General features: G+C 46.3%; 46 protein-coding genes, 1 other RNA gene and 1 pseudogene (2 of these 48 cut by a window edge). 37 read left to right on the top strand and 11 right to left on the bottom strand.

The window, feature by feature from the left end; translation table 11 throughout:
- The 4 genes from ssrA to IFU39_RS28750 all read left to right on the top strand — a co-directional run.
- Positions 1-78, top strand: a transfer-messenger RNA (tmRNA) gene (ssrA, locus tag IFU39_RS28760); it begins 287 nt to the left of the window's first position.
- Between the two features lie 87 nt (positions 79-165).
- Positions 166-363, top strand: coding sequence for a hypothetical protein (locus IFU39_RS28755; protein ID WP_192136219.1), 198 nt, complete (start codon positions 166-168; stop codon positions 361-363).
- Positions 356-478, top strand: coding sequence for a hypothetical protein (locus IFU39_RS33325; protein WP_274599305.1), 123 nt, complete (start codon positions 356-358; stop codon positions 476-478). Before IFU39_RS28755 ends, IFU39_RS33325 begins: the two co-directional genes overlap by 8 nt.
- A gap of 423 nt (positions 479-901) precedes the next feature.
- The gene (locus IFU39_RS28750; protein ID WP_192136218.1) at positions 902-1,369 is read left to right on the top strand and encodes a hypothetical protein; all 468 of its coding nucleotides are present in this window, start codon (positions 902-904) and stop codon (positions 1,367-1,369) included.
- A 31-nt stretch (positions 1,370-1,400) separates the two neighbouring features.
- Here IFU39_RS28750 and IFU39_RS33635 read toward each other — a convergent pair.
- The 3 genes and pseudogenes from IFU39_RS33635 to IFU39_RS28735 form a co-directional block, all read right to left on the bottom strand.
- Positions 1,401-1,493: pseudogene (locus tag IFU39_RS33635) on the bottom strand (IS3 family transposase); the annotation flags it as partial.
- A 796-nt stretch (positions 1,494-2,289) separates the two neighbouring features.
- Positions 2,290-2,757 (bottom strand): hypothetical protein, encoded by a 468-nt coding sequence (locus IFU39_RS28740; protein ID WP_192136217.1) that lies wholly within the window; start codon positions 2,755-2,757, stop codon positions 2,290-2,292.
- 287 nt (positions 2,758-3,044) lie between these two features.
- Positions 3,045-4,229 carry an acyltransferase family protein gene (locus tag IFU39_RS28735; RefSeq protein WP_192136216.1) on the bottom strand — a complete coding sequence of 395 codons (1,185 nt, stop codon included), beginning with the start codon at positions 4,227-4,229 and terminating at the stop codon, positions 3,045-3,047.
- Positions 4,230-5,210: 981 nt separating this feature from the next.
- On the opposite strand from IFU39_RS28735, the gene IFU39_RS28730 reads away from it, so the two are divergent.
- From IFU39_RS28730 to IFU39_RS28685, 10 genes are all read left to right on the top strand, one after another.
- On the top strand, positions 5,211-7,259 hold the full coding sequence (locus tag IFU39_RS28730; protein WP_197997953.1) for a cache domain-containing sensor histidine kinase: 2,049 nt from the start codon (positions 5,211-5,213) through the stop codon (positions 7,257-7,259).
- A complete protein-coding gene (locus tag IFU39_RS28725) occupies positions 7,250-9,037 on the top strand; it encodes a response regulator (protein ID WP_192136215.1) in 1,788 nt (595 codons plus the stop codon). Before IFU39_RS28730 ends, IFU39_RS28725 begins: the two co-directional genes overlap by 10 nt.
- A gap of 188 nt (positions 9,038-9,225) precedes the next feature.
- Positions 9,226-10,539: an extracellular solute-binding protein gene (locus tag IFU39_RS28720; protein ID WP_192136214.1), complete on the top strand. Its 1,314-nt coding sequence runs from the start codon at positions 9,226-9,228 to the stop codon at positions 10,537-10,539.
- A 71-nt stretch (positions 10,540-10,610) separates the two neighbouring features.
- Positions 10,611-11,480: a carbohydrate ABC transporter permease gene (locus IFU39_RS28715; protein ID WP_091012051.1), complete on the top strand. Its 870-nt coding sequence runs from the start codon at positions 10,611-10,613 to the stop codon at positions 11,478-11,480.
- Positions 11,481-11,495: 15 nt separating this feature from the next.
- The gene (locus IFU39_RS28710) at positions 11,496-12,371 is read left to right on the top strand and encodes a carbohydrate ABC transporter permease (protein ID WP_192136213.1); all 876 of its coding nucleotides are present in this window, start codon (positions 11,496-11,498) and stop codon (positions 12,369-12,371) included.
- Positions 12,372-12,557: 186 nt separating this feature from the next.
- Entirely contained in the window at positions 12,558-13,199 is a 642-nt protein-coding gene (locus tag IFU39_RS28705) for a polysaccharide deacetylase family protein (RefSeq protein ID WP_192136212.1), read from the top strand.
- A 146-nt stretch (positions 13,200-13,345) separates the two neighbouring features.
- Positions 13,346-14,599 carry a mechanosensitive ion channel family protein gene (locus tag IFU39_RS28700; RefSeq protein ID WP_192136211.1) on the top strand — a complete coding sequence of 418 codons (1,254 nt, stop codon included), beginning with the start codon at positions 13,346-13,348 and terminating at the stop codon, positions 14,597-14,599.
- 315 nt (positions 14,600-14,914) lie between these two features.
- Positions 14,915-15,364 carry a hypothetical protein gene (locus tag IFU39_RS28695; RefSeq protein ID WP_091012056.1) on the top strand — a complete coding sequence of 150 codons (450 nt, stop codon included), beginning with the start codon at positions 14,915-14,917 and terminating at the stop codon, positions 15,362-15,364.
- 181 nt (positions 15,365-15,545) lie between these two features.
- On the top strand, positions 15,546-16,790 hold the full coding sequence (locus IFU39_RS28690) for a macrolide family glycosyltransferase (protein WP_192136210.1): 1,245 nt from the start codon (positions 15,546-15,548) through the stop codon (positions 16,788-16,790).
- Between the two features lie 165 nt (positions 16,791-16,955).
- The gene (locus IFU39_RS28685) at positions 16,956-17,810 is read left to right on the top strand and encodes an aldo/keto reductase (RefSeq protein ID WP_192136209.1); all 855 of its coding nucleotides are present in this window, start codon (positions 16,956-16,958) and stop codon (positions 17,808-17,810) included.
- Positions 17,811-17,917: 107 nt separating this feature from the next.
- Here IFU39_RS28685 and IFU39_RS28680 read toward each other — a convergent pair whose 3' ends face one another.
- A complete protein-coding gene (locus tag IFU39_RS28680; protein WP_192136208.1) occupies positions 17,918-21,091 on the bottom strand; it encodes an alpha-mannosidase in 3,174 nt (1,057 codons plus the stop codon).
- Positions 21,092-21,290: 199 nt separating this feature from the next.
- Between IFU39_RS28680 and IFU39_RS28675 the strand changes: the two genes are divergently transcribed.
- Entirely contained in the window at positions 21,291-22,214 is a 924-nt protein-coding gene (locus tag IFU39_RS28675) for a helix-turn-helix transcriptional regulator (RefSeq protein WP_105602271.1), read from the top strand.
- 135 nt (positions 22,215-22,349) lie between these two features.
- Here the strand turns inward: IFU39_RS28675 and IFU39_RS28670 are convergent, their stop codons facing one another.
- From IFU39_RS28670 to IFU39_RS28660, 3 genes are all read right to left on the bottom strand, one after another.
- Positions 22,350-23,033: an ABC transporter ATP-binding protein gene (locus IFU39_RS28670; RefSeq protein ID WP_105602269.1), complete on the bottom strand. Its 684-nt coding sequence runs from the start codon at positions 23,031-23,033 to the stop codon at positions 22,350-22,352.
- Positions 23,033-24,154 carry an ABC transporter permease gene (locus IFU39_RS28665; RefSeq protein ID WP_192136207.1) on the bottom strand — a complete coding sequence of 374 codons (1,122 nt, stop codon included), beginning with the start codon at positions 24,152-24,154 and terminating at the stop codon, positions 23,033-23,035. The genes IFU39_RS28670 and IFU39_RS28665 overlap by 1 nt, the downstream gene beginning before the upstream one ends.
- A gap of 121 nt (positions 24,155-24,275) precedes the next feature.
- Positions 24,276-24,842 carry a TetR/AcrR family transcriptional regulator gene (locus tag IFU39_RS28660; RefSeq protein ID WP_192136206.1) on the bottom strand — a complete coding sequence of 189 codons (567 nt, stop codon included), beginning with the start codon at positions 24,840-24,842 and terminating at the stop codon, positions 24,276-24,278.
- 64 nt (positions 24,843-24,906) lie between these two features.
- Between IFU39_RS28660 and IFU39_RS28655 the strand changes: the two genes are divergently transcribed.
- The gene (locus IFU39_RS28655) at positions 24,907-25,101 is read left to right on the top strand and encodes a hypothetical protein (RefSeq protein WP_192136205.1); all 195 of its coding nucleotides are present in this window, start codon (positions 24,907-24,909) and stop codon (positions 25,099-25,101) included.
- Here IFU39_RS28655 and pdxA read toward each other — a convergent pair.
- The 4 genes from pdxA to IFU39_RS28635 form a co-directional block, all read right to left on the bottom strand.
- Positions 25,092-26,093: a 4-hydroxythreonine-4-phosphate dehydrogenase PdxA gene (pdxA, locus tag IFU39_RS28650; RefSeq protein WP_192136204.1), complete on the bottom strand. Its 1,002-nt coding sequence runs from the start codon at positions 26,091-26,093 to the stop codon at positions 25,092-25,094. The genes IFU39_RS28655 and pdxA overlap by 10 nt on opposite strands.
- Entirely contained in the window at positions 26,090-27,385 is a 1,296-nt protein-coding gene (locus IFU39_RS28645; protein WP_192136203.1) for a four-carbon acid sugar kinase family protein, read from the bottom strand. The genes pdxA and IFU39_RS28645 overlap by 4 nt, the downstream gene beginning before the upstream one ends.
- A gap of 92 nt (positions 27,386-27,477) precedes the next feature.
- Complete coding sequence (locus tag IFU39_RS28640) at positions 27,478-28,464, bottom strand: 2-keto-3-deoxygluconate permease (protein ID WP_105602261.1); 987 nt, start codon at positions 28,462-28,464, stop codon at positions 27,478-27,480.
- Positions 28,465-28,630: 166 nt separating this feature from the next.
- Entirely contained in the window at positions 28,631-30,313 is a 1,683-nt protein-coding gene (locus IFU39_RS28635) for a sigma-54-dependent transcriptional regulator (protein WP_192136202.1), read from the bottom strand.
- A gap of 224 nt (positions 30,314-30,537) precedes the next feature.
- On the opposite strand from IFU39_RS28635, the gene IFU39_RS28630 reads away from it, so the two are divergent.
- The 21 genes from IFU39_RS28630 to IFU39_RS28530 all read left to right on the top strand — a co-directional run.
- A complete protein-coding gene (locus IFU39_RS28630; protein ID WP_192136201.1) occupies positions 30,538-30,756 on the top strand; it encodes a hypothetical protein in 219 nt (72 codons plus the stop codon).
- 225 nt (positions 30,757-30,981) lie between these two features.
- Positions 30,982-31,683: a PspA/IM30 family protein gene (locus tag IFU39_RS28625; protein ID WP_192136200.1), complete on the top strand. Its 702-nt coding sequence runs from the start codon at positions 30,982-30,984 to the stop codon at positions 31,681-31,683.
- 68 nt (positions 31,684-31,751) lie between these two features.
- Positions 31,752-32,783, top strand: coding sequence for a hypothetical protein (locus IFU39_RS28620; protein ID WP_036616300.1), 1,032 nt, complete (start codon positions 31,752-31,754; stop codon positions 32,781-32,783).
- Positions 32,780-33,583, top strand: coding sequence for a TPM domain-containing protein (locus IFU39_RS28615; RefSeq protein ID WP_091012081.1), 804 nt, complete (start codon positions 32,780-32,782; stop codon positions 33,581-33,583). The genes IFU39_RS28620 and IFU39_RS28615 overlap by 4 nt, the downstream gene beginning before the upstream one ends.
- 46 nt (positions 33,584-33,629) lie before the next feature.
- On the top strand, positions 33,630-34,676 hold the full coding sequence (locus IFU39_RS28610; RefSeq protein WP_192136199.1) for an SPFH domain-containing protein: 1,047 nt from the start codon (positions 33,630-33,632) through the stop codon (positions 34,674-34,676).
- A gap of 249 nt (positions 34,677-34,925) precedes the next feature.
- The gene (locus IFU39_RS28605; protein WP_091012171.1) at positions 34,926-35,153 is read left to right on the top strand and encodes a DUF896 domain-containing protein; all 228 of its coding nucleotides are present in this window, start codon (positions 34,926-34,928) and stop codon (positions 35,151-35,153) included.
- 126 nt (positions 35,154-35,279) lie between these two features.
- A complete protein-coding gene (locus tag IFU39_RS28600; protein ID WP_192136198.1) occupies positions 35,280-36,236 on the top strand; it encodes a ring-cleaving dioxygenase in 957 nt (318 codons plus the stop codon).
- A 40-nt stretch (positions 36,237-36,276) separates the two neighbouring features.
- Positions 36,277-37,365: a low temperature requirement protein A gene (locus IFU39_RS28595; RefSeq protein WP_192136197.1), complete on the top strand. Its 1,089-nt coding sequence runs from the start codon at positions 36,277-36,279 to the stop codon at positions 37,363-37,365.
- Between the two features lie 456 nt (positions 37,366-37,821).
- Positions 37,822-40,605, top strand: coding sequence for a glycoside hydrolase family 3 C-terminal domain-containing protein (locus tag IFU39_RS28590; RefSeq protein WP_192136196.1), 2,784 nt, complete (start codon positions 37,822-37,824; stop codon positions 40,603-40,605).
- A gap of 207 nt (positions 40,606-40,812) precedes the next feature.
- Complete coding sequence (locus IFU39_RS28585; protein ID WP_244661153.1) at positions 40,813-40,986, top strand: hypothetical protein; 174 nt, start codon at positions 40,813-40,815, stop codon at positions 40,984-40,986.
- A 536-nt stretch (positions 40,987-41,522) separates the two neighbouring features.
- Positions 41,523-42,290, top strand: a complete 768-nt coding sequence (locus IFU39_RS28580) for a copper homeostasis protein CutC (protein WP_192136195.1) — start codon at positions 41,523-41,525, stop codon at positions 42,288-42,290.
- A gap of 30 nt (positions 42,291-42,320) precedes the next feature.
- Positions 42,321-43,781 carry an alpha-L-fucosidase gene (locus tag IFU39_RS28575; RefSeq protein ID WP_244661152.1) on the top strand — a complete coding sequence of 487 codons (1,461 nt, stop codon included), beginning with the start codon at positions 42,321-42,323 and terminating at the stop codon, positions 43,779-43,781.
- 1 nt (position 43,782) lies between these two features.
- A complete protein-coding gene (locus tag IFU39_RS28570) occupies positions 43,783-45,564 on the top strand; it encodes a glycoside hydrolase family 35 protein (protein WP_192136194.1) in 1,782 nt (593 codons plus the stop codon).
- Between the two features lie 105 nt (positions 45,565-45,669).
- Positions 45,670-46,536, top strand: coding sequence for a sugar phosphate isomerase/epimerase family protein (locus IFU39_RS28565; protein ID WP_192136193.1), 867 nt, complete (start codon positions 45,670-45,672; stop codon positions 46,534-46,536).
- A 253-nt stretch (positions 46,537-46,789) separates the two neighbouring features.
- Positions 46,790-47,848, top strand: a complete 1,059-nt coding sequence (locus IFU39_RS28560) for a Gfo/Idh/MocA family protein (protein WP_192136192.1) — start codon at positions 46,790-46,792, stop codon at positions 47,846-47,848.
- A gap of 695 nt (positions 47,849-48,543) precedes the next feature.
- Complete coding sequence (locus IFU39_RS28555) at positions 48,544-49,956, top strand: alpha-L-fucosidase (RefSeq protein WP_192136191.1); 1,413 nt, start codon at positions 48,544-48,546, stop codon at positions 49,954-49,956.
- 314 nt (positions 49,957-50,270) lie between these two features.
- Positions 50,271-51,248 (top strand): ABC transporter permease subunit, encoded by a 978-nt coding sequence (locus IFU39_RS28550; protein ID WP_192136190.1) that lies wholly within the window; start codon positions 50,271-50,273, stop codon positions 51,246-51,248.
- Between the two features lie 15 nt (positions 51,249-51,263).
- Positions 51,264-52,172: a carbohydrate ABC transporter permease gene (locus IFU39_RS28545; protein WP_091012102.1), complete on the top strand. Its 909-nt coding sequence runs from the start codon at positions 51,264-51,266 to the stop codon at positions 52,170-52,172.
- Positions 52,173-52,301: 129 nt separating this feature from the next.
- A complete protein-coding gene (locus IFU39_RS28540) occupies positions 52,302-53,939 on the top strand; it encodes an extracellular solute-binding protein (RefSeq protein WP_192136189.1) in 1,638 nt (545 codons plus the stop codon).
- 178 nt (positions 53,940-54,117) lie between these two features.
- Entirely contained in the window at positions 54,118-56,337 is a 2,220-nt protein-coding gene (locus tag IFU39_RS28535) for a helix-turn-helix domain-containing protein (protein ID WP_192136188.1), read from the top strand.
- 50 nt (positions 56,338-56,387) lie between these two features.
- A protein-coding gene (locus tag IFU39_RS28530; protein WP_192136187.1) for a glycoside hydrolase family 3 N-terminal domain-containing protein crosses the window boundary here: on the top strand, positions 56,388-57,671 show its 5' portion. The gene runs 1,029 nt beyond the window's last position; the window shows 1,284 of its 2,313 coding nt (coding positions 1-1,284); its start codon is at positions 56,388-56,390; the stop codon falls past the right edge of the window.

Below are 57,671 nucleotides of genomic sequence, written 5' to 3'. Positions count from 1 at the left end.
TCAAAACTGTGACTACACCCGTAGAAGCTTATGTGCCGTTATCTTCGGACAGGGGTTCGACTCCCCTCGCCTCCATTAGAGTCAAGAAACCATCAACCAGTAATCTGGTTGGTGGTTTTTTAGTTTATGATATAATAAGTATAAATTTAGATTGGGGGACTCCAGATGTTTGAAAATCGAGAACAGCTCCAAGAAATTTTGAAAAAAGCAAATCAACATGCACGGAAACAAGCTAAAGAATCAGGTGCCTCTATTTATTATATAAAGAACAACAAACGCGTTCGTGAGGATGCTGATGGTAATAAATTCGAAATTATATTTGATGCTACTGGGAAACGCCAGGAGTTGGAGTATCATGAGTGAAATCAGACCAGTCATGACTGTGTTTGCTGGAACCAATGGAACAGGGAAAAGTACACTCAGCATGCAAATGAGAGAGTGGCTTGGTGAACTGATTGATCCGGATCATTTGTTTTAAAATATGGAAATGCTAAAGAAAACAGTGACTACACCCGAAGAAGCTTATGTGCCGTCATCTTAAGACATAGGGATTTACTCCCTCCTCCCCATTTTAAAAGAATACTCATAAAGTCTTTTTTCTTGAAATTAAATGTAGACATTGCGTAGACACGCACTGAGGGGCTTCACTGATTAATGGCCTTAAGTTCATTTGAATTTGGTATAGACATGTATGTATACATTTATGTCTATAATGAACAGTTCAGTTGAGCGACTGCGTTTTTTCATATAACGGGCAGGTTAGTATAACTAAATTTTCTTTCTTTTTTATAAAGTTATAGAACATGCCTACGCAAAGAGATAGATGATAAAGTTATATCAATCGGGTTAATTCTGATGGGATCTATAAGGACTTAATTTTATTGAAAGGAATGTTAAATAAATGAAAAAAAAAGTTTTAATCATTACTGGCACCATTATATTGTTTATATCACTTATTATTGGAGTATCTATTGCTTGGAAAAGTAATATGGATTTAAAATTTGAAGAAGAAAATGAAATTACTAAAATCAGTCCTAATACATCTAAGGAAACACAAACGCTAACTTGGGATTTGATGGGTGATAAAGAAGATCCTGTGAAAGATTATTTTGTTTCAATAGGGTATCCACACATTAAACTTAATGTAAAAAATACAGGAGTGCACTCTTTTAGAGTAGAGGTAAAGCACAACATTAAGAATACAGTTATTTTTGATGAAAATGTTACATCAGGTGCAACAGTAGAATTAATAAATAATGATCATATGCCGCTCGTTCCTTCAGGTGCCTATACTGTAACTATTTATGGTGGATCAGGATTACCCAAAGGACAAGTTCTTCTTACACAATCAAAGGAACCATTTGAATGACCTCATAAACTTAGACAAATATTATTGAAACTTATTTGACATGAACTCGGTATCGTCCCGGACTCATGCCTTTTAATTTTGTCTTAATGCATTTGTGGTTATAGTAATCCATGTATCGTGCTAGTTTTTGCCTGAGTAATCGATATTTTTAAACTTATGAAGGTAAAGAAACTCTGAATTCATCATGCCTAAGTAGTTTTTCATGACTGGGTTATCATAAAAATTCCCTTTGCGTGAGATGCTCTGGATAATCGCTTCTTCCTTTAAAGGCTGTCGATACTGCAAGGTTCCTTTATAGGAGTGAATCAATAGTTCATCAGGCATAGGGCGATAGCCATAAAGATCCTGATGTTCCTCGTAAATGGAACGAACAAGGAATTTCAGATCTGTATCTAGTTCGTTTTATTCAAAACTGCTTCACGCAGTAATAACATCTGTGCTGTTTCATCAAACGCTAGCAATGCAACAACCTCAAGCCTTAATTCATATATTTATGATTTTGTTTCGTATAGTGAGTTTACCTTTTTTTTGAATTAGGGCATACGACTAGTTTTATGTAGGTTTGCCCAAGGGTGGACTAACTTTATTTCACTAATGGTCTAGATAGTTTCGTTTTGTATAATAATGTAGTTAATTTATCGGTAATTTACTGTAAATAAATATTTAGTATGCTTGCTGTTTCTACCAGTCTTTACTAAGGAAATTCTATCTCGCACGTGCAGTCTGAAAATAAATATTTCCAATTTTATGTATTTACGTATCAATAAATAATTGCGCAGAATCGCTCACGTATCTTTCTCAAGAGTAAACTAAGGTACTTGATTTAAAAATCTATCCCTATCCTTTACAGTTTGAAAAGAGGGCGGCCCTCCGTCATTGTTTATGACTATTGGGTCAGCCCTCTTGTTAGATTAAAACTCTTACCAAGGAGTGTCAGAAGCTTTCATTATTATTGTTCCTTTTGGGATAGCAGTGCCACCATAAACAGTTACTTTGTAATCTCCAGAAGGAACAAGTGGATTAGCATCATTATTATAGAAATTCACTCCTACTCCATTTGCTTCAACGGTTTTATTAAAGATAATTGTACCCTTAGTCTTATGCTTTACTTCAACTCTAAAAGATTGTGATCCTGTATTTTTAACATACAGATTAATATGTGGATATCCTATCTGTATTGTCCAATTACCATAGGGGTCAGCTTTGGTGTTTTTTAATAAATCCAATTCAAAGTTTTTATTTTGGATTGCAGAAGGAGTAAATACATTATCCTCAGTTCCTACCTCAGATAATGCATTTTCATTTGCTGAAGCTACACTAGCAACCCCAGTTATAAGAGAAATAGATAATGCACTAGCACCAATAATCTGCATAAATTTGTTTGTCATTCACTTAACTTCCTCTCGATAATATATATGTTTTTTATTTCATTGATATTATAGCACAAAAATGTATATATTATATATTATACCAATTAACCAATAATACGACAATTATCGACACGTATCTTAGGTATCAAGATCTAATTTCTTGTCTATTTTTATAAAATTTATCCAAAAAATTATATCGTATTCTTCGGGTAGTATCCTATCAATAAGTTCACTTTTATTGAGTCGCTTGGATTTTATAGATTGCAAAAAACACAGAATCGTTAGTCTGACTCTGTGTTTTTTTGTTATATGGTTATCTTTCTTTCAACTTTTCGTGCTAATTTTAATGCGCCTTGATCAATATATTTCATATAATAATGCGAAAAAATAAATAAGGGAACCATGGAAACTAGGAATGTAAACGCATAGGCTAAATTGTAACTGAAATATTGAATTACTTTACTAAACAGGAACGCAGAGAATGTATTTAGGAATGTAAAGTGAATGAGATATAGGGAAAATGAAATCTGTCCTAAATAAACAAAAGGTTTCCATCCAAACACATGCTGCAATACTTTTGAACGAAGTAGAGCAAACAATATTAAAGCAGAACCCAGGGTTCGGGCAAGAAGTCGTGGATCAATGTCAGTTTGACCCCATTTATTAATGCTTTTAATTAACACTTCTATAGGAGCATACATAGTCCCCAATAATGAAGTATAAGGCGCCGATCCAAGATAAATCCCCACTAAAAGAACAAGTGCTTTCAATATTTTACTTTGTACCCACTTGTGCTTGAGTAAATCGGCCAGCAGCATTCCCCATAAAAATGCAACAAAATAGGTTTGAATAAGAGCAATTGATAAGACCAAATATACAATCCATCTTTTTTTAACTCGTCCAAATAACGAAAGAAAACCGAAAATCAAAAAAGATCCTAATAGCTCATAGCTCATTGTCCAAAGGACTGGATTGTAAGGATGTGCTTCAAAACGGAAAAACGGATCATATATAGCAGCCTTAATAACGGTATATATATTAGTGTTTAATGCGTAGTAGTCTTTTTTCATGTCAGTCCATGTTGTATCCCATATATCTTGGAGATGAACGGCATTCGTAATAATTGCTAAATACACAAGCAATACGGATATCGCTGCTGGCACTGCAAGCCGAATGTACCTTCTCAGTGCGCTGGAACGTAACAATTTCAGAAAAGTTTCACTATCGAGCTCTTCTTCATACATTTTGACACTCAGCACGTAACCACTTAGAACAAAAAACAAACAAACGGCAAATTGTCCATTATAAAATAAATTAATTGGAGAAATTCCGTACCAAGTATCCCATGCAGAATGTGATTGTTCCACTCTCCCGCTTAGTGCAGCTGGGTAAAATACTTGTATGTAGTGCGAAATTACCACGGCAAATGCCGCGAGACCCCTAATGCCATCCAGATAGAATAGCTTTTTCCCAAAAGTCTCTTTGTTCATTTTTACCCCTCTTTGTCCATTAATGAGGCCTATTATAACATATGATGTTGCAGGAATATGCTGATTTATTCTAGAGAGGTTGTCAAGCTTGCGACTAACCATATAGTACTACCACTAATTTTTGTAGGTCGATTATGATTTTTTACTTGAATCTAATGAATTCGACTCTAATTTTGAAGAACAGGAATAAGATGCAACTATTATAATAAAACCTTTCGTTTTGTAATACTTGAACATTAGACGGGATCTTATATAAAGCTGTGATTCATTTGGGATGCGATAATTTACATGCACCGTACTATAGCCTGAGCTTATCTGTAGAGAGGGCAGAGAGTACCACTTGCATAAGGAAAGATACAACAGTGGTCAGACCTGTTTAGAAGAAACTTGTGCTTAGCTATTCGCAAAAAGATGGTGAACATTCTTTTTAGGCTAACTATATATTTCCAATAAATAGTAAATATATTTTGGGCAAAAAGAAAGGATTACGATTTGAGTGAATCAGCGCATTACGGTCTTTGTCCGTTTAGATATAGACTTGAGATGTTTTATCAAGAAGTGCTTATGTATTGTAATGAGTAGCATCTAGAAAACTAGAAATTTTTGCACATGGTATTTTTCAAATCAAAATTTTGGTTTGACAGAGGAATTAAAGAAAAGTTCCTAAAATTAAGACCATTAGATATACTAATGAGTTTTTCGTAAATTTACATGCAGAATACTAGAGAGGAATGATAGGATTATTCCCTGAATTTGGTCCAATAAATTAGCACTCCATAGAAAATCAATTCAAACAAAAAGTTTATAACGGCATTATATAACAAGTTCATCTTTGAGTTAACATGCCTGACAAGCATTTTAGGTACTGATTGAATATTAAAGGAAAACTTAACAAAGCTTGAGCCTCTTTCACAGACTGGCCTATAATATACAATTGTATAAAAACCGAGGTTAGAGCATCGGCACGAATGGAGGATCAGATTGGACACAAATAAAGATGAAAATACAAAAGCGAACACCAAATTAATGAAAGATTGGCCCCCTCGTTTCAAAGAGTTCATTCAACGCAAGCCCAGGACACTGGCTTTTAAAATCCCGTTTGCCTACTTTGTCATTATTCTGCTAACGGTGGCGTTCAGTGCGTTGGTGCTGAATCGAATCTCGGAAAATGACGCGCAGCGAAAGATCAATGAAGCATCACTGCAGACAATCACATCCATTGAGACCAATGTTAATCTGATGATCGGGAACGTGAACAATTATTCGAAGATGATTTTCTCCGATCCCAACTTGCAGAACCTGCTGCGGCAGGGCAATGTGTACTCCAATTTACAGACACAGTCCAAGGTCAGCGCGTATTTGACCAATCTTATGCAAGCGGTTCCAATTATTAATTCAGTCTATATTTACGATAATTCGGGTCACCGATTCTCGGTTGGTACACAGGAATGGCCTACGTTTATGGAAGCGAGTGTAAAGGAAGCACCGTGGTATGAACAGGCTTTGAAGCACAACGGACGATATCTGCTCAGGCTGAATGGTGGCAACAAAGATAGCGGAGTCTCGGCCATGGGGGAGAATGATGGGCAAGAGGTGGTCTCGTTTATTCGCCTCATTCGGGATCTGGATGATACGTCTCCGCTTGGATTTCTGGTCATGAACATCAAGGGGGCATCCATCGCTCAGGCCTACGCTAACCTGTCTGCACCGGATTCATTTCAGGTGGCCATTCTGGATGAGCATCAGCGGGTGATCGCAACCAACGCAACTGATGGAAAGAAGGACGTGTCTGTGGTATCCGACGCATCCATATCCTTGTCTGCGGCTTCTGGACAGGAAGGCATGCACGAGATGTTAGAGGCCAATCAGGCCAAGTTAAAACAAGCATTTCAAGAGCAGCCCTCCGGCTTCATCACCTTGCAATCAGGTGGTCAGGAATATGCGGTGACCTATCGTTCGGCTGGTGATGATCAGTGGAAATTCATCAGTATGAGTCCATACCGGGCTACCGATACCCGTAATAAATCCATGGTTCTGCTCGCATTGATCCTACTGGCAGTTAATGGGACTGTCTTTTTTGTCAGTTCATTCATCATCTCGCGCAGTGTCATCAATCCGATTCACAAGCTGCTTCGTGCCATGCAGAAAGCGCCAAGTGGCAACTTCCGCAAAGTGACGGTTGAGTTGAACAGCTACGAGTTCGCACAGTTATATGGAGGATACAACCAGATGATTGAGCAGATTGACCAGATGCTGAAACGAATCATTCAGGAGCAGCAGACGATCCGCCGTGCAGAGCTGAATACACTTCAGGCGCAGATCAAGCCGCATTTTTTATACAACACACTGGACTCTATCACCTCCTTGGCGATGTCGGGCATGAACGATAAGGTATGTGAGCTGTTAGAAGCGCTCGGAAGTTACTATCGACTGAGTGTCAGCAAAGGCCGTGAACTGATTTCACTGCACGAGGAGGTTGAGATTGTACGCAATTATCTGACGATCCAGCAGGTTCGCTACCCCGGTGTGTTTGAGGTGCAGTACGATATCGATTCAGACTGTGAGCGGGTGATGATTCCCAAGCTCGTGCTCCAGCCGCTGGCGGAAAATTCACTGTATCATGGCATTCGTCCCAAAGGCAGCCCAGGTAAGATACGCATTCAAGCACGTCGATTCAAGGAAGGGGTACTTCTAACGATTACTGACGACGGAGTTGGCATGTTCGAGGAAGAGATACAGCAGGTTCAACGCAAAGAAATAAACCGTTCTAACCGTTTTGACTCAACGAACTCATCTAATTCAACTAATCTTTCCAATCCTTCCGATCTTTCCGATCTTTCCGATCTCTCTAATTTTTCTAAGATTACCTATAACTCTAAACACAATCCAAGCTTTGGCTTATGGGGAACGATGGAGCGACTTCGTATTTTCTACGAAAGAGAGGATGGACTCAAGCTGGAGAGCGAGGTTGGAAAAGGAACCACCATTATCATAACGATCCCGAAGGGAGCTGATGAATCATGGAATTAATTTTAGAACCTTTAAAGGTGTTGATTGTGGACGATGAATACCTCATCCGAAATCTGCTGCGTATGCGTATCGATTGGGAACAGCAAGGTATGTTCATCGTTGGCGAGGCCTCCGATGCTGCGGAGGCTTTGGATCAGGTGGAGCTATTGCGTCCAGACATCGTGTTCACGGACATATACATGCCCAAGATGGACGGTATTGAACTGAGCGGCATTCTCATGGAGCGCTACCCGAGCCTGAAAATCGTGGTCGTGACGGGACATGATGAATTTGAGTATGCTCGTCAGAGTGTGAAGCTGGGCATATCCGATTTTATTTTGAAACCCATCCGTGCTTCTGAGTTATTACAGGTTACGACGAAGCTGCGAGCGTTAATCAAGCAGGAGGTCGGGCGCGAGTACGAGCTGATGAAGTTGCGGGAGGAGATGGAGCAGAGCTTGCCTTATCTCAGGGAGAGGTTTGTGAATCAATGGTTAATTCATGAGGTGCCTGAGGATGAACTACACGAGAAGGCGCGATTCTTCGGCATTCCTTTCTCGTCTAGTGAACCGGGATTACGCATCGCAGTAATGGATGTGGAGGTTGCTGTACCGCAAGTGAAGATAGCTGCACCAGAGGTATACCCACATCTGCCCGAGACATCTCATCAAGTTCATGAAGCTCTTCAAGCTCATCAAGCCCGTCAACCGCACCAACTCAGCCAAGTTCAACGAGAGCCTCAACACAATCAAACCCATTTAAGCCGGCATCAGATAGAAGCCCATCCACAACTCGCTGAGGAAATACATATTCTGCTGCGAATGGTAGGCATGAAGCAGGTGCAGGCTTTTTATCCGCAGGATTCGCACACCCTTATCGTTATGGACCCGCATAACCGGATCGTTGTACTCTCGCTTGGTGTGGATACGGAATTTGCCAATCAGGTACAGCAGCTTCAGGAAGAACTTCAACATACGCTTAAATTCGAAGGGTGTGAAGTTGATGTGACCGTAGGGATTGGGCAATGGCAATCAAGATGGGAAAAGGCCTGTGTGGGATACCGGGAAGCTTGTCGTGCACTCGATTATCAGGCGTTTGTAGGGAAAAATCAGGTTATTTGCTTCGAGGATCTGGTCATCGAAAGCGGGAAGAGGCCCTACCACTCGAATGCTCAGCTGCTCCAACAACTGCAATTTAACGTGAGTGTTGGTGCGGGGGAAGAAGCGGTATTGTTACTGGAGCGAATGCTGTCTGTGCCGTTCTCGGACGTTTCACAGTTTCGGATGGCAGCCATGGATGTGGTTACGGAGTGCCAGCGTGCTGCCATAGAGCAGCAACTTGAGGGAGAGCACGCATTGAACAAAGAGGCCGTTGCGGCTATTTTTACAGCAAATCATCTGCCTGAACTAAAAAGTATGCTGGAGCAGCATGTCCGCGCCGTATCGGATGTCATACAAGCCAAGCGACAGGCCAAGGAAGGCAACCTGATCGACCGGGTCATGGCTTATCTTGAAGAGAACATGGGCAATGCGGAAGTGGGGCTTTCCAGCACCGCGGCTGCTTTTTACGTAAGTTCGGGCCATCTGGGGCGGCTGATGAAAAAAGAAACCGGGCAGACATTTGTGGAATATCTGACCCAACTCCGCATGAAGAAGGCTGAACTGCTGCTGAAACAGACGGATCTGAAAGGTTATGAGATTGGGGAGCAGGTAGGCATCCCGGACCCACACTATTTCAGCGTCTTGTTCAAAAAACATATCGGCCGATCCATGAATGAATATCGAAATGTAAAAACATGAAAAAACGAGAATGTAGTCTGGAGTGTGGGGAGTGCGGCGAAGGTCTGAGCGTAAACCCGCTTCCGGTTCCAATTCCACATATGTTCGAAAATTACAAATCGATGCCTGTTTTCTAAATGGAGAACAAAGCACAGTTTGACTAAAATATGGGCTAGAACCAACGAAAACACATAGGGAGGTCCGTAGATATGAAAGCGCTATTAAAAAAATCAGCAAGTCTAATTCTGACGCTGGGCATTGTAAGCAGTCTGGTAGCATGTTCATCCGATTCGTCCGGCGGTGCACAGGGGGGAAGTAATGGAAAGATCAAGCTGACGCTATGGGATCAATCGGTCGGCAATACCGATCCTTCGGCCAAGCTGCTGCCCGAGATTGTGGAGAAATGGAACAGCGAGCATCCAGACATTCAGGTTGAACGTACGGGCACGACAGGAGAACAGTACAAAACCAAAGTCAAAACATCGATTGCAGCTGGTGAAGCGCCGGACCTGTTCTATGGCATGGGCGGCGGCAGCTTCATGCAGCCGTACATCAAATCCGGTAATGTGCTGGAAATCTCAAGTTACCTGACGGACGATATCAAAGAACGGATGGGCCCGGGTATGGCTGAGGCGATCAATATGGACGGCAAAATCTACACGTTGCCCGTTTACACACATATCGCCAACCTTTACGTGAACACGGAATTGTTCGAGCAGGCGGGTGCCAAGATTCCGACCACCTATAATGAACTGTTGGATGCAATCGAGAAGCTGAAAGCGGCAGGAATTACTCCGGCTGTGATTGGGGAAAAAGACCGTTGGCCGGGCATGTACTGGTACGACATTATTGCGATGCGCCAGGCAGGCAATGCTGCGGTGATGGAAGCTTTTAAAGATCCGTCAAAGTGGGATTCGCCCGACTTTGTGGCCGCCGCGACCAAAATGCAGCAGCTTGCGCAAGCAGGAGCTTTCAACAGCAGCATGTTCAGCATGAGCTATGACGAGATGCTTGGGGCTTTCAATGCAGGTAATGGGGCGATGATGTTCCAGGCCAACTGGGTGAATGCAGGAATTGAGGATCCGTCCTCCGTAGTCAAAGGCAAAGTGAAAGTGATTCCTTTCCCGGTGTTTGAGGATGGAAAAGGCACAAATACCGAAATCTTCGGCGGAGCTGTCGATGGTTTCTACATCAACCAGAATACCAAACATCCGAAAGAAGCTGTGGAATTCCTCATGTATCTGAGTGAACAGCTTGGTACGCAAGGTTTCCTGGCCGGAGCCGGTCTGCCAAGCTGGAAAACAGATGCACTCGACACGTCCAGTCTGTCCTCCCTGGATCTGTCTGCGGCAGACATTATGAAAACGGCGACCTCATTCATCGCGTGGTGGGATAACATTCTGCCAGCGGAGTCTGCCGAAGCGCACAAAAACCTGATTGCCCAGCTGCTTGCCGGCGATATAACACCTGAGGAGTTCTGCAAACAAATGGCACAGCTCAAACCAACAGAACTAAGTCTGTAGGTTAAACAGCTAAAACCCAAACAAGGCGTGGTCCGGTATATCCCGGTCACGCCTTTGAGAGGAGAACAATAATGAACTCTGTATTTTCCAATAAAGGCACGATCGCCGTCTTTGTACTGCCCACCCTGATTCTGTTCTGCGGCATTGTGCTTATTCCGATCTTTGTCTCCAGTTATTACAGTCTGCTGGACTGGAACGGCGTAGGCAGGGGGACATTTATCGGCCTGGACAACTATGTGGAGATGTTTAAGGATACCCGTGTGCTGAATTCGATCAAAAACTCTCTGTTATTCGCGGGTGCTTCGGTGTTCATTCAACTGCCGATCTCGCTCGTGCTCGCATTGATTCTGGCGTCCAACGTCAAGGGGGAAGGGTTCTACCGGACCGTGTATTTCATCCCGGTATTGATCTCGACAGTGGTTATTGCCCAGTTGTGGTCAAAAATCTACAATGCTGATTATGGCCTGCTGAACGTGCTGCTGCAGAATATCGGCTTATCCCACTGGGCGCAAGATTGGCTGGGTCAGAAGCACACGGCACTTGCGGCTTCTTTTATCCCAACCCTATGGCAGTACGTGGGGTATCACATGCTGCTGATGTATGCAGGAGCGAAGTCCGTGTCTCAGGATGTGCTCGAGGCTGCTCGAATGGATGGTGCTTCACGTCTTCGCACGGCGTGGTCCATTATGATCCCTTTAATGAAGCCCATCCTGAAGGTAAGCCTTGTATTTTCGGTCATTGGCGCATTTAAGGTGTTTGACCTGATCTATGTGCTGACGGGCGGCGGCCCGTTCTATACCACTGAAGTACCGAGCACGCTGATGTACGCCACCATTTTTGATACGTTCCGGTACGGATATGGCAGTGCAATCTCGGTATTTATCATTGTGGAGTGTCTGGTATGTACGATCCTCATTAATTCATTGTTCAAAACGGAATAGAAGGAGGCATGAGGCATGAGTACCGTAGAAGTCATGTTGCAAAAAAAGCCCAAGCCAAGGTCCATCTCCGGACCAATCGGGAAAGTGTTCCTGCAAGCGTTTCTGATCCTCGTCGCAATTGTGCAGATCTACCCGCTCATCTGGCTGGCGCTGTTTTCCTTGAAGGATAACAGTGAAATCTTCAGCGGCGATGTTGCCGGATTGCCAAAGGCGTTTCTGTGGAGCAACTATACTAAAGCCATGTCCGACGGCCATGTGCTGACCTATTTTATGAATAGCGTGCTGGTCACAGCGGCCTCCATTGTCTTGGTACTGATCTTGTCTTCGATGACGGGATACGCAATCACAAGAATGAATTGGAAGCTCAGCGGGCTCACGATGACGATTATTTTGCTGGGCATGATGGTGCCGATCCATGCGGCACTGCTGCCATTGTTTATTATTTTGAAGAATCTGAGCCTGCTCAACAGCTATTGGTCACTGATCATTCCCTATGTAGCGTTTGGCATTCCGATGGCGGTATTCATTCTGGGCAGCTTTTTCAAAGGTATCCCGCGAGAGATGGAAGAGTCGGCGGTGATCGACGGCTGCGGCATCTACCGGACGTTTTTCTCTATCATTCTGCCTCTAGTAACCCCGGCTATATCAACGGTAGCCATCTTCACGTTTTTGTCGTGCTGGAATGAGCTGATGTTTGCGGTCACGTTTATCAATAACACGGCTTATCAGACATTGACGGTGGGCATGATGTCGATGGTGGGAACGTACATTACGCAATGGGGCATCATTGGTGCGGGACTGATGATTACGACGGTGCCAACGGTGATCATCTATCTGCTGTTGAACAAACAGGTGCAGAAGAGCATGATCGCAGGTGCAATCAAAGGTTAGCTGGAGGCTGGACTGGAGGTGTGGCGGTAGAAGGGCTTGCTGCTCGCTCGCTGTACTCTCTTTCTGGTGGGTATCGGCTTGATTCGGGATTTCCCAAGGTGTGATCTCTGGACTAGACCGCGGCGTATAGACATGGAATAATAAGGGGGTATGTAGCCAGGCAGTTGCAGAGAGGGGTCATTATTTATGGTCAATATCGCGATGGTAGAGCAGGAGTCTGTTCGGGAAAAGGTTGTGGCGTTCACGTTTGATGATGGGCCGCATCCGGTGTATACACCTCAAGTACTTGAGATATTCCGTCGTGCCGGTGGGCAGGCGACGTTTTTCATGATTGGCCAAGAGATGGAGAACCACCCGGAGATTGCGGCGGAGGTATACCGTGAAGGGCATGAGATCGCAAACCATACATACACGCATCCGGACCTGACCAAGCTGACGCTGGAGGAAGCCGGGAAAGAGTTGCAACGCGCAGAACATCTTGTTCAAGAAGTTACGGGGCAACCTGCCCGCAGCTTCCGACCGCCGTATTTTGGCGTAAACGATGCTATACTGTCTCTGGCAGCGGAGCGTGGATATCGTACGATTGGTGCGGTCAACGGGGATGCGAGGGACTGGGACAATCCCGGCGTTGAGCACATTCTGGAGAATACTCGGTCTGCGGTGAAACCCGGCAGCGTGCTGATATTCCATGACGGGTACGGTGATCGTTCCCAGACGGTGGAGGCGGTTCGTGTGCTGGTGGAGGAACTGGTCACAGAAGGGTATCGATTGGTGACGGTGAGTGATTTGTTGGACATTTCTCGTGAGCAGGATGAAAAGATAACATAATCAAGTGGACCCATCATTCTTTGAATGACAGGGTCCTTTTTATATATAATTTATATAGGAAGAACGGAGCGAAAGCACAAACTTTGCTTGCCCTCTCAAACTACTTTATAATAATAGGCTAAACTAGATTATGTCAGGAGGAAACAATGGACTTTATCAAAAATCAACTAGAAGAACTCGGCATGAGTGGACCCTCCATTGGATACCTTTCAAACATCATTATGATTATTTTTATAGCAGTGATCTCGATATTGGCGAATGTGATTGCCAAGCGAGTGGTACTGAAGACGGTGCATCGTATTGTAAGTAACAACCGTTTCAAGTGGGGCCACATCGTGGTTCAGAAAAATTTATTTCAGAAGCTGTCGCATCTCGTGCCAGCCATTATAATCTATTATTCGGCTTATATTTTCTCGCCCTATCAGGCCATAATTGAAAAAGCAGCAATGACCTACATGATTGTCATCATGATCACGGTACTGAATGCTTTGCTTAATGTATTCGATGATATCTATCGTACCTATGAGGTGTCGAAGATTCGCCCAATCAAGAGTTACATTCAGGTAGCCAAGATCGTCCTGTACATTATCGGGGGTATTATCGTCATCTCCAGCCTGATTGGACAGAATCCGCTCATTATCCTCAGTGGACTTGGGGCATTATCGGCGGTATTAATGCTCGTGTTCAAAGACTCGATCCTGGGCCTCGTGGCGGGTGTACAGCTATCGTCCAACGATATGGTGCGCGTTGGTGACTGGATCGAGATGCCAAAGTATAATGCAGACGGGGACGTCATCGACATTACATTGAACACAGTGAAAGTGATGAATTTTGATAAAACGATTACGATGATTCCAAGCTATGCCCTCATCTCGGACTCGTTCCGTAACTGGAGAGGCATGCAGGTGTCCGGCGGCAGAAGGATTAAGCGGAGTATCTATATTGATATCAGCAGTATCCGTTTTTGTACGGAAGAGATGGTGGCTGAATTTGAGAAAATCCACTACCTGACTGATTATGTCACGGCAAAATTAAAGGAAATTCAAGCATACAACATGGAGCACGAGGTGAATACCGAAAGCAACGTGAACGGCAGACAGCTGACAAACGTCGGTGTATTCCGGGAATATATCCATCAATATTTGAGAAATCATCCGAAGATCAATAAAGATATGACGATGATTGTCAGACAATTGGCACCGGAAGATCGCGGACTACCTCTGGAAATCTATGCATTCAGCAATGATATCAACTGGGGTGTGTATGAGAACGTTCAGGCGGATATCTTTGACCATATCTTCGCAGTGGCGTCAACATTCGGACTGCGTGCCTTCCAGAATCCAACCGGACATGACATTGTGCAGCTGAAAGAGGATAAGCAATATGCGCGAGAGTATTAAGAAGATTTATCAAAATAGATGTGACGGCCACCATATTGGTGGTCGTTTTTGCGTTGAGATGTTCTTCCCATTCGGCCATTTATTTACGAGACGGACAGATTAAGTCCATGGGATAGGGTTCAATACAGATAACAAAGCAGATAGACTGTAAAAAAAAGTAGACAATACATATATTCTTCATTATATTATAATTAATTCCATATTTTGAAAGGGGTGATTTGGAGCTTTTTCTGATCAGGCGTGTCTATGAACGAGGGAAAAGCATGAAGTCTCTTCGGCGTGCTAACTTTTCAAAAGAAATGGAGGGAGAATGAAATGAAGAAAACATTGTATGCTGCTATTATGATGGCGCTTTTATCAGGATCGATTGTGGGTACGGCCTTGGCGGATAATTACGAGTCGAATGACACTTTGAGCACCGCGTATAAAATCCCAACGCAAACGGTAGCCACTCCCTACGGTCCGGCTTACTGGGGTGGAAGTGCTTGGTCTTATCTATCATCCCCGACAGATGTAGACTACTTTACATTCAGAGGGCATGGCAAATCTGTCGTGCTGGGTTCTCCTTCCGGCTATGATTACGATTTGTACGCCTATGACAGCGCTGGAAATTTGGTTGCTTCTTCTACGAATACGTCAGGAGCGGATACGGTTCTTGTCGACTACAATAATGTATATTTTAAAGTGGTAAGCAAAGATGGACGATACAGCGATACCGATGCTTACAGCGTAACCTTTTATAAAAGGGATGTCTGGGTGCCGTGACCAGCTCGTGAGAGTAAAATAACGTTAGGTATCGTAGACTTTAATGCTTCCGTCTCATGAATAGGAACTCTACCGCCTCAATGAGGTAGTAGAGTTTTATTTCTTTAAGCCAATGGTCTTGAAGAATGGGTTACCATATACCCACTTGAGTTCATTGGAAAATTTAATGGAGGTGAGTGCCGTGGCACGTGTATTAGTTGTGATGATCCCTGCAGAAGGCCATATCAATCCGTCGCTTGGATTAATCAAGGAGTTGATAGAGAGCGGAGATGAGGTCGTCTATTGTTGTACCGAAAAATACCGGACGAAGATTGAAGCGTTAGGCGCACAATTTAAAGCCTACTCCTTCAACGAGGCAACCCTGCTTAACAACCCTGGTATGAAGCCATTTGAACTCAAGCATCCTTACCAATTTTTATATATGATATTGGAAAAAATTATTCAACGGTTTATTCCAGATGTTCTGAATCTGATCGAACATGAAACCTACGATTATATCATTTTTGACTCCATAATAGGCTGGGGAGGACAAATTCTAGGTGAGAAGTTAGGTATACCAACGGTATGCTCAACCAGCACCTTTGTTTTTGTGGAGCCTCTTGGATCAGACAATCAACTGAAGGATGATACGGAGGAGGTCAAAGAGCTATATAACAGCATCGTGGAAGTGTCCCAGCAAATAGCTTCCCAGTTCGATGTGGCTGTACCTTCCCTAGCGGAACTTTTAGGGCATTCAGGACAATTGAAGATTGTGTATACAAGTCGTTATTTTCAACCCATGGGGGAGAAGCTGGATGACAGCTTTGTATTCACTGGCCCATCGATTATCCCCCGCAAGGATGCGCCAGGCTTTGCAAACGAGTCTCTGCATGCTCTTTACAAACAGGCAGTTTATATTTCGATGGGAACCATTTTAAATAAGGATATTGATTTTTATAAGCTTTGCTTTACGGCCTTTCGTAATTTGCCTGTGCAGTTTATATTATCTTCTGGGAAGGATACCGATATAGAGCCCATTGCTGATTTGATTCCTGACAATTTCATCATAAGACCCTATGTCCCTCAATTGGAAGTGTTGCAGTGTGTAGATGCTTTTCTGACACATGCAGGCATGAACAGTACCAGCGAAGCTTTGTATTACAATGTACCATTAATTATGCTTCCGTTAACATCGGATCAGCCGCGTGTAGCAGGCCGGGTACAGGAGTTGGGAGCAGGGGTCATCGTGGACAAAAATAACCTTACACCCGATGTGCTTAGAAACGCAGTATTAGAAGTGCTCGGTAATGCCTCCTACAAGGAGCATGCTGAGGTTATTGGGAAAACGTTACGCAATGCTGGCGGGTATAAGCAGGCTGCTATGGCCATTAAGAACTTTATAGGCAATCAACCGTTATCGGCCACGCCCATCTCTTCGTTTGAATGAAAAGGAGACTGTTCTTTATGAGAGCTAGAAGAGGAAGCCGTCACCCGACTAAAATGGAGTGATGGCTTCCAATTGATTCAAGCGCGTATGGAGGGGTAGATAAACGGAGAGGGGCATTATTTTTTCCATATTGTTCGTATACCTTTTGCAAAGGAGAGTCTTCAGATGAATCATCAAATTCCGGAATATACATTGAACGATGGCTTGAAAATGCCTGCAATTGGATTTGGTACCTATAGTTTAAAAGGTGAAGAAGGCGTTAAATCGATCGCGTCTGCCATGGATGCGGGTTATCGATTAATTGATACGGCGTATAACTATGAGAATGAGGCAACGGTAGGCAGAGCAATTAAACAAAGCTCCATCGCCAGAGAAGAACTGCTGATTTCATCGAAGCTGCCGGGGCGTTATCACGCTCAGGATAAAGCACTCGTGGCGATCCAGGAATCATTGTACAGAGCGGATCTGGACTATTACGACCTGTATCTGGTCCACTGGCCCAATCCGAAGAAGGACATGTATGTCGAGGCATGGCAAGCGCTGATCGAAGCCAAAAAACGTGGATATATCCGATCCATCGGCGTCAGCAACTTCCTGCCTGAGCACAATGAACGCCTGATCAAGGAAACGGGGATAGCGCCGAGTCTGAATCAGATTGAGCTACATCCGTTCTTTGACCAAGCCGACCAGCGGGAACAGGATGCAAAACATGGCATCGTGAATGAATCCTGGAGTCCGATTGGACGTGGCAATGATGCCGTACAGGATATTCTGAAGGATGAGAACATTCTTCGGATCGCGGAAACGTATGGCAAAACACCAACCCAGATCATTCTGCGCTGGCATTTTCAGCTGGGTTCCATTCCAATTCCGAAAGCTGGCTCCTTGCAGCATCAGCAGGAAAATATCAATATATTCGATTTTGAGTTGAGCACAGAAGAGATGCAGCTGATCTCTGCATTTAATCGTCCGGATGGACGGTTGTGGGATCAGGACCCAAGCGAGTACGAAGAGTTTTAAAGAACGACAAGTGAAGGGCTGCTCCCATGTCAGATATGACAGGAGGCAGCCCTTCCTTATTGAAGCAAAAAGCATTGTTGCATTTTTCCATGTTGCGGAATTTCTGTTTAGTGTCCCGCAGGAATCCGGAAAGTTAGAATCTCATACGGTTTGATATCAAAAGAAATCCGGCCATTTTCCACGGCGCATTCCGCTTCGTTGTTCTCGAGCAAATCACATGCGTATGCCGTAGCACCTGCTCCTTCAGGTAATTGCAGGGAAGCACGGCTGCGGCGGCCATGTGCTTCATAGAGACGGATGATCATATCATGGTTGTTCTCGGCTTTTTTGATAACCTCCAGCACGACATTATCCTGATCAACCGATGCGAGCGACCATGTTCCCGGCAACGTACCGGTTTGTGATGCAATATCACGGGCAACCAGCGGACGGTTGAGATCATAAGCAGCTTGGATGACACGTCCTTCACGGAAGTCGCCCTTATGCGGATAGAGCGCGTAGGTGAATACGTGCTGCTCTTTGTCAGCATTTTCATTTGGGTACGTTGCGCTCTTGATCAGCGACAATCGCATCACCGAGTTATGAATATCATATCCATACTTGCAGTCGTTCAGCAGTGCCGCACCGTACCCGTTCTCCGCCAGATCAGCCCACTTCTGTCCGCACACTTCGAACCTGGCTTGATCCCAGCTCGTATTCCGGTGGGTAGCACGCTCAACGTTGCCGTACTGAATTTCGTAGACCGCTTTCTCACTCCAAATGTCCAGCGGGAAGGCGGCTTTTAGCAGCAAATGCTCCTGTTTCCAATCCACAAACGTACGGAAATCAATTCGGCGTGTATGCGCGTAGAAGATGATCGTTTGTTCAACGACAGAGTCCAGGAACTGTCGCGTCACTTGCAACACGGAACGCACCGGCCCGCTTTCAACCCACTCCAGTGACTGCAGGTCGTTAATCTCCCACATATGCTGTTCATAATAGTCGTCAATGTTCCATGCCTCGTATTCCGCAGGTCGATCCTCGAACACTTGCAGCACATTACCACGCTTGCCAGACTGAAGCAGCTCACGCCCCTCCAGCTTGTCCCATACGGATATGAACTCGGCACTTTCATTCAGTTGAATATCGTACCAAGGTGTATGGATGTGGCGCTGATTGGCTTCCCACTGTGCAACCGATACGCCCGCAACAAGTTCATCTGTCAGATCCGGTGTGATTCGGAAGGATTTATACCCGGATGCAGGCACGTTCTCTGCAAGGAACACAAGTCCGCCTTCGGGAGTACGCTGGCTTGGTACAGGGCGATCTCCATCATGGACGGTCACTTTTCTCGCAAAAGCAGGCAGTTCAACAACGTCCGTCCGTACGAATCCGGTGGTGTTGAATACCACAATGGCTTCGCCATCAGATGTAATTCGGCTTGCAATGCCGTTCAGTGCGCTGTCTTTCAGCTCATCCGTGACACGCAGAACTTCTTCATATTGCTCTTTGGAATCCACATATACCTGCTCAATGGAGCTGCCTGGGAGAATATCATGGAACTGATTCAGCATCGTCAGCTTCCATGCATGCTCCAGTGCATCGGTTGGATAGGCCGCTTGGGCATTCGCCTGACGATGAATCATGGCATACAGCTCGGCATCGGCCAGTGCAAATTCACTATGACGGTTGTACCGTTTGTTGCGGGCCATGGAAGTGTAGGTACCGCGGTGATACTCCAGATACAGCTCACCCGACCAGCGGGGAACGGAAGGGACATCCGCCAGATTTTGCTCCAGCTTCTCGAAAAACTCACGTACAAAGGTACGTTTCACCGCAGGCACACCCGGCAATCCAACATCAAGTCGTCTGCCATGCTCCAGCATCTCTTCGGTTGGTCCTCCGCCGCCATCACCGAATCCGAAACATTGCAGAACATCTGAATTGATGTTTTTGTTCTGGTATCGCTGCCACGTGCCTTTGACTTGAGAGGCGTTGAATCGTCCATTATAAGTCGTCTCGAAGCGACGTTGTCTGAAATCAGGATGCTTGTCATAGTCTGTCGCTGTGATGAAATGGGTTAGAACTTCAGAGCCGTCAATACCTCTCCAGTACATCGTGTCATTCGGAATCTGGTTCGTATCATTCCAGGCAATTTTGGTGGTCATAAAATAATCAATGCCACTCTTGCGCATAATCTGCGGCATCGCTGCACTATAACCAAATACATCCGGCAACCAGAGCACACGGTTCTCTACGCCGAACTCATCCTTGAAGAAACGTTTCCCGTATATAATCTGACGGATCATGGATTCGCCGGAGATCAGGTTACAATCGGCTTCCAGCCACATCGAACCTTCCGCTTCCCAGCGGCCTTCGGCTACCTTTTCCTTGATTTTTTCATAGAGAGACGGGTAGTCTGCTTTCAGGTACGCATACAGCTGGGGCTGAGAGGACATGAACGTGTATTCTGGAAACTTGTCCATCAGATACAATACACTCGCGAAGCTGCGAATGACCTTCTCTCGAGTCTGATCCAATGTCCATAGCCATGCTACATCAATATGCGTGTGTCCGATACAGTGCACGGTAGGGATGTGATCACCAGCAGGGCGGACATCACCATAGACATGATCTTGCAGATATTGGCGCGCTTCAGGTACTGACGCATGGAATTCTGCGCTGTTCTCCTGACGCAAATCCAGCAGATTCACGGCTTTATTCAGATGTTCGACCAAATTCAGCCGCTCCAGATCATCCTCACGTAGCAGATCCGCAGCATCGAGCGCAGCCTTAAGATCGTAATATAGATCTGTGACAGGCTGATGATGCTCAGCTACATAGACATTGAGAAAGACATCGGCCGCCGAAGTACTACAGTACGCATATAAAGCCAGTTCGAATTCTTCCCCTTTTGCCGCAGCAGGTGTCAGGTCAATTTCCGTATGGTTCACATCCAGACCGCAGATCAATTCTCCATTGATGAATGCCAGGAATTGTGGATTATCATAGTTCCAGATATCATCCGCACCGGTGACAATGGTACATACGACTTTTTTTCCTTCCATATGATCCGGGATGCGAATCCGGGTTTTGAAGCAGCTGTGTACATCTTTACCGCCCCAGCCATCACCCTTACGAAATACGTTCCAGGAGGAAGGGTCCTCATGCACCAGCTCCCAGGAGTGGTAACCACTTTCTTTATGATAAAGCTCCGGTATATATGTTTTTGAGGTCAGTCGTGCACGTTCCAAGTGTTTAACTATGGTATGGATCCGAGTATACAAGGAATTCATTTTCATGTTGGTTTCCCACCTTGGTTTGTAGTAAGTACAGGCTGTAGTCGTCGTTGGAGCAAGTATACTGCAAGCGCTAACATATCAACTCTATCATAACAAAGGGGAAAGGGAGCAAACTACGTAATGTATGCTGAAAAAGACGTCTTTTTATTGCATTTCATGCTAAAATAAAATCATTAGTATCGGGATAGGAGGCATGTCCATGACAACATCCGTTTTGACATACGAGCAGGGATATGTAATCCATGTCAATCAGCCTGGAGACGAACTCTTTTATCATCTGGACTATGACGAGCGTTCTCATGACCTGAATATGGAGTTTCAGCACTTTCATGATTTTTATGAAGTCTGTATTCTTCTGGATCGTACGGCTGCGCATATTATTGAAGGCAGTTTATATGAGATTCAGCCATTGGATATCGTGCTGCTGCGACCTTCTTTGCTGCATAAGACGCAGTATCCGAAAGGTACACCGCCGAAACGGTTGATGATTAATTTTGCGATGCCTCGCCATATGCCAGGACTTGAGAACGGTTACAATGAACTATTCTCCATTTTTGATGAAGAGGTTCCGATTTTCCGCTTCCCGGAAGAACGGCGCAAAGAAATCCTCGCGCCCATCAATGATATTTTTGCCATATCCCAGCAGCGATCTACGCTTCAACCGGTTGTGATCCATCATAAATTTGTAGAATTTCTATGTGCAATTCATCGTTACGCGGCAGAGAACGGGTATGTGCGAGAAGAGACAGGATCATCGATGTCCCGGCGCATGTATGCCATTGCATCCTATATTCACAGCCACTATCAGCAGGATTTATCTTTGGACGAGGTGTCCAGGCGGTTTTATGTAAGTGCCCACCACTTGTCCCGCCAATTCAACAGGGTCACTGGTTTTACCTTCACGGAGTATGTGCAGATGACCCGTATTCGAAATGCCCAGCAATTGCTGCTGAATTCGAGTGAAAAAATTACGGACATTGCTGCACAGTGCGGGTTCTCCAGCTTTTCCCAGTTCAATCGCATCTTCAACAAACAGAGCGGTATGTCACCAAGTGCCTATCGACGGAGCAGACCATCGCAGAGCAAACATGAAATGATGCTTGTGGGTGAAAGACCCGAGTGACGTTAGCGCCTAGCGTGAGATAATAAGCGGAGTGATGGACAGGCTTAAATTGCTAGTTAACGGGCTATTTTTCTGGACAGGAGATTTTTATGAAAATAATAGCTAAGACATGGTATAGGGTTGGGTCCATCTATTTTATGATTTAGCTAGGGACAAACCGCCATCATACATCCGATATACTTTGTCACAATATTCAAGCATGCGCTCATCATGGGTAACCATAATGGCCGCTTTTTGGCGTGATTTCACTTCTTGCGCGATTAGACTAACCACTTCATGGGCTCGTTTGGTGTCCAAACTGGCGGTTGGTTCATCGGCCAAGATGATGTTGGGATTATTCATTAAAGAACGCGCAATGGCTGTCCGTTGTTTCTCACCACCGGATAACTCTTCGGGAAAGCTTTTTAACTTCGAACCCAGCCCCAGTTCTTCCAGCAGCTTGGTGGCAAATGCCTTATCCTCTTTTTTGACCGTTCCCGCCATTCTTTTTACAACTAGCAGTTGATCGAGAACATTTAGATAGGGAACTAGATTGGAAGATTGCATAATAAATCCAACTTCTTGCAGCCGTATATTAGATAGCTCTTTCTCCGTAAGCTTCGAAATATGATTTCCGTTTAGTTGAATATCTCCTTCGGAGGCTTTCAGCATAGCCCCAGCAATAGACAAGAATGTACTTTTACCAGAACCAGAAGGTCCAACGACAGCAACAAACTCCCCCGGTTCCACGGATATGGATACATGATCGAGCGCGGTGATCCGATTATTTCCTTCGGCATAATACATGGTGACTTCCCGCATGTGCAATCCCTTACTCATTATTCAACCCTCCCGAGCGCTTTAAGCGGATCAATCTTCGTAATTTTGCGAACAGATACCAGTGAACTTAACATAGCGATAACCAGCAAGATAATAGAATAATTGAAGACAAGACTGGTTTCCAGCTTAAATGGCATTCCTTTTGGCATAATTGCTGCTGTCCCATAAGTCAGCAAGATTCCAACAACAATGCTAGTCAGCGAAAGTACAAACACTTGCGAGATAATGGCTTTTCCCAAGAAACGGTTGCTGGCACCGATCGCTTTCATAATGCCGAACTGGTTGGTCTTTTGCATCGTAATGACATAGAAGAATACCCCGAGTACAAATGCAGAGATCGCGAGCAGAAATGCAAGCATCATCAGAATCGTTCCGTTCTCTTCTTTGTATCCTGGCATGCCTTGCACAGCTTCCGACCGGGTAACTGTATCCGTACTGGATAACTCTTTATTTATCGCTGCTGGATCAATATTTTCGCCTTGTAACATGATCGCATTAACCGGTCCGGCAATTCCTTTATCTGAACCTGGAGCCGCAAAGGCAATCTTCCGCCATTCAGCCATCGGGGTAAATACGGATGCAACGTGGTTATAGGTCTGATTCTCCACAAATCCGATAATGGTCAATGATTCCGTCGTGCCATCCAGTTGAAAGGTGTCCCCGATATTATAGCCCTCATCTTTTAGGGTCGAATTCACAACCACCCCGGTGGGATTTTCGGAAGACAGGTTTTCACCTTCTACAATAGCTGGTTCCAGGAAGCTTCCTGGGTTAATTCCTATAATCGCTATATCGACTTTATCTTCATTCTTGGTACTCGTCTCTTTCATTGCTGTTGCCATCGTACTTCCCATAGGTGATGCAGCATCCACATTAGGAAGTTGTTCCGCCTTTGCCACCAGTTGATCTGACAGCAGTGACTTGCTCATGGAAGACTGAGCCCCTTCTTCAAAGATGACATAATCAGCTTTCATGGTCTTGAATGTTGATGCGGCTAGCGTGGACAATCCATTCCCCAGACCGGATAAAATAAATACCAACCAAGCCATTAGTACGAAGATAATGATAATCATCAAAAACTTCATTTTACTATGCATTAACTCCTTCATCGCTAAAAACATGATCTGTTCAACTCCTTCTCTCTTTTTTTGACACATGTGTCAAATTAGATGCGCGGCCACGCTGTCTTCATTATTAAACGACATAAATGACACTTGTGTCAAATTGAATCCAAGAACAAAGTTAGCTCTTGGCTCCTCCGATCCACATTTGGAACAACAGCTTTCCCCAATCAGGCGTAGGGATATTCATCATGTTAGGCGTATTAATTAAGTTGAAGAATACACCAACAAGTACAGGTAGAGGGATATCTTGCCGGAGGGCCTGATCCTGCTGTGCGCGTTCAAATAAACGTGATAATTGAATTTTCAGGGTCTGATGTGCTTCCTCAATAAATTCAAGATCTCTTGCTGCCGCAGCAGAATTAGTCGTATTAATTTTGCTGGCATCTCCCAGAAGTTGATGGAGCGTCGATTCTTCTGCGTAGATCAGAAGCAGTTGCTCAAGAGCATCCATGGGATCAGTCTCATCAACGGCTAATGAATTCTCCAACACGGTTGCTATTACACGCTTCATACAAGCAGCAACAATCTCTTCTTTATTGGCGTAATATTGATATATCGTGCTTCGGGCTCCGGAGAGATGCTGTGAGAGCAGCTTGAGATGAAAACCGTCGTAGCCATGCTCGAGAATTAATTTTTTTGTCGTATCCAGCAGCTCTGTTTCAGTAAAAGATTGTTTTCTTCCCATTGAATCTCTTCCTTTTTCTCATTTAAAGTCTCTTGTTTATTATGATCAGTTTAGCATATGTTTGATGGCCATAATACCAACCAAGACGATTGGTCTGAATAAATGGGTGGACGATATACAAAAAGGCAAATCCTTGAACTTGCAAGGATTTGCCTTTTTCTTTCTATTCATCGAATATCGACGATATACCGATACATCTGCAATTGATCTTACGATCAGACTTACGCATGTACCGGATGAATCTTGGTGTTATCCCTGATCCTTCGGTGCCAGCTCAATGGCGGAGCGGATGGCAGCCAGCATGCTTTTGTCATCGGCGATGTTCTTACCTGCGATGTCGAAGGCTGTACCGTGGTCAACCGACGTACGAATGATGCCGCCCTTCAGACCAACAGTGATGTTCACGCCTTCCTCGATGCCCATTACCTTAATTGGCGCATGGCCTTGGTCGTGGTAGCAGGCTACCACAATATCGAAGTCTCCGCGGCCAGCGCGGAAGAAGAGTGTGTCCGCCGGGAGTGGACCAACGACGTTAATGCCTTCCTGCTGCGCACGCTCAATGCCGGGCTGCAGTTTTTCTTCTTCTTCCCCGTTGCCGAATAGTCCGTTCTCTCCGGCATGAGGATTGATTCCGCATACGGCTACGCGCGGATTCTCAAAGCCTGCTTTTTTCAGCGTATCATGGGCAAGCTTCACAACGGTGTAGGTTCTTTCCGGGTTGATACTCGCGATGGCATCAATCAGACCCATGTGTGTCGTCAGGTGAATGACTCTCAGATTAGGCGTTGTCAGCATCATCGAGAAGTCCTGTGTATCCGTCAGGTCCGCCAGAATTTCGGTGTGTCCTGGATACAGGTGCCCCCCTTGATGCAAGGCTTCTTTGTTCAAAGGTGCTGTGCAGATGGAGTGAATCTGGTGTTTTTTGGCGAGATCAATGGCTTTGGCGAGAAACTGGAATGCTGCATCCCCAGCCACGGCAGATACTTTGCCGTATTCCAAGTCCGCAGGGACAAGGTTCAAATCAATCACATCTACAGTACCGAATTCATACTTGGCTTCGGAAGGCTCTTGAATCGCGTTAACGTTCAGACTTGAGCCGATGATCGGCAGTACGCGCTCCAGAATCTTCGCATCACCGATCACGAGTGGATTGCACTGATCATACATCTCTTGATGACCCAGTGCTTTCATAATAATCTCCGGTCCAATACCTGCTGCGTCGCCCATCGTAATTCCTATTGTAGGTTTCATACAAGAATACCTCCTTTTAATTTTTGAATCGCATGGATAAAGACATCTGGTTTGCCGAATCCGCCTGCTTTGGTAATCACATGCAGATCATCAATGCCTATAAACTTGGAAATCGGCACGCCGATCTCAAGCTCATCCAGCAGCTCGAAGCCGCTAATATTCCATTTCAAACAGATTTGTTTTGCCGTATCGCCGCCAGTCATGGATACCCCTTTGAAAAGTCCCTCTTCCAGCAGTCTGGCACAGATTTCACCCATCGCGAGTACGATTTCATTGCTGACTTCGGTGTGATTAAGCCCCCGAATTTCGCCTGTTGCACGGGCCAGTTCGATATCAATCTGTTCAGCGGTGGAGTAAAGAACAACATCTTGTCCTTCCAGCGCTTTGTTTCGGACCTCGTTATAGACACGTTCCATCTCTTCTGCACGGTCTGCGGTCGCGGATACCGCTTTGAAGGAGTGGAAGGAGACAGAAGCTACACGGGATTTGCGCAGCAAGCGACTCAACTGCTCGCGCGAATTTTTGTTTACACTGCCCACCACCGTCAGGATTGGACCCGGATTCTCGGGTATGGTTAGCGCGGTAGACTTGGATTCAAGTGCAAAGTGAGCAGGGAGGTAGTTGGCAATACCCGCTGAGCCTGCCCAGGCAAATGTATAATCCAACTCACGAGTTATCTGCAGAATCAGTTCCAGATGGCTTTCCTCGGTAGAGTCCACCATCACGTAAGGAGTATTGTTTTCCTTCAACTGCTCCAGCTTAGCACAAAGATGATGCTGCCCGGCTTCCAGATCGGCGACGGTGATCTCGCCAACTTCGTACTTGGTTTGTAGTTTCAATAAGTCCGGAAGGTAGGAAATCGTTACAGGTGTCTTCGGATCATGGGCAATTTCAGTATCTGCCAGCGGAACGCCGTTCAGGTAATGAATGCCGTCCAGAATAGTCCGGTTATTTTTCGGATATCCTGGAGCAATCATCATAAAATCAGGCTTAACTACATCATATACAGCATCAATCTCGATGCCGATATTGCCGCGCATGGTGGAGTCCATTTTTTTGAAAATCGTCTCAAATCCGTTGTTCGTCAGCAACTCAGCAGCCCGATATACACGGTCATATGCTTCCTGAGGGGATATGGAACGACTATCTGTATCAAAGACGACAGCATCGTAATGTGTAAGAGGTTCTTCATTCATATTAAAAAGAACACTGGTCTTCAAGCCATGACGGGCAAGCTGCACCCCGCTGTCATTGGCACCGGTCAAATCATCTGCAATAATAGCTAATTTCATGCAGTCATCCCTCCTTGTAAGCAAAATTTCATAATAAGTCCGTCAGATCATCAATTGTACAGATTAAGCATATCGGATCAGGTGATAACCATTTATGTGGTTGGTCGTTGATTGTATTTCTCGACGCCACCTGATTTCTCCAGTCGTTTGGAGAGGAAACCGATGAAGATCGGTAACAGGATAGCTGTCGTTACAACGCTCGCCGCAATTTGCACAGTGGCAATCTCCGCAATCGGGCCAAATGAAGCATTGGCAGCCACGATGGCAGCGGGTGTACCTACCGCATTCCCGGCTGTTGAACCTTCGGAAGCACCAACGATCGGGTTCCAGCCAATGGCTTTGAACACCAGATATCCGATTCCGCCTGTGAGAAGCACGGTCAGAACACCGAGGAGAATGCCACCTAGTCCGCCTTGAATGATGGATGAGAAATTGATTCCCATACCCAGGGAGAATGCAAAGAACGGAACAAGTTTGTCACTGCCTTTGTACAGCCAATCCCCCAGATTACGGTCCAGATTACCAATAATGACACCAACGATGAGCGGAAGCAATACAGCAACGAATGCCATCGGTGAGAACATGCCGTTCGCAAAGCCCATTGCACCAAAGATCGAGAGCGCTACCATGGTCAGGAACGGACCATCGCTAAGCGCGAGGAACGGGTAAGCTGCCTTGTCATCTTCTTTACCGTATTGACCAGCGAGTGCGATGTACAGACCACCGTTAGAGTTGGTCATCGCAGCGATAATGGCAAGTGGTGCCAGACCCAGGAATAAACCGCTTGAATCCGCAAACAAAATAGCGATAAAACCAAGGCCTGCACCAATCACCCATTTGAACGTAAGCAAGGTTAAACCTTTGCCGACAGATGAACCTGCCGTTTTGAACGTAATCTGTGTACCCGCAATTAACAGGAACAGCGCAATCAACGTACTGGCACTGTTAACGAAGAGGGCTTCCGTGAATCCGCCAATGCGCAGGGCATTTGGGAAAAATGTATTAATGGTTGCACCAAGTAACAGGGGAACGACCATCATACCGCCAGGGATGCGATCTAAAGTTGCTTTAATGTTCATAGTAGTAGCTCCTTATGAAGTAATCGTTTTTATGAAGCGCTTGCAGGGATTATATTATCCCATAATGTTTAATATAGCAACAATAAATTATTGTAAATTTTAAATAAGTAATAAAGTGTTTAAAAATGCAACACAACAAGACGATAAAAAAGACGCAAACTTAAAGTTAATCTTTAAGTTTACGCCATAATGTGGCCCGGTTAATCCCCAGGCGCTCTGCCGCCTTTGATTGATTGTTGTTTTCCTCCTGAAGCACAATCTGAATAACTTCTTTTTCGATCTCCTTCAGGGTGCCGTTCAACTTCATTGGGCTAGAAGAAGGTTGCTGATCGAGCAAGCGGGATAAGGTAGCCGTGGTGATTATATATTCCTGTTCATTAAGCGCAGCCTGCTTAATCAGATGTTTCAACTGGTTAACATTCATATGTGTGATCTGTTCTTGGATTAGCTGTAGTGCATCTTCTTTTATTCTCACCGCAGTAGTTCCGTATTTGTGGTAGTACCCCGTAAGGAAATGCTGCATCAGTGGAGCCAGATCTTCTGGTCTATCCGCAAGATTTGGCATCATGATTGTATTAAGCTCCAGATCGAGTGACCAATGTGGGTTCAATGCCTGCTCCCCGAGTATAAACACCCCAATCCGGTTATGAAGGCAGCTCTGGATAAAGGAGAGCAACTCCGGATCTTCCATACGTGTTTCCATGTGGTTAATTTCTATATTTCTAACTTTGGCGAGTGGTATCTTGTGCAAATGACCAGGCGGAACTTGCGAGAGATCGATCTGTAATAACAGTCCGCCGGCAGAGTACATCTGATGAATATGTTTGACCAGAAAAGATTTACCGGAATCCGCTTCACCTAGCAGATAGATCGGTTCATGATTCTCGTAAAGTGCCCGAATGTTCTTTAATACCGCCTTCATGGCAGGGGATTCGGCAACGATAGGCTCCATCGATGCGTCCGTGAACGTTGTTATGCCGAATTGTGCAAAGGCATAGGGTTGTCCTTTTTCCAGCATGTATACCTTGTAGTTCTTGTTGTCCAGGGCCGTTTCATAGGCGTTAACCGTGAGCTGGTAATCGTCCACCATGAACACATTTTGGACCTGGGATTGGTGGAATTCCAGACTCGTGTTAGTCAGATACATGTGATTATCGGTCAGTGGATTTTTCTCGAAATCAGTCAGGTTCTCGAATACGACTTCATTCCGTTCATTTAAAATAAGCAAATTCGGATGTTCCCGTGTAACCAGGTCATTCAGTATGATCGATATCGCATGATTTTTGCTCAAATAACGGTAGACCAGCTGCGCATCTTCCATCGCTCTAAGGATGGATTCCTGACCGGATTGGATTAACAATCCCTCCAGACCATAAGTCTTCGCAGTGTTGACGGTGATCACATCTCCGACAATCTGGCGGTAACCGGAAGCTTTCAGCTCCAAGAGCAACCGTGCCACATCTTCCGAGCTATGTATGGTATAGACCTTGAGAGGCAGATCCATCAGATCAATAATCGATTGTGCACCAGAGGTGATGTTGGAGAAACCAACAATCGCTGTTTGGCCGTTAAACTGGCTTGCCAGGGTAAGTGAACGAATCATATCATAACCCGATAACTGCACATCAATGACGGGAATGGTCACTGCTTTTTTAATGAGTTGGGCGGTTCCGCCGCGGCTGATGATAATCTCTGCACCGTTTTTCTCAGCTTGAGTTGCTAATTCCACACCTTTTGCCAAGTCGCCCACGTCCGTCTGAATGGTTAACTGGGGAAAGCGGGGAATACACTCTTGTATAATAGGAATCATCGATTCATAGGGAGCAATAAAGTGAACTCGTGTACGCATATTTTTCCTGCCTTTATAGAAAACTTTGATCCCCTTATTATAGCCAACTTGTGAAGGAATGGCACCTATGGGGGGAATCAACACGGCTACATCTGAAAAATGGCTATGGGTATGGCTTAAATCACCGAGTGGAATGTGATGAAGTGCACTGAATCGAATCCTTGACTATTTCAAAATTAATGGATCATTGCACACGCTAATTATAGAGAAATGAGGAGTTTTATATGGGAGACATTCATAAAGTAGCTGAGCCAGATCACATCATTAAGGATGTTGTCGGAAAGTTCCCTTGCAGGGTGCTATGGAGTGAGGGCCGTCCATGTCTGGAATATCAACGGGAAGAAGAGTTAACCCAGATCGAAGAATACATTCGCACAGTGTACAATGTTGAGCTGTTGGATGTGTTTTTCACCGCGGTGGAGAGCCTTCCGGTTGAGCCATAGATTAGGTTGGGATGATGATTCGGGCAAAGGGTTAGTACTTAAGTTTTTTGTGTTTATACAGGGTTATAAGGCGACACTATAGGTGTTCGTCTTTTCTTTTATTACTCCATTACTATCTGACTTTGGATCGTATGGACACCAGTTGCAATCGTGAAATGTGAAACGTATGTGGGCGTATTCATGTATTATAGTATACATATGAACTTTTCGGAGGAGGAACACGTAATGGGAATCTTATCGAGGTTTAGAGACGTGATGAAGGCCAATGTGAACCACATGCTGTCGCGGGCGGAAGACCCGGAGAAGAGCGTGAATGAGTATATGCGCAACCTGAGCAGTGATCTGGGTCAGGTGAAGGCCGAGACGACGGCGGTGTTGTCGGACGAGAGCCGGGCGAAGCGAGCACTGGATGAGTGCAGCGCCGAGGTCAAGAAGTTACAGCGGTACGCAGAGAAATCGGCGGAGTCGGGAGACGAAGACAAGGCACGTAATTTTCTGGAGAAGAAAGTGAAGCTGGCTGACAAATTGAAAGAATTACAGGCTGCCTATGAACGGGCTTCAGCCAAAGCCAAGATGATGAAGCATATGAATGATAAATTGGTTGCAGATCTGGGACAACTGGAAGCACGGCATGCAGAGCTGAAAGGTCGCATGGCAGATGCGAAGGCGCAGCAACAGGCCAATGAACGGAATGCATCTACGGGCAGAGCTGATGCTGCATTGAAGGCCATGGAAGACAAGGCGAACCAGGCGTTAAATGAAGCAGAGGCTTTGGCAGAACTCCGCGCTGGGGCACAGGAAGATGATTTGGACGAATTAATTGCCCAGTTGGAGAGGGACATGAACGCAGATGCGGGTAATAATGAGAATGCGTCGCCAAGTGCAGAGGAAGAACTCGCAGCGATTCAGGAGAAGTTGAAGAAGTGAGTTTAACTTGCACACTACAACGTAGAGGACAGAAAAGAATCATATTTCGTTAACATTGAGGTGAGCAGATGCCGGTTATTGAATATAAATGTCCAAACTGCGGCAGTGGCATGATCTTTGACAGTGTGTCAGGTGCATTATCCTGTCCCAGCTGCGGTCGCCAGGACAACATAGAGCAGATCCCCGATCCCTTGAAGAGACAAGTATTCACCGAAAATGAGGTCAAAGAATACCACTGTAACAGTTGCGGAGCTGACATTGTCACGGAGCCGGAGACCAGTGCGACGACATGCAGTTTCTGCGGTGCAGCGGTTGTACTCAGTGATCGGCTGACGGGCAATCTGGCCCCCGCGATGGTGATTCCCTTTTCGATCAACAAGGATCAAGCCAAACAGGCTTTCAAAAAGTGGTGCAAAAATGGCCTCTTAACGCCAAGTGGTTTCATGTCCGCCGATCGGATTCAGAGCATTACCGGCATGTACGTACCGTTCTGGTTGTATGAGCTACATAACAAGATCGAAGTGCATGGCCGTGGCACCAAGGTCAGATCCTACACCCAGGGTGACTACCATTACACGGAAACACAGCATTTCGATATATACCGCCGGATTCGGCTGAATTACGTGAATCTGCCCATCGATGCATCGGAGAAAATGAAGGATGAACTGATGGATAAGCTGGAGCCTTTTCCATATAACCAGCTGAAATTGTTCAAGACCCCGTATCTGGCGGGGTACATTGCGGAAAAATACAGTTATACAGATGAGGAACTTTTTCCACGGGCCAAGGATAAAACGAGGTCTTACATTGATTCTTATATTGCATCAACTGTATCCGGATATACCAGCGTGAGCTACACGGACAAACAGATTGATACCACGCTCAAAAATGCAGACTATGTGCTGCTCCCGGTGTGGATGGTCAACTATGACTACAATCGGGCACAGTATACCTTTGCCATGAATGGTCAGACAGGGAAAGTGGTCGGCAAACCGCCGATCAGCAAAGCCAAAGTCGCCGGATGGTTCGCAGGAGTATCTGCCGTCTCGTTGCTGTCACTGAAGCTGGTCTCCTGGATGATGGGAGGTGGATTCTTATGAGAAAAAGAACTCCTCTGGTCGTCGTGATGGCTACGCTCATTTTACTTATGATCACCCTTGTTGCTCCGTTGATTCCCATGTCTTCGGCATCCGCAGCGGAGAACAAAAATCTCATCTACGATGAAGCCAACCTGCTGAGTGAGCAGGATAAAGTTGAGCTGAATGCACTTGCGAATCAGTATGGCGCGGAACGGCAGACGGACTTTGTTATTTTGACAACAAATAATGCTGAGAATCAGGATATCGTGCTCTTAACTGAAGATTTTTATGATAAGCAGGAGCTAGGGTACGACAAGAAATTTGGCAATGCTGTCATTTTAACGATGGATATGAATAATCGAGAAGTGTATCTGGCGGGATTTTATAAGGCAAAAGAATACCTGAGTGATCAGCGACTGGATTCTATCCGTAACCGGATTACCTCTGAGTTATCCAGTGGGGACTATAAACTCGCATTTGAGAAATATATTGAGCTCTCTTACAAATATATGGGGTACGAACCGGGTGTGAATCCGAACAATATTTTGTTCAACGGCTGGTTTCAGTTGGGAGTATCGGTAGTACTGGGCGGTATTGTTGTTGGCATGATGACCTATCGTTCCGGGGGGCGTGTCACGGTCAATCGTGCGACTTATGAGGATTCAAGTAATTCCAGTGTAATTGATCGGCAGGATCGTTATATCCGTACGACCGTAACCAAGCGCAAAATTGAGAAGAACAATAACAATGGAGGCGGAGGCGGCGGTGGAGGTACATCGCGAGGCGGTCATTCACACAGTGGGAGTAGAGGGTCGTTTTAATAAAAAAATAATCGGAGTACGTTAAATAGAAGGGATGGGAACGAATATGGGATTTTTCAAAAATCAATTTTCGAATGTGGTGGAATGGGAAGAGTTCAGAGATGACATGATATTTTGGAAATGGAGCAACCGGGAGATCAAGAAGGGGAGTAAACTTATCATCCGTTCGGGTCAGGACGCCATTTTCCTGAATAACGGTAAAGTGGAAGGGATTTTCGAGGACGAAGGATCATTTAATATCGATTCCGAGATCATTCCATTCCTTTCTACATTAAAAGGATTCAAATTCGGATTCAACAGCGGCATGCGAGTCGAAGTATTGTTTGTAAATACCAAAGAGTTCACCGTGCGCTGGGGCACACAAAGTCCGGTGTTGATTCCAACACCACAACTCTCGGGCGGGATGCCGATTCGGGCCAACGGTACATTTAATTTTAAAGTAAGTGACTATGTGACCCTGATTGATAAGATTGCAGGCATCAAGCAGAGTTATCTGGTGGAGGATGTCAAAATCCGAATCACTTCCGTGCTGGATCAGCTTCTAATGAAGTGGATTAGCCGCGAAGGGAAGGATATGTTCAACCTGCAGGCCAATGCATCGGATATTGCCAAGGGGATTCAGGAAGATCTGGATATGCAGATGATGGACATCGGAATTGGGATTACCGGTTTCCAAGTGATGAGCTTCAACTATCCAAAAGAGATTCAGGATATGATTACAAAGACCGCTTCGCACGAGATGATTGGTAATCTGCAAAAGTATCAGCAGGTCAGCATGACAGACGGCATCTCATCTGGTAAAGTACAGGGCGGCGGCGCAGCTTCGGATATGGCGGGCATGATGATGGGTATGAACATGGCCAATGAAATGATGAAAAACATGAACCAGAACCAAGGCCAAAACCAGAACAACAACAATGCCAATTCGTCTCAGAATCAGAATGCCGACCAGAAACCAGCGGGCAATAGCAACGGTGATTCAACTTCATCTTCATCAACAGAAGGCAACAAGAAGCCAAACTTCTGCCCGAACTGTGGAGCCAAAAATGAAGGAGCCAACTTCTGTCCGAACTGTGGTCAAAAGCTAGGCTAATAAAATAAATACATGTAGGGTTAGGTCCGTAGGAAGTAAAGTTACTGCGGAGCTAGCCCTTTTTTGTTTGGAATGATAGTTATAGCAACAGGGTTAAGAGCAGGGAGGTAGTTCATTTATTTTAGTTTTGATAAAACAGTTGACAACCAATTACAAATCATTTATCTTTAACTTAAGATATTTAATTTGAATATAAAAACAACAACAAACAAATATCTTTAATCCATTACATGAGGAGCGATCAAGATGATGATCCCAACATTGACCAGAATTAATGAACTTGCAAGAAAAGCTAAAGAGGGCGGATTGACGGAGATGGAGAAAGAGGAACGGGTTAATCTTCGCCAGGAATATCTGCAAACTTTTCGCGGTTCGGTCAACGACATTCTCTTGAATGCAACCATCTATGATCCGAACGGCGATGACGTGACTCCTGATAAATTGAAACAAGAACAAGCCAATCAAAACAACAACTAGAATATAATTCGCCAGACCATATATCTTAATTTAAAGATAAAACAAATTTATATAAATCACGTTACTGAATTTTGTAAACACCTATCAAATCCAAAACATGCTTAACAAACCAAGGAGGAATTAATCATGACTATTCAAACAGCAGGTATTCACCATATTACAGCTTTCGCAGGAGATCCACAGGCCAACGTTGATTTTTATGCCGGAGTTCTGGGACTTCGTCTGGTGAAAAAAACAATCAATTTCGATGCACCTGATGTATATCATCTGTATTTTGGCGATGAGCACGGAAGCCCAGGTACCATCATTACCTTCTTCCCATCCGCTGGATCACCACGGGGCAAAATTGGCGGAGGTCAGGTCGGCATCACTTCCTATGTCATTCCTCCTGGGTCGATTGGCTTCTGGCAGAATCGGCTGGAACAGTATAACATTGAGGTAACCAAAACAAGTCGCTTCAATGAAGAGCTGCTTCAATTCGAAGATAGCGAAGGCTTGCGGCTTGAGCTTGTGGAACGGGAAGAGGGAGCAACCAGCACTTGGGCTCACGAAGGAATTCCAACAGATCAAGCGATCAAAGGCTTTGGCGGTGCTGTCCTGTTCAGTGTAAACCCGGTGAGAACGATGGATGCGCTTGAGAAAATTTTGGGATTTGTCAAAGTGGGTGAAAATGAAGAGTATGCCCGTTTCCGGTCGAGTGGAGACATCGGTAATGTTGTGGATGTTCCGGTAACCCGTATACCTCTGGGAATGGGTGGAGCTGGAACGGTGCATCATATTGCATGGCGCGCCACAGATGACGTGGAACATGCACAGTGGAGCGAAGTTGTACGTGATTACGGATACCAACCGACCCCAGTTCGGGATCGTCAGTACTTTAACGCAATTTACTTCAGAGAAGCTGGCGGCATTCTGTTCGAGATTGCTACCGATCCTCCGGGCTTTGCCAAAGATGAACCTGCTGATTCGCTCGGACAAAAATTGATGCTGCCAGAGTGGTTTGAGAAATACCGCCCTCAAATTGAGGACAATCTGCAACCAATCGTGGTAAGAACACTCGAACCTGCTACAACTGCGAAATAATAAGAGTTCTATTACTATAAAATCAAAGGAGCAACGAAGGATGATGGAGAAAAAGGTTACCTGGCTGGAGCTGTTTTACGATCTGCTCTTCGTAGCAGCGGTCTCCAAAGCGGGTCATGTCTTGTTACATGCCGAACACGGAGTAATTACGTTTGAATACTTAATGAAGTTTGTGCTTATTTTCATCCCTGTTTGGTGGGCATGGGTTGGTCAGACCTTGTTTATTAACCGCTATGGTCAAGATATTCTGATCCATCGAATATTCCTCATCCTTCAGCTTCTGTCCGTTATGGTCATGACGGCGAGCCTCTCTACCCATTTTGACCAGTACTACCTGTCCTTCTTCATCGGATATATCGGTTCACGGGCGTTTACGGCCATTCAGTATCTGACGGTTCACAAGTCGAAAAGCGAGCATCAGCAGAAAGCCGCCCGGTACTTGGGCATCTGTTTCCTCATTGGAATATTGATCTCATCGGGCTCATTGTTTTTCGATTCATGGTTGCGCTACGTAATTCTGTATGCAGGAATTGCGGTGGACATTGTACTTCCGTTGATGGGACGTAAAAACTTGGTGAAAGTACCGGTTCAGACTCATCATTTGTTGGAACGTTTCGCGTTATTTACACTTATCCTGCTAGGTGAATCGGTAGTTAGTATTATTGCCGTGCTGCAAGCCGATCATTGGGATATGAAATCCATCCTGTTTGCCGCATTTACGTCCATCTTTGTCATTGCGATATGGTGGCAGTACTTCGACAACGTGGAGAAAAAGGTCAGCAAAGAGATTCAGACTGCCGGGCAAGCGATCATATACGGACATCTGTTCATCTACATCTCCATGAGTATGATCGCTGCTTCAATTCAGCTGTTATATCAGAATCAGTTAAACTATGTGTTCATGCTAGGGTTTGTATTTGGATCGACGCTACTGTATTTCTTGTCGACCTCACTTGTGTTCCATCGTTACAGACACGCACATCTGCGACTGGGTCCGCGCCATCTGGCGTTCATGGTAGGGTTACTGGTGGCATTTGTCCTTGTGGATCTGGTTTACCAGGTTCCGGGTTATGTCATCATGGGCGAAGACATGTTATTCTTCCTGGTGTATGCGAAACTTACGACTTGATATAGTGTATTAAAATGAAGAAAAGTCACGGACAACAGGTGTCCGTGGCTTTTTGTTATGCCACTAATCGTGGACATTTTTTAATAATATAAATAATGCACAAATCTAATTTAATTTCTTCTATAGAATCTGTTAATATGAGACTATGTACAAGTGAATCTACCAGATCACAGAATATCTTTTATATAAAATGAGTGTACGTTTTGTTATATAAATTGAACTAAACATTTATACGAAACGGAGAGGACAGAAAAAACCTGAAGAAGCGAAAGCGTTCGCCTTTATCCCCGGATTTTCCCCATATAAGGGGGATTCATAAAATCTGGGGATAACAGCGATCGGAAGGTTATTCTGTCATCGGAGTGTCCAGTGTAAATATTCTTTAGTTCAATTTATATAGTTCACTTTATATATAGCGATTCGTAGATATGGGGATGACAATCAGGAGGGAAATCATTGAGCACACATCAAATTGGAGTTCCATTGGAAGGGTTTGCAGAGTTTAGTCGTACGGTTGCCGCAGAAGGAGCCGTTTTAGTCAGAAATGAAGGCCAAGTGCTTCCACTTCGTGAAAACGAAAACGTTTCAGTTTTTGGACGGATTCAAGTCAATTATTATCGGAGCGGCACGGGTTCAGGCGGTAGTGTCCATGTAGCCTACACAACGAATCTGCTCGATGGTCTGCGCAGCAAAAAGAATATAACGGTGAATGAAGAACTGGCAGCTGTCTATGAGAAGTGGATTGAAGAGAATCCATTTGATGATGGCGGAAAAGTATGGGCGGCCGAGCCATGGAATCAGAAAGAAATGCCTTTGACGGATGACCTGATTGCACAGGCTAGAAGCAAATCTAGCAAAGCCATTATCGTGATTGGACGTACAGCAGGAGAAGATCAGGATAATGCGGATGCGCCAGGAAGTTACCAACTGACAGAAGATGAAAAAGCGATGCTGAAGCAAGTCACTGCGCAGTTTGAACACACTATCGTTGTGTTGAATGTCTCGAATATCATCGACATGAGCTGGTTAAACGAAACGTATCTACATCCGATTCAAGGTGTAATTTACTCCTGGCATGGCGGTATGGAGGGTGGCAACGCGATTGCTGATGTGCTGGCGGGAGACGTTACACCAAGCGGTAAACTGACAGATACGATTGCATATTCCATCGAGGATTATCCTTCGACAAGCAACTACGGCAATGAGTTCAAGAACCTGTATCAGGAAGATATCTATGTAGGTTATCGTTATTTCGAAACGTTTCGACCTGAGCGTGTTCAGTTTGAATTCGGTTACGGCCTGTCTTATACGACGTTCTTGGCTCAGCATGAAGAAGCGAAATCTGTGTCCAAAGACGGCGAAACCTACATTGAAGTTCGTGTCAATGTGACCAACTCAGGTACAACATATGCGGGCAAAGAGGTTGTGCAAGTCTATTATGAAGCCCCACAAGGCAAACTGGGACAACCGGTGAAGGCTTTGGTGGCTTTTGGCAAAACAGGATTGTTGCAGCCGGGCGAGTCAGAAATTCTGACGATCAGCTTCCCGATCCATGCCATGGCATCTTACGATGATGCAGGTGTTACGGGCTATGCTTCCGCATACGTTCTGGAAGAAGGCACATACCGACTGCATGTAGGAACCAGTGTGAAACAAGTGCAGCATATCAGCATTGATGGCCAGGATGGCTATATTATTGAATCTCTTCAATTGGTGGAGCAACTGCAAGAAGCGATGGCTCCAACGGAAGATTTTACAAGGATGAAACCAGGTGCGCGCAAGGAAGATGGATCTTATGAACTGACTTATGCAGAAGTGCCGAAACGTAAGATATCCATGGCGAACCGGATTGAGCAGAATCTCCCGCAAACGCTGGAGCAGACGGGGAATCAGGGGCACAAGCTGAGTGACGTTAAAGCTGGCAAAGTGAGTCTGGAAACCTTCATCGCTCAACTGAGTGATCAGGATCTGGCGGCGATTGTCCGTGGCGAAGGCATGAGCAGTCCGCTCGTTACTTCGGGGACGGCATCTGCATTTGGTGGTGTCAGCGACAGCCTGTTTAATTACGGTATTCCGGTAGCATGTACGGCAGATGGCCCGTCGGGTATTCGTATGGATAGTGGCGAGAAGGCAACACAGGTATCCATTGGTACGTTGCTTGCGGCGACATGGAACAAGGATCTTGTTGAAGAGTTGTATGTGATGGAAGGGCAGGAATTACTGAGAAATCAGGTAGATACCCTGCTCGGACCTGGACTCAATATCCGCCGGAGCCCGCTCAATGGCCGGAACTTTGAATACTTCTCCGAAGATCCACTGATCTCGGGTGTATTTGCCGCAGCATGTACGAAAGGTATCATGAAGGGTGGTTCCAATGCCACACTGAAACACTTTGCCTGTAACAATCAGGAGAAACACCGCAGTAAAGTAGATGCTGTTGTCTCCGAACGTGCACTGCGTGAAATTTACCTGAAAGGGTTCGAAATCGCTGTAAAAGAAGGCGGAGCCAACTCCATCATGACTTCCTACAACCCGGTTAACGGACACTGGGCGGCATCCAACTACGACCTGAACACCACGATTTTGCGTGGCGAATGGAATTTCGACGGAATCGTAATGACCGACTGGTGGGCGATTATGAATGATGTGACCGAAGGTGGAGAAGCTGATCGCAAATACACGAACTGGATGATTCGTGCACAGAATGATCTCTACATGGTTGTACCGAACTACGGCGCAGAGATCAATGGTTGGGATGACAACACGATTGAATCCTTGGAAAATGGAACATTGACTCGCGGAGAGCTGCAACGCTCGGCGATCAACATCTGCAAGTTCATCATGAATGCACCGGTGTCCGGCAGAAAGCACGAGATCGTAGAGAACGTCGCTTCGTTCCAAGCGAATGCATCTCTATCTTCTGCACAAGCTCAGGCGCTGGTGGAGAACGCACAGGTGAAACCTGCGGTAGCTGAACCCGTCTACATGAAAGTGGACGAGGCAGGTCATTATCGGATTATCGTACAGATCATGTCCCCAGAGCCGGAACTCGCTCAAAGTGCATGTAACCTGCTCTTGAATGACCAGTTGGTAACCACCATCCAAACAAATGGTACGGAAGGCAAATGGATCAGACAGAAGCTTGTCAAAGTAGATCTTGAAGCAGGACTGTATGAATTGAAACTGGACTTTACGAAACCAGGCCTCCAGATTGACTGGATCGAATTCAAACAGGTGTAGAAGGTAATCGGAAATATCAGGTGATAAGAGCAATCGAAAGGTTGTTCTGTCATCCAAAGCAGAATACGTTGGTATATGACAAAGGACACTGTACGCGGGTGTCCTTTGTTGTAACACAGAATAGCTACTGTTATGATAGTGTTATGAGATTCGTAGTTCTGAACAATGGGGTCAGGGGTGTTGCGAGGAATGAGAAATTATAATTTTTTGAGTCCAATCCTGCTGGTTGTGGTGGCGCTGATTGTAAGAGGCCTGGTGACTAACCTGGGAGTTCTTTTCGGACTATCACAAGAAGTGGCGAGTAATATTGCCATGATAGCCATGATTATTGCGGCACTGATTATGTTTAATCGAATGACGAAGGCTCGGCGTAGAAAATAGAAAAAGCTCGGATAACCAGAAGGTTATCCAAGACATGAAGACACCCTCCGGGTGTCTTTTTTGTATTGACGTACTGATCCTAACGTTTTAGACTATTGCTAATAAATAATAACATTGTAAATAACAAAAATAACAAAATTAAAAACAGGTAAAGTATTTATGTTCGTTGCACTCTCTATTTGCCAGCTCCCCCATTGCGATCCCAAAGGAGAACCCATTCATGAAGATCATTGCCTACGAACAATATATCTTTCAGGAAGGTCGACCTATTCGGATTGCGATCTGGAAGCTGACCGTTGCCCACAATGATGAAGAAGGATCGCAGGAGCGCTGATGAAGCGTTCAGTCGGTCCTTTATGTCATGGATCAGGCTGTGTGCAGTTCGAGTGATGGGTAACGATACGGGTTAACGGTGCGAGGGTCGGGTGAGAACACAGGATTATACTTTCGGAAGTATCTACTTACGACTTCATGCCTGCTGATGAGCACCTTATTACGCTGGACTAATTTTCAATGAAGTGAAGGGAGCGATCCTTATGGAAAGACAGCCTGTATTGGAAGTCATTGCTGTGGATGTGGAAGATGCCAAGGCAGCTGAGGAGGGAGGGGCCGATCGGATTGAGCTGGTGTCTGCGATGTCTGAAGGGGGGCTTACTCCAAGTTATGGCGTTATGGAGCATGTCGTGTCCCAGGTTTCCATTCCGGTGTATGTCATGATCCGTCCCCACAGTCGCTCGTTCCGCTATAGCGCAGATGACATGCACGCCATGACCTACGATGTTCGCGTGGCGAAGGAACTTGGAGCCGCTGGCATTGTGATCGGTGCCCTCACGGGAGAGGGTGGAGTAGATCTCATCAGCTTGCAATCATGTATGGCCGAAGCTGAGGGTTTGGGCGTTACGTTTCATCGTGCAATTGATCAAAGTGCAAGTCTGACTGAGGCGCTCAAGGCCATTAACACATTGGGCAATGTGGAGCGTGTGCTTACATCGGGAGGGAAACGGACAGCACCTGAAGCCATACTGGAGCTGAAACAGCTTCAGGAACTGGGGCAAACCTTGAACATCGCTGTCATGGCAGGGTCGGGGGTCACCATAGAGGGGATTGAAACGCTAGTGAGTCAGACGGGCATCACGGAGATCCATATGGGATCAGGCGTACGCGGTGAAGGAAGCTTTGACCATCCCGCAGATTCACAGCTTATTGCTCAAGCCAAGCAGCAGTTATTACAGGCATCACTGCCATTCATGGACAGTAATGTAATCCGTAACGATCCAAAAAGCAAGGGTGGTCCAGTGACATAGAAACGCACGAAATAAAAGGAGTGATACGCCATGAACTATGACATGCAAGCAGCCGAATGGATCAAGTTCGCAGCAGAGGTCAGCCCATCCGAACGCCAGTTGAGATGGCAGGAGATGGAGTTTTACGCCTTTATTCATTTTACGGTAAATACTTTCACGGATCGGGAATGGGGCACTGGGGAGGAAGAACCGTTGATCTTCAATCCTTCTGAACTAAGCGCAGCGCAATGGGTGCAGGCATGCAAGGCTGCCGGGATGAAGGGGCTGATTTTGACGTGTAAGCATCATGATGGATTTTGTTTGTGGCCAAGCCAGTATACAGCGCATACGGTCGCGGCCAGTCCATGGAGGAATGGTGCGGGGGATTTGGTTCGGGAAGTCGCCGATGCCTGCCGTGAGGGTGGATTGAAGTTTGGCGTGTACCTGTCTCCTTGGGATCGGCATGAAGCCACTTATGGAGATTCCGAGAGGTATAACGAGTTTTTCCTTCATCAGTTACGCGAGCTGCTTACGAATTATGGCGACATCTTCTGTGTATGGTTTGACGGCGCGTGTGGTGAGGGTCCGAATGGCAAAAGACAGATCTACGACTGGGACGCCTATTATGCGCTTATTCGTGAACTCCAGTCCGAAGCTGTTATCTCGGTATGTGGCCCGGATGTTCGCTGGTGTGGCAATGAAGCGGGGCATACGCGGGAATCGGAATGGAGCGTTGTGCCCGCGCATATGCAGGATAATGAGAAGATTCAAGAGCAATCGCAGCAAGTGGATGATGGTGAGTTTGCCACAAGGATTAATACACAGGACCGTGATTTGGGAAGCCGAGAGGTCATTCGTTCCCAAGGTGAGCAATTGATCTGGTACCCTGCCGAGGTGAATACCTCCATTCGCCCGGGATGGTTTTATCATGCCAGTGAGGATGATCAGGTCAAAACATTGGAAGAACTGCTCGCCGTCTATTACGGTGCAGTAGGGGGAAATGCCACCTTTTTGCTCAATCTGCCACCGGATACGCGTGGTCTCATTCACGAATGGGATGTGGAGCGACTACAGGAATTGGGAGATTCGCTTCGTGCTATTTTCCAGGAAAATTTGGCCTTGCAGGCGCTGGTAACAGCATCGGAGACGATGGATGAACAACATGTCGTATCGGAGGTGCTGACGGAACGACGGGATACGTATTGGTGTCCTCGTGAAGGAACGGAGCAGGCTTGGATCGAGCTGGATTTGCAGGAGGAAACGACGTTTGACCGGGTGGTGCTGATGGAACATATCGAGATAGGCCAACGGATTGAGCGTTTTACACTGGAGTCACAGAGGGCAGATGGGGGTTGGGAGGCGTTCTACATGGGGACGGTGGTGGGGTATAAACGAATTTGCTGTTTCCCACAGGTCACATCGAGAAGGATGCGATTAACCATTCATGAATCCAGATGGTATCCTACGTTGTCCGGGTTAGGCATATATCTGAGCGAGCGGGGAGGGTTGTAAAATGGCGTTGCTAACGTATAAAGGTTCACAATTTATGTATGATGGCGAGCCCATTCGGATTTTGTCCGGTGCCATCCATTATTTCAGAGTGGTCCCCGAGTATTGGGAGGATCGACTAATTAAGCTGAAAGCCTGCGGTTTCAATACAGTGGAAACGTATGTGCCGTGGAATGTCCATGAGCCGCAGCCGGGGCAGTATTGTTTTGAAGGCATGGCTGATCTGGAACGTTTTATTCGCATTGCAGGAGCTGTGGGTCTGCATGTAATTGTACGTCCGAGTCCTTATATATGTGCGGAGTGGGAATTTGGCGGATTACCTTCCTGGCTGCTTGCAGCTGATGATATCCGTCTTCGGTGTAATGATGCAAAATTTCTGGCGAATGTGGATCGTTATTATGATGTGCTTTTGTCCAAAATGAAACCTCTTCTGAGCACCCATGGCGGGCCGATCATTGCAATGCAAATTGAAAATGAGTACGGCAGCTTCGGGAACGACGCGAGTTACCTGCAATATTTACGTGATGGCATGGTAGCACGCGGTATGGATGTGTTGTTATTTACCTCGGACGGACCGACAGACCACATGCTGCAAGCGGGATCAATCCCGGGGCATCTGGCTACAGTTAATTTTGGATCAGGAACGGAGGGAGCGTTTGCCAAGCTGCGTGAATATCAGGCGGATGGACCTTTAATGTGCATGGAGTATTGGAACGGCTGGTTTGACCACTGGGGCGAGTCGCATCACACCCGAGAAGCTGCAGATGTGGCTGGTGTGTTTGAGGAGATGCTCCGGGCAGGTGCTTCGGTTAACTTTTATATGTTCCACGGCGGAACAAACTTTGGATTTTACAACGGGGCGAACTGTCAGCAGAAGGATCAATACGAACCAACGATTACAAGTTACGACTACGATTCACTGCTCAGTGAATCCGGGGAGCCGACAGCAAAATTTCATGCCGTACGTGATCTTATTGCTCGGTATAGCGATGAAGATCTGGATGAGTTCGTGTTGCCTGAATCGAAGGGGACATTCGCCTATGGGCGAGTGGAATTGAAGCAGCAGGCGTCATTACTTACACAATTGGACCGGATATCAGCCCCGGTGCAACGCACGAATCCAGAACCGATGGAGAAGCTGGGTCAGGATTATGGATTTATTTGTTATCAAACCCGAATATCCGGGCCCAGGGAGCGACAGGAACTGGTGGTTCAGGAGGTTCGTGACCGTGCGCTTGTGTTTGTTGATGGGCAATTTCAGGGTGTGCTCGAACGGGGAAATACAGCAGTATCGGTTACCTTTGAAGTGCCGCCAGAGGGTGCAGAACTATTGATCCTTGTCGAAAATATGGGGCGAATCAACTATGGCCCGTACCTGAGAGATCCGAAGGGGATTACGGAGGGGGTGCGACATGGCTTTCTATTTTTATTCGATTGGACGATTCATTGTCTGCCATTAACTGATCTGTCGGGTTTGCGATTTAGCGAGAAATTTTCGGCAGGGGATGAAGAAGGAGAGAGAGTGGGGGGAGGGCCAGCCTTTTACCGGGGAAGTTTTCAAGTAACGGGTGTAAGAGATACTTTTCTGCGACTGGATAACTGGACCAAAGGTGTTGTCTTTGTAAACGGATTCAATCTGGGTCGCTACTGGAATAAAGGACCGCAAAAAACATGGTACGTACCTGCCCCACTCCTTCGCGAAGGTGAGAATGAAATTACTGTATTTGAACTCCACGAGACGGCTGATCTGGCCGTTACGTTCGTGGATACACCGGATTTGGGCTAGGAAAAGGAAAATAGGTGAGCCAAACGATTATTGGCAATTGTCGTGTTCACCTGAAAAAGGTATACGTTGGGTATGGACAGCAACTACAGGAGAGGATGAGGAAAAATGAAAGTTGGACTCAGCACCTACAGTCTGCAACAAGCATTGGATCGTAAAGAATTAACCGTACCGGATGCCATTCGCTGGATCGCCGATCAGGGCGGGGAACATGTGGAGATTGTTCCAATGGGATTCAGTCTGATCGAACATCCGGAGTTGATTGATGAGATTAAAGCTGTGGCAAAAGAGGTAGGAATCGATATTTCCAATTATGCTATCGGCGCAAACTTTGCTGTGCAGGAGGACGCCGAAGCGTTGGAGCAAGAGATCCAGAATGTGATGCGACATGTGGATGTGGCTGCCGCGTTAGGTGTGAAACTGATGCGTCATGACGTGGCTTTCCGCCCCGCACCAGAAGGAACCGTAGCACAGTTCGAGATCGACCTGCCGGTACTGGTGAAGGCTTGTCAGCGAATAGCCGATTATGCTGCGGGTTTTGGAATTACAACCAGCGTTGAGAACCATGGGTACTATGTGCAGTCGAGTGAGCGAATTCAGCGTTTGCTCCACGAAACGGCGCGGGAGAACTTCAAGACTACCCTGGATGTTGGCAATTTCCTCTGTGTGGATGAAGATCCGGTGAGTGCTGTGAAAAATAATATCCCGTACGCGTCGATTGTGCATGCCAAAGACTTCTATTGGAGACCTTCCTACCGGAACCCCGGTGAAGGCTGGTTCCAAACCTCGCATGGCAATTACCTGCGCGGTGCCATTGTGGGCCATGGCGATATTAACATGCCTGAAGTTATCCGTGTGTTAAAACAATCCGGGTATGACGGATATATCTCGGTTGAATTTGAAGGCATGGAGGATTGCAAAACCGCCTCACGCATTGCTATGGATAATGTCCGCCGCCTATGGGAAGAGGCATAGGGCTGAGTCCTTGTTTTAAATGAAATATGACTTGTTATGTATGGCTCAAAAAGAAAGTTAATTCATTCAGAAAAAGTAGTGGAGGGGGCGAAATCGATTCTGAAGAAGCGAAGCGTGCGCCTTTATCCCCGGATTTCCCCTTTGCAAAAAGGTGAGTGAAGAAATCTGGGGATAAGAGTGATCGGAAGAACGATTCGCAACCGGAACGTCTACTCTGCAGAACTTTAATTTTATTTATGGAGGAATCAGCTCTATGTCCAAATTGAAAGTCGCCGTCATCGGTGCCGGATCCATATCCGATTGCCACTTACAAGCCTATGCCAGTAACCCTGACGTTGAAATATATGCCATCTGCGACCTGAATGCAGAACGTGCCGCAGAAGTGGCGAAGAAATATAATGCACCACATGTGTTTACCGATTATAAGGAACTTCTCGCACTGCCTGAGATTCATTCCGTCAGCATCTGTACATGGAACGACTCCCATGCTGAGATTAGCATTGCTGCTCTGGACGCAGGCAAAAACGTGTTATGTGAGAAACCACTCTGCCAAACGGTGGAGGATGCCCTCGAGGTAGAGAAGGCCGTTCATCGTAGCGGAAAACTGCTGCAAGTTGGTTTTGTTCGCCGCTATAGTGACAATGCACAGATTCTGAAGAAATTTATCGACGAGGGTGAACTGGGCGAGATCTATTATGCCAAAGCCTCCAGTCTGCGTCGTTTGGGCAATCCAGGTGGCTGGTTCTCCGATATCAACCGCTCCGGCGGCGGCCCACTGATCGATATCGGTGTGCATGTAATCGATATTTGCTGGTATCTGATGGGCAGACCGAAGGTGAAATCCGTCTCCGCTAACGTGTCCAACCGATTGGGGAACCGCTCGAACATTAACAATCTGTCGTTCTACAAAGCGGCAGACTATGACGTGGAACAGAACACTGTTGAGGATATGGCAAATGCCCTGATTCGTTTCGAAAATGGCGCGAGCCTGCTCGTGGATGTAAGTTTCACGCTCCATGCCAAAGCAGATGAGACTTCGGTCAAACTCTATGGCGACAAAGGCGGTGCCGAGCTGGAACCGGAAATTTCGATTATTGGCGAGAAATTCAACACCATTTTGAACATGACTCCACAGGTGGATTTCAAATCCTTCGATTTTATGGGATCTTTCCGCAATGAAATCAACCATTTTATCGATAGTACACAGGGCCGCAAAGAAACACTTAGCCCCGTTGAGGATGGTGTCGAAGTGATGAAAATGCTCTGTGCCATCTACGAATCGGCACGCCAAGGCCGCGAAATCACGCTGTAAAAGGATCATTGCATGGCGTTGTTAGGCTACGTTGATACTTTACTACTCCCGTGGCATTAAAAGTTATGAGTACTTCGCTCCCTTTCAATGAAAAGCTCCGCTCAGGGCGGGCGTGGATGCGTCCTCTCCGCTCGCCGTTGGAGCAGAGTAGGGAGCGAGCGCTAACGAATCTGAGGCGTCTTATTCAAGGATTCGAAGCGCTAGCAGAAATCTAAGGAACCTGACACACGCTATATCAGAATAAACAGCAGTTTACAGCGTTTTTATAAGCTAATTTCGGGAAATAACGTGTCTGATGTTCCTTACAATTCAAAAAGAGGATCAAAAGGCTGAATAAGACGCCCTGTGTTCCTTAGAAAATTTCCTACCCCTCCGCGAAGGTCAGCCAGTTTATATTCCTCTAGAGGCAAGAGGAGGAAGTAAGGGATTCATAGGAATTGAAGATCGCACCGCAATCGAAATACAAAGTTACTACGCCCCTTAACAGTTAAACTAGCGTTTACGCCAAAACGGAGAGTGCAGAACCAATCTGAAGAAGCGAAGCGCTCGCCTTTATCACCGGATTTCCAACAATTATAAAGTGAAATCAAAGAAATCCGGGGATAACAGCGATCGAAAGATGGTACTGCACTCGGAGTGACCAGGCGTAACATGCAAGGTTTATCTTTTATCTAATCCAAAGGAGATGAAACAGGATGAGCGAAACCAAAGAAACCGTACTGGAGCAGGAAGAGCAGATTGTCGAAGCCGGGGTGCACAATTTTAGCAAAGAGGAAGAGTGGATCAGACCGGAGGAACCGCTGCTGAATGAACGGCTGGAGTGGTTCAAGGACCAGAAGCTGGGGCTGATGATGCACTGGGGGCCGTATTCCCAGCTTGGTCTCGTGGAGTCCTGGGCGCTGAGCGACGAGGATGGCGATTGGTCGCGTGATGACATCGACTGGACGGATGACATGGAAGACTTTAAACGGGAATATTTCGATCTCAACAAAACCTTCAATCCGATTCGTTTCCAGCCTGAGGAATGGGCACAGATGGCGGCAGATAACGGGTTCAAATACTTCCTGTTCACCACCAAGCACCATGATGGTTTCTGCATGTGGGATACGAAGACAACCGATTACCGGATTACGGGCAAGGACACGCCTTTTCATACCCATAAGTATGCGGACATCTGTCGAGCACTGTTTGACGCTTTTCGGGCTAAAGGACTCGGCATCTCAGCGTATTTCTCCAAAGCGGACTGGCATACCCCGTATTACTGGGCACCGGGTATGGAGCGTGGACGTCATATGTGGCGCGGCCCTTCGTATGATCCCCATAAGTATCCGTGGCTGTGGGAGAAATTCGTGGAGTTCACACATGAGCAGATCATGGAACTGCTGACCAATTACGGGCGGATCGAATGTCTGTGGCTGGATGCCGGCTGGGTGCGTGAAGGTCGCCATGGTCAGGATATCAGGCTTGGAGAAGTCGTGGACCGGGCGCGTCAGACCACTCAGCCCTGGCTGCTGTCCGCAGATCGCACTGTAGGTGGACCGTATGAGAATATTGTTACCCCTGAGCAGACCATACCGGAACATCCGATGAACATTCCATGGGAGAGCTGTATTACCGTAGGAAACTCCTTTGCCTTCGGATTCGATGATCAGTATAAAACGGGAAGACAGCTAGCACATATTCTACTCGAAGTGGTGTCCAAGGGTGGTAACCTGGCGCTGAATGTAGGACCACAACCCGATGGGCGTCTGCCAAAAGGGGCAATTCGAGGCATCAAGGGCCTCGGTGAATGGCTGGGTACTCATGGAGAAGGTGTCTATGGAACCCGGATCTGCGGGCCATATTTTACGAAAGATTGGGCCTTCACGCAGAAGGAAGAGATCAACACCGTATATGCCTTCCGTTTGTACCGAAACGAGAATGAGACCGTACAACCACAGTTAATCATTCCTTATCTGGAAAAGGTAGAGCGGATCGAACTCGTCGGTAGCGATGACGTACTTTCGTATCAACAGACGGAAGACGGACTTCTCGTGGAACTGCCACAATCCGCTACAACCAATGAAGCGCCGATCACACATACGTTCAGGCTGGTCACAAGCGCATAGAAAGCCATGTCAATTCCGGGGGAGGTATAACCACCTCCGGAATTTTTATATTCATACATAAGGAACATATATCCCACCAAAAACAGCTCCAAATTGCTTGTCACACAAGGGTTTATGGAATAAAGAGAAGTCGGAGAAAATTGCAAATTGATAAAAGTTTACCGTGCGATGTACTATCAAATTAAGAAAGCGCTACCTGATATGAATGTTTACATCAATTAGGTTTGACAAGGAATTAAGAACAGAAAAAAGGATGTTTAAGGGATGTAAATGTAATGTATTATTACACTTGAGGTGTAGAAGGAGTGACGCAAATGAGTCGAGCTACGGAAAGCATACCCGCCAAGATGGAACTCCATCAGAGGAAACATGTGGAGCCCAAGCGGCAGCATCCATTCATCAAAAGCCTCAAGAAACACTGGGAGCTCTACCTGCTCGTGCTGCCCCCGGTGTTGTATCTGTTGATCTTCAAGTACATCCCTATGGTGGGTGTCCAGATTGCCTTCAAGGACTTCAGTGTGGTCAAAGGAATCTGGGGAAGCCCGTGGGTTGGATTCAAACATTTTGAAGCCTTCTTCCAATCTCCAAACTTCTGGCTGTTAATCAAAAACACGATAGGCATTAGCTTCTATTCCTTAATTGCGGGTTTCCCTATTCCCATCCTGCTGGCGCTGGCGCTGAATGAGATTCGAACGGGTTACTTCAAGAAGACCGTGCAAATGGTCACTTACGCTCCGCATTTTATCTCAACCGTTGTCATGGTATCCATTATCATTCTGATGCTCTCCCCACATGTGGGCGTGGTAGACAAGCTGTTCACACTGCTCGGCTTCCCAATGACCAACTTCATGGGCATTCCGGAATACTTCAAATCGATCTATGTCTGGTCAGGTGTGTGGCAGGGCATGGGATATTCATCCATCATATATATCGCAGCTCTTGCTGGTGTTGATCCATCTCTCTATGAAGCAGCAAAGATGGACGGCGCATCAAGGCTTCGGAAAATATGGCACATTGACCTTCCAACACTCGTTCCAGTCACGGTTATCATGCTGATTCTGAGTCTGGGCAGCATTATGGGCGTGGGCTTTGAGAAAATATACCTGATGCAGAATCCACTCAACACAAGCGCTTCGGAGGTCATCTCCACGTATGTGTACAAGGTGGGTCTGATCGGAGCCAATTTCAGCTTCTCCTCGGCAGTAGGGTTCTTTAACTCCATTATCAACTTGATCCTGCTGGTTATCGTCAACGGCATATCGCGCAAAGTATCCCAGAACAGCTTGTGGTAAAGGAGGAGCTTATCCATGTTCAACCTGATTAATCGTAACCGGATCAAGGACCCGCTTGGTGACCGCATTTTCATGACACTTAACTACATCTTTCTGTTCGCCATACTTCTAACGGTGTTTTACCCGCTCTTGTATATCATCAGTTCTTCGTTCAGCTCTTCACGAGCCGTGACATCCGGCCAGGTGTGGCTGTTCCCGGTCGACTTTAACATCAAGGCGTACATCTCCATTTTCAAAAGCCAACAGCTTATGCTCGGTTTTTATAACACGATCATTTATACCGTGGTGGGCACGTTCATTAACGTGACGCTGACTGTCATGCTGGCGTATCCCTTGTCCCGTAAGTCATTCTACGGACGAGGAGCCATTATCATTTTCATGATGATCACAATGTTCTTCGATGGCGGTCTGATCCCCACCTACCTCTTGATGAAGGACTTGCACTTGCTGGATACACGCTGGGCGATGTGGCTGCCCGGGGCGCTCGCAGTATTCCAGGTCATCGTGGCAAGGACTTTCTTCCAATCTTCCATCCCGGAAGAACTCGGGGAGGCCGCCGAAATGGACGGTTGCCGGGATATCCGGTATCTGATCAGCGTAGTTCTTCCCTTATCAAAGCCCATTCTGGCAGTCATGACACTCATGTATGCCGTAGGTCACTGGAATGCGTACTTTGATGCACTGATCTACCTGCGTTCCGAGAAATTGTTCCCTCTGCAATACGTGCTTCGCAATCTGCTCATCCTGAATGCGGCTGATCCGGCGATGCTCGCCAATACCAGCCAACAGATGCGGGATCAAGGGTTTGAGCAGGTGTTGAAATATGCACTGATCGTTGTCGCAAGTATTCCCATTCTGATCATGTATCCATTTGTACAGAAACATTTTGTTAAAGGGGTCATGGTTGGTTCCCTGAAAGGTTAATCCTTGTGAGTTAAGCCCGGTTGCCTCTTGAAAGGAGGTGGAAGGAACACGCCGGCTTCCGGGATCGATTTTATACACGTGCAGTACAAGTCAATAATTTGCCGTTATGAACAAAAAGGAGGAGTCAGATTGAGAAAATCTTGGATTTCGATGTTGTTTCTGGTCTTTGCTTCGATGGCTTTGTTGTCCGCATGCAGTTCATCCGAGGAGTCGGGTGGAAGTAGCGACGGTAGCGGGGAGAGCGGCGGTCCTGTAACTATGACCCTCTTTGCTCCGCAAGGCAAAGCGTCCATGGAAGAGAATGAATTCACCCAATTTATCGAAGACAAGTTCGACGTTACCCTAAAATGGGATCTGGCCCCAACGGACGCCTTGCAGGATCGCAGACAATTGCTGCTGGCCAGTGGTGATTATCCCGAAGTGTTTCTTCACGGCAAGTTCACCACCTCAGACCTTCAAACCTATGGAAAACAGGGCGTGTTCCTTCCGCTACAAGATCTGATTAAGGAGTATGGTCCGAACCTGACCAAGATTATGGAAGAGAAGCCATACTTCAAAGAAGCCATTACGGCGCCGGATGGCAACATCTATGCACTGCCGATCTTCAATGAATGTTACCACTGTACGTATGCACAGAAATACTGGATCAACACAGAATGGCTCGATAATCTGGGTCTGAAAATGCCAACAACAACCGATGAACTGTATACCGTTCTGAAGGCGTTTAAGACACAGGATCCCAACGGTAACGGGAAAGCGGACGAGATTCCACTTACGGGTGCACCGAACAAGTATGTATGGAATGGCAACATTGATGCCTATCTGATGAATAGTTTCATATACAATGACAACGACAAGTACCTGATCGTGAACGATGGCAAGGTGAGTTTTGCCGCCAATCAGGAAGGATGGAAGAAAGGGCTGGAGTACATGAACAAGCTGTATGCAGATGGCCTGATTGATCCAGCTTCCTTCACGCAGAACGATCAGGCGATTGGACAGCTGGGGAACAAAGAAGGCGATGAAGTGGTAGGTTCCATTACGACGGCGCTGGTCAGCTATCTCGTAAATACCTATGACAAAGACATCACTCGTCACCAGCACTGGGATATTGTCCCTCCATTGAAAGGGCCGGATGGCGTGCAGACAACAGGCGCCACACAGAGCGTGGGTGAGTTTGAGTTTGCCATCACGAACAAAGCGACAGAAGCACAGCAGATTGCCGCCATCAAAATCGTAGATTACATGTTCAGTGAAGAAGGTGCGCTGTACGCGGAGTATGGACCAACCGAAGGCAAGGGCTGGAAGAAGGCAGATGCTGATGAGAAAAACATCAATGGCGAGCCGGCCAAATACAGCTACTACAACCTGCCTGAGCGTGATCCGAACGTTGTTGTGAACGAGAGCTGGTCACAGATCGGAGCGCATGACTTGTCCAACTCGTTCCGTAATCTGTTTGCCGAAGGGCAGAATCCTTTAGAAGCAGAGGGTTATGGTACACGTCTGGCGCAAGCTACCAATGTGTATGAACCCTATGCACCAAAAGAAGTATACCCTGCGAACGTGTTTATCCGTCCAGAGGATACGGAATCAGCTGCACAACTGACTACGGCCATCAAGGATTATGTGCAGACAAATATGGCGCAGTTCATTATCGGTAGCAAGAGCATTGATAAGGAATGGGATGCATATGTCAAAGGCTTCGATGGTCTTGGGCTGAGTAATTATCTTGAGATCTACCAGCGCGCCATTGAGAAGAATCAATAATTGTTGAAGGATTCAATATAGAGGCTGTCCCGTCTGTCACCCGTGACCGGGACAGTCTTCTCCTATGACAACCCCACGTCATCCGATATAATGTACTGAATATTTATGGAAAATTAGCGATCAGCACAAATGATTGTCGTCATTCAGCATGAACAGTAATGGTGGGGGGATCTCGGAGATGAACAACAATTGGTTTAGACGTTTGCTGTTATCGTATCTGCCTGTTTTCTTTATTGTGACGACCATTCTATTCTTTATTTTCTTCCAGGTCTTCAATGAACAGAACCGTAGAGAAGCGCTTAAGGCCAATGAATTCCTGGCCTCACAGGTCACACAATATCTGGACAACTCTTTGCGCTCCATTGACTTCAAGGTACTGCGTGAGATTTTGACCAACCCTAACTTGAAGAATTATTTCTCGGTATCTGGCAGCGATGATGTGTATGCCGGCATTCAGGCGGTCCAGGTAGTTGATGAATTGAAAATAGAGTATCCGCTGATCGATTCGATATATCTCGTTCGATATGGAGATGGCACGGTCTTCAGTAACGGGAAGGCTGTTCCCATTGAAGAGTTCCCGGATGCAGATTTTATTGCAGATAGCCGGACGAGGGATGAACAAAAGTGGGCAGGGGCACGAGCATTCCGGGCTTTCCCTTCACAAGCGACGGAGCAGGTGATTACGATTGTGCGAAGTGTAGGGAACGGCAAAGGACTGGTAGTCACCAATGTGGACTTGAGTACCCTGAGGAAGTCCATCATGCAGATGTATGATCCGGAATTTACGTTTGTAAACATCTTCAACCGTTCAGGCGGCAATCTGTGGGATAGCAGCATGCCGGAAGGGATTACAGCTTCCACTAAAACCACATCGGGAGAAGTCTTCTCCGAATTTACGTCGAGTTATAGCGGTTGGAAGGTGCAGACAGGTCTCAATAACGGAAAAATCGTCAAATGGGCGCTGCAATTTTATAATATCTGGTTTGCCTTTGCTGTAGTGGTTGTGTTGATTGGCGTGGTGTGGGTGATCTATGTGACCCGCAGAAACTACAAGCCGATTCAGCAGATTGTCACGTTAATTCAGACTGTCTCTTCGCAGAAACAATCCGGACTGAACTATGGCAAAGAGAATGAATTCCGTTTCATCCATACCACGCTGGAACGCATGATTGATCAGACGAGACAATATCAGGAGGAGCATGAAGAGAATCTGATTTTGCAGAAAAGGATGTTCTTTCAGGAGTTGCTTGAAGGCACACGAGACTTTACGAGCACGGAGCTGACAGCAGAGATGAAGAAGTTCAAGCTGCCTGAGCTGGAGCATCGTTGGGCCGTCATGGTAATTGAAATGGATCGGTATGATGCATTTGTGGCGGAGTATCATCATCAGGACCAATCCCTCCTGAAATTCGTGTTGTCCAGTATTCTGCAAGAGAGTGCACGCCATGAAGGCACGGAAGTATGGACTGAATGGATCTCCGATCAGCGTCTGTACGCCATCCTCTGGATGCCGGACATGGAACAGGCCGAGGAGACGGAGCATCGATTGCTGGCTGGTTATCTGGACAGAATCGATCAGTATCTGAACTTCACCGTGACCATTGGTGTGGGCCGGGTTGCTGTCGATATTCGGGGGTTGAGAGCTTCATTGAAAGAAGCTGTGCACGCGCTGGAGTACAAGGCTGTACTGGGGATAAATCGCATCATTCCGTGTAGCGATGTACCGAATTCGACCAATGATGTGTATGAGTTCCTGAAGACCATCTCACTGCTGGTACAGGCGATGCGTCTATCGGACGATGTGTGGGAAAAGCATTTTGAAAGACTGTTTGAACAAATCAGTGAGTCCGTTCTGTCCCGTCAGGAGATTATGAATACGATCCAATTGTTATTTCAACATTACAATCGGGAGTTCGCCGAACTTCCACGGGAGTACCAGGATTCGTGGGCCGCTATATTCACCCCGCTTCTCCCAAGGCTTGAGGGCTGGGAGACGTTAGACGATTTGCGTGAGCTGTGCTGGGAAGGGTTCCGGGAACTGGCCCTGCAGATGAAGACGCTGCAATGTTCGCGAAAACACAGATCTCATATTCTCGAGATTCGCAAATACATCGAAGAGCATTACAATAATCCCGATTTGTCGCTGAACTACCTTAGTGATCGATTTGATATTAATCCGAAGTATCTGAGCAAGCTTTTCAAGGATGAGATTGGGGAGAAGTTTGTGGATCTGCTCATTAGTCATCGCATCGAAAAAGCCAAATTGCTCATGCAGGAGACCGATAAGGCCATTCAGGAAATCAGTGAAGAAGTGGGATATACCAACTATAATTCCTTCAACCGGGCTTTCAAGAACGTGGTGGGTATGGCACCAAGTGACTACCGGAAAGCCATGTGACGCAAGTTCACGCGCCTAACTAATTCCGAACGCATAAGGAGAATGTGCATATGGACTATAAAGATGCTTCGCTTCCCATTCAGGAGCGAGTTCAGGATCTGATCGGACGGATGACAACGGCAGAGAAGATTGGACAACTCATTCAGCCGATGGGCTGGAAGACGTATGTGAAGGCAGCAGATGGCACAGTACAGGTCACGGAAGAGTTCGAAGTGGACATGGAACAAGGCGGTGTCGGTTCCCTGTATGGCGTGCTTCGGGCCGATCCGTGGACTGAAGTGACGCTGGAGACAGGTCTGACACCACGGCAGGGAGCCGTTGCCACGAATGTCATTCAACATTATGCCATGGAGCATTCCCGGCTGGGCATTCCCATTTTGTTCGGGGAAGAGTGTTCACACGGGCATATGGCAATTGGAGCGACAGTTTTCCCCGTACCGTTAACGGTGGGCAGCACGTGGAATATGGAGTTATACCGCAAGATGTGTGAAGCCATCGCTGTGGAGACCCGGAGCCAGGGAGGAGCAGCAACGTATTCCCCGGTGCTTGATGTGGTGCGTGACCCGAGATGGGGACGGACGGAGGAATGTTTTGCCGAAGATCCATACTTGATTGGTGAATTTGCAGTAGAAGCCATGAAGGGACTACAGGGTGACCGTCTAGATTCCAACCAGACGATTGTGGCGACACTCAAGCATTTTGCGGCTTATGGCAGCTCGGAGGGTGGGCGTAATGCAGCACCTGTACATATGGGATTACGTGAATTGCATGAAATAGATCTATTGCCGTTCAAAAAAGCAGTGGAAGCCGGGGCTTGTTCCGTGATGACCGCTTATAACGAGATTGATGGCGTACCGTGTACGTCCAGTACGTATCTGCTGAATGACCTTCTGCGCGAGCAGTGGGGGTTTGACGGATTTGTGATTACTGATTTTGGCGCCATTCAGATGTTAGTCCATGGACATAATACCGCGGAGAACGGGGAGCAGGCCGTGGCACAGTCCCTTCAGGCAGGTGTGGACATGGAGATGTCCGGGTACATGTATCGCAAACATCTCGGTCAGGCGCTTGAGCAGGGATTGATCGAAGAGAAGGATCTGGACTTGGCTGTGCGGCGGGTGTTGGAGATGAAATTCAGACTTGGGTTATTCGAACAGCCTTTCGTTGATCCAGAGTTTGCAGAGCGGGTTATCGGATGTGAAGACCATACTCAGCTGGCGAGGGAAGTTGCACAAGAGGGGATTGTTTTACTGAAAAATGAAGGAAATATCCTTCCGCTTGCCAAAACAGGTACGAAGTTGGCTGTCATTGGTCCGAACGCGAACCATATCTAT

Source organism: Paenibacillus sp. CFBP 13594 (genome assembly GCF_014842675.1).
Taxonomy (GTDB): Bacteria; Bacillota; Bacilli; order Paenibacillales; family Paenibacillaceae; genus Paenibacillus; species Paenibacillus amylolyticus_B.
The sequence above is the reverse complement of the archived record's forward strand: the minus strand, read 5'-3'. Positions and strand labels throughout refer to the sequence as shown.

Excerpts from the sequence above, each read along its gene's own strand:
- IFU39_RS28755 (WP_192136219.1), top strand. The coding sequence starts at position 166 with ATGTTTGAAAATCGAGAACAGCTCCAAGAAATTTTGAAAAAAGCAAAT.
- IFU39_RS33325 (WP_274599305.1), top strand. The coding sequence starts at position 356 with ATGAGTGAAATCAGACCAGTCATGACTGTGTTTGCTGGAACCAATGGA.
- IFU39_RS28750 (WP_192136218.1), top strand. The coding sequence starts at position 902 with ATGAAAAAAAAAGTTTTAATCATTACTGGCACCATTATATTGTTTATA.
- IFU39_RS28740 (WP_192136217.1), bottom strand. The coding sequence starts at position 2,757 with ATGACAAACAAATTTATGCAGATTATTGGTGCTAGTGCATTATCTATT.
- IFU39_RS28735 (WP_192136216.1), bottom strand. The coding sequence starts at position 4,229 with ATGAACAAAGAGACTTTTGGGAAAAAGCTATTCTATCTGGATGGCATT.
- IFU39_RS28725 (WP_192136215.1), top strand. The coding sequence starts at position 7,250 with ATGGAATTAATTTTAGAACCTTTAAAGGTGTTGATTGTGGACGATGAA.
- IFU39_RS28720 (WP_192136214.1), top strand. The coding sequence starts at position 9,226 with ATGAAAGCGCTATTAAAAAAATCAGCAAGTCTAATTCTGACGCTGGGC.
- IFU39_RS28715 (WP_091012051.1), top strand. The coding sequence starts at position 10,611 with ATGAACTCTGTATTTTCCAATAAAGGCACGATCGCCGTCTTTGTACTG.
- IFU39_RS28710 (WP_192136213.1), top strand. The coding sequence starts at position 11,496 with ATGAGTACCGTAGAAGTCATGTTGCAAAAAAAGCCCAAGCCAAGGTCC.
- IFU39_RS28705 (WP_192136212.1), top strand. The coding sequence starts at position 12,558 with ATGGTCAATATCGCGATGGTAGAGCAGGAGTCTGTTCGGGAAAAGGTT.
- IFU39_RS28700 (WP_192136211.1), top strand. The coding sequence starts at position 13,346 with ATGGACTTTATCAAAAATCAACTAGAAGAACTCGGCATGAGTGGACCC.
- IFU39_RS28695 (WP_091012056.1), top strand. The coding sequence starts at position 14,915 with ATGAAGAAAACATTGTATGCTGCTATTATGATGGCGCTTTTATCAGGA.
- IFU39_RS28685 (WP_192136209.1), top strand. The coding sequence starts at position 16,956 with ATGAATCATCAAATTCCGGAATATACATTGAACGATGGCTTGAAAATG.
- IFU39_RS28680 (WP_192136208.1), bottom strand. The coding sequence starts at position 21,091 with ATGAAAATGAATTCCTTGTATACTCGGATCCATACCATAGTTAAACAC.
- IFU39_RS28675 (WP_105602271.1), top strand. The coding sequence starts at position 21,291 with ATGACAACATCCGTTTTGACATACGAGCAGGGATATGTAATCCATGTC.
- IFU39_RS28670 (WP_105602269.1), bottom strand. The coding sequence starts at position 23,033 with ATGAGTAAGGGATTGCACATGCGGGAAGTCACCATGTATTATGCCGAA.
- IFU39_RS28665 (WP_192136207.1), bottom strand. The coding sequence starts at position 24,154 with ATGTTTTTAGCGATGAAGGAGTTAATGCATAGTAAAATGAAGTTTTTG.
- IFU39_RS28660 (WP_192136206.1), bottom strand. The coding sequence starts at position 24,842 with ATGGGAAGAAAACAATCTTTTACTGAAACAGAGCTGCTGGATACGACA.
- IFU39_RS28655 (WP_192136205.1), top strand. The coding sequence starts at position 24,907 with ATGGCCATAATACCAACCAAGACGATTGGTCTGAATAAATGGGTGGAC.
- pdxA (WP_192136204.1), bottom strand. The coding sequence starts at position 26,093 with ATGAAACCTACAATAGGAATTACGATGGGCGACGCAGCAGGTATTGGA.
- IFU39_RS28645 (WP_192136203.1), bottom strand. The coding sequence starts at position 27,385 with ATGAAATTAGCTATTATTGCAGATGATTTGACCGGTGCCAATGACAGC.
- IFU39_RS28640 (WP_105602261.1), bottom strand. The coding sequence starts at position 28,464 with ATGAACATTAAAGCAACTTTAGATCGCATCCCTGGCGGTATGATGGTC.
- IFU39_RS28635 (WP_192136202.1), bottom strand. The coding sequence starts at position 30,313 with ATGCGTACACGAGTTCACTTTATTGCTCCCTATGAATCGATGATTCCT.
- IFU39_RS28630 (WP_192136201.1), top strand. The coding sequence starts at position 30,538 with ATGGGAGACATTCATAAAGTAGCTGAGCCAGATCACATCATTAAGGAT.
- IFU39_RS28625 (WP_192136200.1), top strand. The coding sequence starts at position 30,982 with ATGGGAATCTTATCGAGGTTTAGAGACGTGATGAAGGCCAATGTGAAC.
- IFU39_RS28620 (WP_036616300.1), top strand. The coding sequence starts at position 31,752 with ATGCCGGTTATTGAATATAAATGTCCAAACTGCGGCAGTGGCATGATC.
- IFU39_RS28615 (WP_091012081.1), top strand. The coding sequence starts at position 32,780 with ATGAGAAAAAGAACTCCTCTGGTCGTCGTGATGGCTACGCTCATTTTA.
- IFU39_RS28610 (WP_192136199.1), top strand. The coding sequence starts at position 33,630 with ATGGGATTTTTCAAAAATCAATTTTCGAATGTGGTGGAATGGGAAGAG.
- IFU39_RS28605 (WP_091012171.1), top strand. The coding sequence starts at position 34,926 with ATGATCCCAACATTGACCAGAATTAATGAACTTGCAAGAAAAGCTAAA.
- IFU39_RS28600 (WP_192136198.1), top strand. The coding sequence starts at position 35,280 with ATGACTATTCAAACAGCAGGTATTCACCATATTACAGCTTTCGCAGGA.
- IFU39_RS28595 (WP_192136197.1), top strand. The coding sequence starts at position 36,277 with ATGATGGAGAAAAAGGTTACCTGGCTGGAGCTGTTTTACGATCTGCTC.
- IFU39_RS28580 (WP_192136195.1), top strand. The coding sequence starts at position 41,523 with ATGGAAAGACAGCCTGTATTGGAAGTCATTGCTGTGGATGTGGAAGAT.
- IFU39_RS28575 (WP_244661152.1), top strand. The coding sequence starts at position 42,321 with ATGAACTATGACATGCAAGCAGCCGAATGGATCAAGTTCGCAGCAGAG.
- IFU39_RS28570 (WP_192136194.1), top strand. The coding sequence starts at position 43,783 with ATGGCGTTGCTAACGTATAAAGGTTCACAATTTATGTATGATGGCGAG.
- IFU39_RS28565 (WP_192136193.1), top strand. The coding sequence starts at position 45,670 with ATGAAAGTTGGACTCAGCACCTACAGTCTGCAACAAGCATTGGATCGT.
- IFU39_RS28560 (WP_192136192.1), top strand. The coding sequence starts at position 46,790 with ATGTCCAAATTGAAAGTCGCCGTCATCGGTGCCGGATCCATATCCGAT.
- IFU39_RS28555 (WP_192136191.1), top strand. The coding sequence starts at position 48,544 with ATGAGCGAAACCAAAGAAACCGTACTGGAGCAGGAAGAGCAGATTGTC.
- IFU39_RS28550 (WP_192136190.1), top strand. The coding sequence starts at position 50,271 with ATGAGTCGAGCTACGGAAAGCATACCCGCCAAGATGGAACTCCATCAG.
- IFU39_RS28545 (WP_091012102.1), top strand. The coding sequence starts at position 51,264 with ATGTTCAACCTGATTAATCGTAACCGGATCAAGGACCCGCTTGGTGAC.
- IFU39_RS28535 (WP_192136188.1), top strand. The coding sequence starts at position 54,118 with ATGAACAACAATTGGTTTAGACGTTTGCTGTTATCGTATCTGCCTGTT.